This is a genomic window from Fibrobacter sp. (genome assembly GCA_024399065.1).
Classification (GTDB): domain Bacteria; phylum Fibrobacterota; class Fibrobacteria; order Fibrobacterales; family Fibrobacteraceae; genus Fibrobacter.
This window is the reverse complement of the sequence record JAKSIB010000029.1, coordinates 1-42,745: the sequence shown is the minus strand read 5'-3', so window position 1 is coordinate 42,745 and position 42,745 is coordinate 1. Positions and strand designations below refer to the sequence as shown.

Sequence of the window (42,745 nt, the reverse complement as noted above, 5' to 3'; positions counted from 1 at the left end):
GTAGATGGAGGTCATGATGCCATCGAGCTTTGCGTCGACTTCCTGGAAGGTCCAGGAGAGACGTTCGGAGTTCTGAGACATTTCGAGACCGGAGGTAGCAACGCCACCAGCGTTTGCAGCCTTAGCAGGTCCAAACAGAACGCCAGCCTTGAGGAAGGCTTCGATTGCTTCCGGAGTAGAAGGCATGTTAGCACCTTCAGCAACAGCCTTTACGCCGTTAGCGATAAGAGCCTTTGCGGATTCTTCGTCGATTTCGTTCTGAGTTGCGCAGGGCAGAGCGATGTCGCACTTGACAGTCCAAACGCCCTTAGAACCTTCGTGGTATTCAGAACCCGGAACGCGCTTTGCGTATTCAGAGATACGGCCTCGTTCGACTTCCTTGATCTGCTGAACGACTTCAACCTTGATGCCGTTCGGGTCGTAGATGTAGCCGTTGGAGTCAGAAACGGTAACAACCTTTGCACCGAGTTCCTGAGCCTTCTGGGTAGCGTAGATAGCAACGTTACCAGAACCGGAAATAACAACAGTCTTGCCAGCGAAGGAGTCGTTAGCGAGGTCCTTCAGCATTTCGCGGGTGAAGTAGCAGAGGCCGTAACCGGTAGCTTCGGTACGAGCGAGAGAACCACCGTAGGAGAGGCCCTTACCAGTGAGAACGCCAACGAATTCGTTGCGGAGACGCTTGTACTGACCGAACATGTAACCGATTTCGCGAGCGCCAGTACCCTGGTCACCAGCCGGAACGTCGGTGTCAGCGCCGATGTGCTTGGAGAGTTCAGTCATGAAGGACTGGCAGAAGCGCATCACTTCGTTATCAGACTTGCCCTTGGGTTCGAAGTCGGAACCACCCTTGCCGCCACCCATGGGGAGAGTAGTGAGGGAGTTCTTGAAGATCTGTTCGAAGCCGAGGAACTTGAGCATGGAGAGAGTAACTTCGCCACGGAGACGGAGACCGCCCTTGTAAGGACCGATAGCGGAGTTGAACTGAACGCGGTAACCGCGGTTAACCTGAACGTTGCCCTTGTCATCCAACCAAGGTACGCGGAAAGTGATCACGCGTTCCGGTTCAACGAGACGGTCGATAACGCCGTTGGTTTCCCAGGACTTGTCCTGAGCGAGAACGGGGTCCAGGGATTCGAGGAATTCGCGAACAGCCTGGTGGAACAAAGCCTGATCCGGGTCACGTGCGACGACCTTTTCATAGACGGACTTGAGGTAAGCATTCTGGATTGCCATAGTATTTATCTCCATTGAGAGTTTATTGTTTGTTTAAACTTTTGTGCCCGCTTTCGAGTGTTTATAGACCCTTGAGCATGGCATTTCTGTTACGGAAATAAAGATAACAAATAATGAAAAAAAACAAGTGGTCATGTACAAAAAACGTTAATTTCCTACAATTTTGTAAGTTACTTTTTTGAAAGATTTTCCAATTGCGTTTTTTGGTTAAATTTAAAGGGTCTATGTTGCAAAAACTAACAATTTTGTAAGATGCATTTATTTTGATTATTCTGTAAATATAGTTTTACATTACATTTTACGAAAAATGTTAATTGGGGTGCCGAAAATACACAAAAAAGGCCCTCTTGCGAGAGCCTTTCTATTACAATTTTTGGAAAAAACTACAAGTTGTTCAGTGTTTTGACCATTTGGTTCTTTCCGGAACTGATGCGAACGTTCAATACGCCCTTGACCTTAGGCTGCAGGCTTACTTCACGGCCCTGGCTTTCCAGCTTCTGCACCAAGGTTCCCTTCAGGTCAAAGACTTCAACCGTGAAAGGAGTACGCAAGGCGTTGGAAACAACGTAGGTGCCGTTGGAACCCACCATGCGGAGGGCGCCAGAGGGTGCAGCGACCTTACCCGCAATAGCCTGGACCGGGCTTCCGATTTCCTCGTCGGTCTTGGGAGCCTTCTTGGAAAGAATGTAGCCCAACGCACCAACCATGGGGGCGTTGATGTCCACGCAGACTTCGTTTTCATCCCAGGAGCCAACCTTACTATTGTGTCCCTGATTGTTGAACGCACCAGCAATCATGGCGCCAAAGTACTTGTTCTTTGCAGGCGGCTTCAAATCGGAATCCGGATTCTTGCTAGGATCTTCGTTGGCATAGTAGCCACGATGATGAACAGCGACAGGAGCCTTTGCACCGTTGCGGTCGAAGCCCGCCACGTAGGACTTGCTGTTGGCATTATCGCCCAGCAGGTAGGCCACGTTCTTCTCGATCAGTTCGTCGTAGTCCGTAGTGCCGGTAAACTTGGAATAAAGACCGTAAAGGAATGCGCCGCCAGACGGTGTACGCACAGAGAAGGAGCCGCCGCCACCTGTTTCCTTAGTGAAGATACCGTCAGCAGAGCTCTGGTTCTTATAGATACCATCCAGGAAATCCTTAGCATTCTTCTGGTTACCAGATGTGGGATCCCAGTCGAAGACGCCCTTGCCCATCACCACGGAAAGCGGCACTGCATTGGCATAGTTCAAGCGGGAGTAGCTACCGGATTCAAACTTCAGCTGGGAGAAATAAGTCTGAGCTTCAGTCTTGTAAGTTTCATCCTTGGTGGTACGGTAAAGTTCAAGCGCACCCAGGAAGGTTCCGTCGCCGGTACGGCCATCCCACCAACCGCTCTGGTAGTATCCGCCAGAAGTCGTAACGCTCTTGTGGGTCTTGGAATAGCCATAGGCATTCTTTGCTGCGGTCAGGTACTTGGCAGCACGTTCTGCATCCGGTTCCACACGGGCCATGATTGCCATAAAGGCGGCCACCATACCAGAAGAGTAAGCATCATCGGTGTCGGCCTGCATGGTGCGGGGGTCGCCACCTTCGGAGGTACCCATGGTGCTCATCTTACCCGGAGTCACCCAGTTCTTGTGGTCCACATCGCCATCGCCCTTCACGGCAACGAAGGAGGTAGTGCTGGGAGCTGCCTTCACCCAGAAATCAGCTTCGTAACGGAGTTCTTCCAGAAGGTCGCGGACCTTGTTGGGAGTGCCGCCGGCACGGGAATAGTCGCCGGAAGCCTTATAGTCGGTGTAGTCGCCGGTATAAAGGTCGTAATAGCCTTCGGTAAATTCCGCATAGGCCAAGGCCAGCACGTAGGCGCCAAAGCCCTGGGTCTGACCGAACATCACATGGTCACCGCAGTCGAACCAACCGCCGGAAACATCCTGGCCCTTGTATTCGTCCTTCAAGAAACTTGTGGGATAAGTGGTGCCATCGGCCATCCAGTTGGGGCCTTCACCAGAACGCTGGGCTCCGTAGAAACGGGTGGTCATCCATGCGGCTTCCACGAAGTCGTCGTCACTGAGGGCTGCCGGGGCATTGGTTGCTGCCAGGCCGAAGAGGGCAAGGCCAGCCACAAAACTTTTCTTAATAAACATCGCACCTCCAAAAGTGTTCTTTTTTAGGCTAAATCTATATTAAAAACCCAAAAATCAAAACCCACGAGTGTCGTAGCTCACGGGCTTCGGTCAGTTCAGAAGTTAATTCAGGACCTTCACCAGGGTATCGTGGAGCAGGCCGTTGCTGAAGATGACCTGTTCCGCATCCACAAACTGCATTTCGGTGCCGTCGATGTGGGTGGACTTTCCGCCAGCCTCTTCCACCAGGAGGGCGATGGCGGCAATGTCCCAGGGGTAGCTCATGGTCATCACGAAACAATCCAGGCGGCCGCATGCGGTAAAGCAACCTTCGATCACCGCAGAGCCGAAACACTTCACGCGTTCAAAGGCAACCGCCTCGGCGGCGAAGTTGCGGGAATTCTGGGCGTTGATCTTGGCAACCTCGCCTACATTGAAGTCCCCATTGCTGACGATCGCATGGGTGGGATTGCTTTCGCAGCTCACGTGAATGGGTTTGCCGTTCATGAAGGCGCCAAGCCCCTTGGCCGCAGTAAACATTTCGCCAAGTTTCGGGAGGTTCACGCAGGCCACAAGCGGCTTGCCCTCGAAATGAAGCGCAATGGAAATGCCCCACAGCGGAATACTGCGGCTAAAGTTCACGGTACCGTCCACCGGGTCAATGATCCAGCGGTAGCGCGGGTCAGAGCCTTCGATGACGCCCGCTTCCTCCGTACGGATGGAATGGGTGGGGAAAGCCTTGCGGAGACCTTCCACAATAAGCTTTTCGCTGGTGACGTCGGCGATGGTGACCACGTCCTTCGCGGTCTTGTATTTTACGTCGCCCAGGTTGTTCTGCAGTTCCAGGCAGATCTCCCCTGCCCTACGGGCCAGATCCTCAGCCACCTTCAAAAATTCACTTTTTTCAATCGCGCTCATGGAAAATCCTCGCCATTACAACGTTACGACACCACTATTACGCCGCAAAATATAGGAAAATGAAAAAAAAAGGATACCAAAACACCCCAAGATATCCATTTGGTACCCCAATTTTTAGTTTGTTCAAAACAAAAGCATCGTCAAAGCAAACTTTTCATAACAAAAATCTATCATTTAACTATCAAAAGATAATTATTTATCATTTTTCATTATTATTTCAACAAAAAAATCGATAATTTATACGAAAAACAGGGTACTAAAAAGCCCCCAAATACCCATTTGGTACCCATTTCCGAACAAATACAATCTTTTTGAATCAAATCTCTTGACAATTCATTTCCGTCAAATTATATTTAACATATAAGTTAAATGTTAAATAAGCCAAACGCTGCAAAACACGCCAGTGTTTTAACAGCCGAAGCGAAACGACCATGAATAACGAAGTTATTTCATGTCGGAGAGCGGAGGCTGTGAAATAAAACATGCTTGCATGTTTTATAGCCGAGGCGAAACAACAGAACGACGAAGTCGTTCCATGTTAAATAAGCTTGGGATGCGACGAAATCGTTCCGCGCACAACGTTCTTATTAAACCTTTTTGGAGATTGCCTATGGCATTACAAGATACCCTTCAGGCCTTGTCGGACCCAACGCGCCGACAGATCCTGAACATGCTCAAGGGCGGCAAGAAGACTGCAGGAGAAATAGCTGAGGCCTTTGAAATTTCGGGCCCGGCCATTTCACGCCACCTGACTGTCCTGAAAAATGCGGACCTGATCCGCGACCGCCGCGATGGAAAATTCATCATCTACGAACTCAGCACATCTGTTCTCGAAGAAATCATGATGTGGGTAAAAGATTTAAAAGAAACACCTAAAGGAGAAAAGTAACATGAACAACAAATGGAAAATTCTTATTTCCCTGTTCGTCATCGCCATGACATCCGTCGCAGGGATTATCCTGTGGGACAAGCTGCCCGCCCAACTGCCGGTGCATTTCAACCTGAACAACGAACCCGACAATTTTATGCCCAAGGCAGGAGCCGTTTTCGGGATTCCCGCATTCCTGATGGCAATCCAGTTGCTCTGCCTCCTGGACACACACATCCAGTTCAAGAAAAACGGCCAAATCAGGAAGTACCTCCCCTACATTATATGGCTCGTTCCCGCCATCGCCATATTCGTCATGGGAAGCATCATCATGTTCTCCCTGGACATCAAGTTCAACCTTACGCTGTTTGTCACCATTTTCCTGGGAGTCCTGTTTGTGATTCTTGGAAACGTCATGCCCAAGGTCACCCAGAACATGATCTTCGGCATACGCATCTACTGGACGCTCAAGAACGAGGACAACTGGTTCCACACCCACCGCGTTGGCGGATTCGCCTTTGTCATTGGCGGACTGCTGATGATTTTCACAAGCCTTCTGGAAAACATCTACGTCACAACAACTTTGCTGATCGCAACAGCGATCGTCCCCGTCGCATACTCATGGATTTTCGCGCTCAGGCACAAGTAAATCGAAGCGACCAGCTAAAGCAAACTAAAGCAAAAGGATACCTGTTTTCAGGTATCCTTTTTCAATTCTTCGGCGACGTGTCGACAGCTAATCGTTCAGCTGTAAACCGACAGCTAATCGTTCAGCAATGAACCGACCGTTAATCGTTCAGCAGGGCGCCAACATACTCGGCGGCGTCCACGCGGACAGGCATCAGGTAGGCGCGCTGGTTCGCATCGGCGATAGACTTAAGCAGGGCGCGACCCGTCTTCACGTTGCTTTCGAGAGTAATGTCGAAATCCGGCGGGAAAACAACCTTGTTTGTATTCTCCCAGTAGAACTTGGACTTTTCGGAAAGCACAGGCGCAATGCCATACCAGACCTCAGCTTCGGGAATCTGCTCCATCCACTGTTCCAGCATACCCACGCTGAAGAAAGGCTGGGTGTAGAAGCCGTCGGCGCCGGCGTCCAGCTTACGCTTGGCGTAGTCCAGTTCCTCGCGGAAGCTGGTACGGAACGGGTCAAGACCCGCAAATATCTTAAGGGTCGGGAACAGCTTGCGGATTTCACGGATGGCAAGCACCGAAGTCAGGCCGGAAGGCTGGAATCCAATATCCTTGGGCGGGTCGCCTGCAATGATCAAGACTTCCCTGAGGCCCATGGAAGTAAGCACGCCAAGCATTTCAATCAGTTCCGTAAGGGAACGATCCACCATGCGGAAGTGAGGGGTTACCGGAATGTGGTTTGCAATCAGCGCACGGGCTGATTCGTAGGACTTCACAGAAACCGTACGGATTTCCGGAACATTCACTGTGGTAATGGGAAACTTAGACAAGCAATCCCTGGATTCCTCAACAAGGCCTTCCAAGGTACGGGGTACCAATTCAAGAGCAATAGACTTAGGCAAATTCTTAATCATAGCCTAAAGTTATAAATTGGCCCGTCCTTTGTCAATGCATATATGCAAATTTCTGCATAAAAGAATATTTGTAATGAACCATAATAGAAAGCCCCGATCACCAGACCGAGGCTTTTCCTATAACAAGCTGTATCGAGACTTTATTCCGGATAGGCGCAGCAGCGGAAGCCGATAGCCGGGCTCTTGTAGAATGCGGCAGCCTGGCGGTAGGCGATTCTTTCCTTCTTGACGAACACCACTTCGACGCGGTCCGGTTCGTAGGTCAGGCCATTAGCCACCTTCTCCAACCATTCGTCGCCACCCTTCTTGTATTCGGCATAAGGTGCGTAGTCCTCGCCTATCTTGTTGCCGTCTGCATCCAGCACGTTGAAGAACTGCAGGGAATCCGTGAAGTCTTCCTTTGTAAGGACGGGCTTCTTCTCGTAGGGAGTTCTCGAAGTATCCGCAACAAAGACCGTATCCACGCGGGTTCCTTCGCGGTAGAGGTACACAGTATCCTTGGTGTAGTCGGGCCTTGTGTAGTACGGGAAGCTGCGGTTGGTGCAACGGGCCTGGGTTTCGCGATCCAGGCCACCGAAGACCTTATAACTGCCGCCCTTCAGCACAGTAAGCGTATCCTCGGATCTTCCGCGGACCCATTCCTGCAACTGGCCCGGCATGTCATGAACGCCCATGGGGTTCAGGCAGCGGGAACTGCGCTTGGAAATATCCAAAGCAGGAACAGAATCGTTGGTGGCAACATTGCAGTTTGCAAAGAGGTAATCGGAGTTGTCCTCAGAACTTTCTTCGATCACGCCATAGGAAAGTGTACCTCCGGAGAGACACACCAGTTCCCATTCGCGTTCGCCGCAAAGGTCAAAGGTAAAACCGGAACCGGACATGGCCTGGCAGGCAGCCAACGCCTCGGAGTGCAGCACGTTATTGACAAACGTTCCGGAATCATCACGATGTTCGTAACGTTCCATGCAGAAGGTCGTTGTATCGGATGTAGAGACAAGGATAAATCCTTCGGGGCATTCCACATCCTTGGCCTTTTCGCTAGGCGCAACGACGATGGTGTCGATTACAGCCTTGGAGTAGTATCCCGAAACGTCCCTAGAACGTACGCGCAAAATCAATGTGTCACCAGGGGCTACCCAGCGGATCGTGTCAGTCACGAACTCGCCTTCTTCTGCATCGGCCACCATGGTATCGGCTTCAAGCTTGTAACGCTTGCTGTATCTGGAAAGATCTCCCCCAGCATAGCCGAACTTCACCCATTCCTTGTTGGTGCGGTCGTAGTAGTCAACGTAGTAGCCTTCAATTTCTTCGTTTATGCACTGGTAGTCCTTGAGGGTCTCGCTGTAAAGACAAGAGTCCGGAATAGACAGCAAAGTATCCACGGTGATGCCGTGATTCTTGACTCGCGGGTCTACGCTGCGGCCCCAGAAAACTCTCAGACGGTTGTTGCTGTCTAGGCGTGCCAGTTCGGGGAATACGGAATCCTTCAAGGTAAGAATCGTGGAACCAATCAGCGGAGCGATGGAATCCGTTGTATAGAACATGGTGTTGGACCAGGGCATGTTGGACTTTTCGTCACCAGAGCCGTTGCCACTGGAATCCCAGGAGGAGATACCGATGGTATAGCGAGATTCCGCCTTCAGGCCTTCAAGCACCAAGGTAAAGGCATTGGCCTCGAAGTCTTCAGTATCGTAGCCCTTACCATCGAGAATTGCGATACGCAACAAGTTCTTTGCAGAAGTAACGGAATCCACCCATACGGAATCGTTGGTATTGGAACGGATTCTTGCATGACGCTTGTAAATCTTGGTGCCGGTGGAATCCACGCCTTCGGAATTGGAGACCTTCACCTTGACCTTACGGATATCTTCGTCTTCGTCGAGGGCGTACACCACAATATTGTAGCCGACGATGGGGCCGGACAAGTCGCCGGAGGAATAAAAGTCGGTCTGGTCTGCAGGACGGTTCCATACAAATTCTGCGCCGGTGGTCCATGTTTCAGGATCCCTCAGGTTCACGACGGAAGGAGCCATCCTGTCCTTGAAATGCACATAGATGCGCTGCACGGTTCCCGGTTGTTCGTCGTCGGAATAGTCGCAGTAGAAGGCGACCATCAGGCTGTCCAGTTTCTTGCTGTCGTCTTCCTTGCCTTCCTCCATCAGCTTGGACACATAGGAGGACACATCCACATAGCCATAAAGTTCGGAAGTACCGGTCTGATATTCAATCACTTCGTCGGCACGCTTCAAGTCGTCTTTTGTCACAGCCTTGGATGTGTCATCCAAAACCATGTTATCAACCCACACGTAGATGTTGGTCAGCTTTTCGGTTTCCATAGGATAGTGGAAACGTACCTGGAAACAAGTGTCGCCATGTTCTCCGCTGGACTTGCATTCACGAACAACGGAAAGATCAGTCACTTCGCGATTGAAAAGGAATTCCGAGTCGTTATCGTCATCGGAGCAAGCAATAAAAAGCCCAGCAACCAGGGCCAGCAAAAAGAACTTGAGATAGCGCAAAATCATCGCCCTATAATCTAGCAAAAACAAGACATAAAAAATAAGGCCACCCCTGCGGACAGCCTAAAATTAAAGAACCTCCCCGAGAGGAGGTTCTTTAAAACTCAAAAGTTTGTCACTCTGATTCAAGGAAGGATTCCAAAGGGAATCAAACCCAGTTATTGAGATTAAACGTTTACTAGATGACTCTAGGAAAGGTTCCAAGGGAAACCATGAGGTTTCCCTTGCATCTCAATTAGTTTTCTTCAGCGTAGACAGAGACCTTCTGACGCTTAGCGTCGAGACGTTCGAACTTTACAACGCCATCAATGAGGGAGAACAAGGTGAAGTCCTTGCCCATGCCGACATTCTTGCCGCTGTGGAAGTGAGAACCGCGCTGACGGACGATGATGTTGCCAGCCTTGACAACTTCACCAGCATACTTCTTAACACCAAGATACTTGGCGTTAGAGTCGCGACCGTTACGAACAGAACCTTGACCTTTCTTATGTGCCATGGATTAAGCCTCCTTAGCCTTACGCAGAGAGTTCTTCTTAACCTTAGCTGGCTTCGGAAGGCCCTGAGCGATCTTTTCCTTGCGAGTGAGAGGCTTGTTCTGAGCCTTCTGCTTAGCAAGGGCAGCCACGCGAGCGCGGTTGCGGGTAATAACCTGAGAGTCTACAACTGCAGATTCTGCGCCGGAGCGGAGTTCCGTAACGAGCACTTCGGTGTAGCCCTGACGATGACCGTTACGACGTTCGTAACGAGTACGACGCTTCTTCTTGTAAACGATAATGGTATCGTACTTGTCGTGGGCGAGAACTTCGACCTTGACAGAAGCATCATTCAGGACAGGGGTGCCGATTTGCACTTCTTTTCCTGCGAAAAGAAGAACGGACTTCAGTTCCACTTCAGAACCAACAGCGGCGTCGATAGTCGGAACCTTGTAGGTCTTGCCGAGTTCGACTTTATACTGGAAACCACCTGTTTCAACAATAGAATACATTTTGTAATCCTTTTTAGGTTGCTATTGGAGTCCCAAATTTAGTAAGAAACCTTTGTCAATCAAAGGGATGGAGCGCAAAAAACCTCAACTTTTTCACATTTTTTCAACAAAATTAGGTTCCAGGTACGAGGTTCGAGGTTCAATAAATCCAAAATAGGGCAAATTTAGCCTACCTAACCACTAACCACCAACCACTAACCACTTTTCTTTTTCTAGATTATGCATCGAAATTTATAAAGGACACTCTACATGAGCAAAATTACGAGCCTGAACGGCGAATGGCAAATGATCTGGGACACCGAAGACCAGGGCATTTCCAACCGTTGGTATGCAACTTATCCTGAAAACACCGAAAACGTTCAAGTCCCCCACATCTGGGAACGGGACTTCGACAAGCTTTTGATGTCCCAGGATTGCGCCTATTATTTTAAGCGTTTTACCATCGAAGACGAAAAGCAGGTCACCAAGCGTATTTTCCTGCGCTTCGACCGCATTGCCACCCACGCCACCATTTGGCTCAATGGTAAGTTCCTCGGCACCCACTTCGGCGCCTACACCCCATTCGTCATCGAAACCCAGAAGGCCCTGAAGATCGGCGAAGAAAACATTCTTTGCGTACGCGTGGCCAACATGGGCGCCTCCAACAGCCGTATCGACTTCGGCCGTGAATCCAAGGAAGGTGCAGACGACCGTTACGTACACCCCAGCGAAATGCCGGTTGGCCTCCCCTGGAACCAGTATCCGTACGGCGGCATCATCGGTAACGTGGACCTCATCCAGGGTACCGCAGCATTTATCGACCACGTCCGCGTCGAACCGGACATGGACCAGGACCGCGTGGCTTGCGAAGTCAGCTTCAACAACCCCCGTGGTTTCCAGACCCGCCTCCGCATTCTCATGAAGAACCCGGCCGGCGACGTCTACGAACATTTCATCGACAACATCAAGCTGGACAAGGAAAACGCCACCCAGCGCTACGTGTTCGAAGTCAAGGATCTCAAGAAGGACCACTTCCAGTGGAGCCCGGACCATCCCAATGTCTACGCTATTGAATTCCAGATGGAAATCAAGGCCGGCAAGGAAAAGGACGGCAAGGAAGTCAAGCGTCCTGAATACGCCTTCCCCGTTGTCCGCACGTTCGGTTTCCGCAAGTTCGACTGCCTCAAGGGCGACTACTACCTGAACGACCAGATCCTCAAGATCCAGGGTATCAGCTACAACCAGCAGTGGAGCAAGGGCGGCCTCTGGACCTACAAGAACGAAAAGCTCGAAAAGGACCTCAAGGCCATCAAGGACGCAGGCTTCAACGCCATCCGTTCCTGCGGTGCTCCTCTGACCGAAGAAGCTCTGGACCTCTGCGACAAGATGGGTCTCATCGTGTTCCAGGAATTTCCAATCCACACCATGCGTTCTACCACCGAAGGTCTGGAAATCGCAAAGAAGTTGATCAACGATATCGTCAAGGAACAGCACAACCATCCGTCTATCGGCGTGTGGGTTCTCGGTTCCGAAAACGGCACCTTCCTGCTGCAGAACGGTAACAAGATGCTGAACGCTATCAGCCCGGTGGACATGACCCGTCCGGTGATCAGCAACCTGAATTCCATCTACCTCGATAACGAAGGCAACTTCCGCAAGGATACCGGCAAGCTCCTGCCTGTTACCGTGGACCGCATTTCCCCGTACGCAACACTCCGCGTGAACCCGCGTATGAACCCCAGCGCAACCTATAGCCACTACCTCGCCCACAGCTTCGATCGCGACAACGAAGAACTGATGGTTCCGGATGCAGGCCTCGGTGACGCTGTGTTCCAGGATGAAGAAGAAAATGTAGCCAGCGATATTTCCAACAAGATGCTGGTGACCCTGAAGAACCACACCCTCCTTCCGGCAGACGCAACCAACATCGAAGGTCCCCGTGCCGCCAAGAACCAGAAGGCAATCAAGACCTTCGTCAAGGCTGTGGAATCCTTCGTGGAAAGCGACCTCTCCATCTGGAAGTCCTACAAGGACTTCAATGCCGACGCACGTCGCATCGCTCTGAAGAGTAAGCTGGACCAGATTACCGCATTCCAGAGCAACCCGCAGATCGCAGGTTTCTTCCTGGACCACTGGGCAGACTGCAGCACCGACTTCAGCGGCTTGAACGACGAAAACCGCAAGTCCAAGGGCTTCGATGAATTCATCAGCGAAATCACTACTCCCAGCCGCGCCCTGGTTAGCGAACTGGAACATGTGGTTGCACCGCAGAGCGAAGTCAGCTTCCAGATTACTTTGTTGAACAACAAGCGTTACGAAGACGTTTCCGTTGAAATCAAGTTGCTGGACGCACAGGGCAAGGAACTCTCCAGCCAGACCATGGAACCGGAAGAACCGGCCGGCAAGACAAGCCTTACACAGCTCGGCATCTGCACCATGATGGCTCCGCGCAACGTGGGCAAGTACCAGATCAAGGTGACCTTGATCGACGACGGCAAGGCAATCCACTCCTCCACCGAAGACCTGCTTGTTATTGACCAGGCCGACGTTGGCAGCGCAGAAAAGAAGGTTTGCTTCCTGGACAACTGCGAAGAATCCAGCGATGCATTGGTCGCCCTCAACGGTCCCGAACAAATTATCTTCACTGCAAACCTCAGCTCTTGGCCCGATGAAATTTTGGACAAGATTGTGGACGTCACCAAGAACGGCGGCAAGACCTTGCTGCTCTCCGATATGACCCAGGAAGATATCGACTTCTTGAACCAGAGCCATCACTTCGAAAGCACCATCGAATCCCACTGGAGCACTGGTGCAAACGAACTTGCTCTGCACTACCTGCCGAAGGGTTCCCCGTTGGCAAGCGTGTTCGGCGACTCCGCAGTCCTCGACCACATGGCCGCAGCAGTGATGCCCAGCATCTCCCTGAACGAACTTCCGGGTGCAACCGTGTTCGCTCGCGACATCGCCTTCAAGGATGGCGAAGTCAAGACCGGCGCAGACCTGCAGCTCTATCCGTTCGGCAAGGGCAAGATCATGTTCAACCAGTTCAACGTTTTCGAAGGTCTCGAAACCAACGCTCTGGCTGACGCATTGTTCTCCAAGATCGTAGACCTGCTGTAATAGCGTAAAGGTTGAAAATTAAAAGGCCGCGGAAAGTTCCGCGGTCTTTTTTTAGTTTGTAAAAAAAAGACTTGGAGGCGAGTGAAGCGCAAAAGTTTACTTTTGCATTTCCGAGCCGAACAGGATTAGTTTGATAAAACAAAAGACTCGGCGTTGCATGAGAGAGAAAACAACACCGAGTCTAAGCACCCAAGTCCGATACCCTGCAACTACAAGCCAATGTTGCGAGTAATAACAAACCTGTAACAATAAAATACACTTAAATGTGATGAAAATCAAGCGGACGTCCATTTTTTCAACTCAAACTTTATTCCAAATTGGAGTAATTTCCGCCCCTATTATCTATATTTACGCCCATGAATATCGAAGATATTGAAGTTTACGCCGAAACTCTGGCCAAGAACGCCAGAAAGGCATCCCGCGGCCTCCGTACCTTGAGCGCCGAAAGCCGTAACGCAGCCCTGAACCTGGTGGCAGCAAAGCTCCGCCAGCAGAAGGAAGCCATCCTCGCCGCCAACAAGATTGACCTTGAAGCTAGCGCAGGCAAGATCAGCGACTCCATGATGGACCGCCTGACCTTGAACGACGCCCGCATCGAAGCCATGGCCAAGGGTGCCGAAGAAATCGCCGCCTTCGCCGACCCGCTGGGCCGCGTCCTGGAATCCCGCGAACTGAAGAACGGCATCAAGATCAGCCGTGTGGCGGTACCCATGGGCTCCATCTTCTTTATCTACGAAAGCCGCCCCAACGTAACCATCGACGGCGCATGCCTCTGCTTCAAGTCCGGCAACGCAGTGGTGCTCCGCGGCGGCAAGGAATCCCTCAAGTCATCCCAGATTCTGGCAGGCATCTTCCGCAGCGCCCTCACGGAATGCAGTATCGACGCCGACGCCGTACAGCTGGTGGAAAACCCGGACCACGCTCTTGTGACCAAGTTGCTCCAGATGAACGACTACCTGGACCTGGTTATCCCCCGCGGTGGCGAACGCCTCATCCGCGCCGTGGTCGATCAGAGCAAGATTCCTGTGATCAAGCATTTCAACGGCATTTGCCATGTCTATATCGACAAGGCTGCCGACCTCACCAAGGCAAAGAACATCCTTATTAACGCAAAGACCCAGCGCACCGGCGTCTGCAACGCCATGGAATGCGTGCTGTTCGACCGTCACCTGGACAAGGCCGCCGTGCTGGACTTGGTGAAGGCTCTCCAGGACAAGGGTGTGGAATTCTACGGCAACGCAGAATGCGTCAAGGAACTGCCCAACGTTACCGACATCGGCGACGAAAGCAACTACCATCATGAATACCTGGCCCTCAAGTCCAGTGTCAAGTTCGTGGACGGTGTCGAGGAAGCCTGCGAGCACATTGAAAAGTACAGCAGCCGCCACACGGAAGCCATCGTTTCCGAAGACGCCGCAGCACAGGACTACTTTGCCGCCAACGTGGATTCAAGCAGCGTCATGTTGAACGCCAGCACCCGCTTCGCGGACGGTGGCGAATACGGGCTGGGCGCAGAAGTGGGCATCAGTACCGACAAGATCCACGCTCGCGGCCCCATGGGTGTGGAAAGCCTCTGCACTTACAAGTGGATTCTCCGCGGAAACGGCCAGGTTCGAGGTTAAAAGTCCCAGTTTAAAGAAATTTTTCAGCCGGGCGACCGTCTTTCATCAAAAAAAATCACTTTTTTTATGAAGATTGATTCTTTTTTGACAAAAATATATTACTATAGCGATAAGAAATACGGAACGCCATCTGAAAGGAGTATAGTTCATGGCAAGAAAGAAAGCTAGCAACGACGATTTGGATAACGAACCGATCGTACCTAACGAAGATACCGAACTTGATGAATCCTCCATCTTCGAAGAAGAAGAGGATGAATCCGAAGACAAGGGCATTGACGAAATCCTCGGCGGTGCAACTCTTGGCCGCGCAGGCTCCGACATCGATGGTTGGGGCGGTGGCGAAGACTACGAAGGCTAGTCTCAATTCCGTTCTGTGAATTTAAAGAACTCCCAGTCTTTTGACTGGGAGTTTTTTTTGCAAGTTTTGCCTGTATAAAAAGAAAGACCTAGCTTTTCAGCGAGGTCTTCCTTTAAGTATTTAATTAAGCTGTTAAGCTAAATCTCTTACTTGGAGATAACGCGAGCCATTTCGCAAACCTTGTTGGAGTAGCCCCATTCGTTATCGTACCAGGAGCAAACCTTCACGAAGGTCGGGTCGAGCTGGATGCCAGCCTTGACGTCGAAGATGGAGGTGCGAGAGTCGTTGCGGAAGTCGGTAGAGACAACTGCATCTTCGGTGTAACCGAGAACGCCCTGGAGGCCGCCTTCGGAGATCGGAGTTTCAGAAGCCTTCTTCATAGCAGCGCAGATCTGTTCGTAGGTAGCTTCGGTGTTGAGTTCAGCGGTGAGGTCAACGAAGGAAACGTCGGAAGTCGGAACGCGAACGGACATACCGGTGAGCTTGCCGTTGAGAACGGGAAGAACAACACCAACAGCCTTAGCAGCACCAGTGGAGGACGGGATCATGTTTTCGAGAATGCCACGGCCACCGCGCCAATCCTTCTTGGAAGGACCGTCAACAGTCTTCTGAGTAGCAGTTGCAGCGTGGATGGTGGTCATGAGGCCGCGCTTGATGCCGAAGGTGTCGTTAAGAACCTTGGAAATCGGAGCCAAGCAGTTGGTGGTGCAGGATGCGTTGGAGATGATCTTTTCGCCAGCGTAGGTGTTGTGGTTAACACCGTAAACGAACATCGGGGTCTTGTCCTTAGCCGGAGCGGACATGATAACCTTCTTAGCACCAGCCTTGAGGTGAGCTTCAGCGAGTTCAGCAGTCAGGAAGAAGCCAGTGGATTCAACAACAACGTCAACGTCCAGAGCGCCCCAAGTGATTGCGGAAGGATCCTTTTCAGCGAAGATCTGGATCTTGTTGCCGTCAACGATGAGGAAGTTGCCTTCAACTTCGATCTTGTGGTTGAAGATGCCGTGTACGGAGTCGTACTTCAGCATGTATGCGAGGTAGTCAGCGTCGAGGAGGTCGTTGATACCGACAACCTGGATGTCGTTAGAGAAATTTTCCACAGCAGCGCGGAACACCATACGGCCGATACGACCGAAACCATTGATACCGAGTTTGAGAGCCATTATTGGATCCTTTGTTTTATTGTGAAATGCTTGCCACAAAAAAGAGGGTGGCGTGCGTTTGACACCAAATTTATTAAAATTGCGTCAGTTGAGTAGGTCTTTTTAGAAAAAATTTTGCATTTATTGGGTTATGAGTCACTTTAATCACAAAATTTTCCGTCTTGTCCCTGTTTTCGGACTGTTTTTTTTGGTATCCTGTGCAGGAAACGGTCAACCGCTTACCGAGGTCGACCCGAAATCCGGCAATTCCGGAACCACCAATGTAGCCGACGACTATTTCGGGGACTACGATTCCTCCCCCGCTGTTTCCGCAAATTCTGCAAAATCCGACAAAAACGGCGAAAAGGGCCAAAGTGCTGCCCGAACCGCCAAGGCCAGTTCCGTCAGTTCCGACTTCTTCAGCTTTAACCCGCCCAACGGCGGCGAAGGCTGGACCTTGATCAGCGGACCTGCCGACGGCGAAAGCGGTGTTCCCTACGAATTCTATAATGCGGGCACCGGCCGACGCGCCGTGCTTATCGAGGTGGAACTGCCCAAGGGCGAACCCATGCGCTTGATGGACCGCGCTCAGATGGAAATGCAGGCCTTCGAAAGCAGTGGCAAGAAGGCAACCCTGGCGGAAACCTATCCCGAGGAAGCCTTCGGTTCCACAGGCGCTTTCTTCGACGTAGCCGGTAAGCGCTATGACACACCCTACGAAGCCGTAGGTCTCGTGACCGGCGCAGGCTCCCACGTTTACTCCCTGACCCTTTCTGCAACGGACAATGTCCCTGCCCAAGGCGCCCTGAAGGAAGAATGGAAGGAGTTCTTTGCCGGATTCGAAATGATGGAAGAATCTTCCGAAAACGGTCCGGAACTTTCCCCGGAGCGAGTGCAGAAGTTTGAATCCGAGGCACTGGGCTACACCTGGAGCACAAAGGACACCCTCTGGCACCACTGGATGGGCATCAGCCGCCAGAACGAAGACCCGGATCTCGTGCTCAGCAACAAGGGCGAAGACATTTCCATGTTCGTCTACGGAGCCATGGTTCCCAGCGACGTGGTGAACCAGAACGACTTGTTCAAGGTTCTCCTCACACGCCTTGGCGTGGACTATACCAACCCCACCATGGACATCCGCCGTGTGAAGGTAGGCAACCAGTACGCCCAGGAATTCACCCTCACCCATACTGTAAATAAGTTTGACTTCGCCTACAAGGGCCGCTATTTCTACGAAGACGGCCGCGGCATCTTGGTCGTTACCTGGACTCAGGGTATCAACCAGAAGAAGTACGGCAAGATCATGGACAACGCCATCGAAGGCTTGACTGTAAAGGCTAAGCCCGCCGTGGAAACTGCCGATGGAGAATCCGCCAAGAAGCAGGCTAAGTTCAACGCCGCCATCATGAGCCAGGTGGGCTTGCTCCGCCTGTTAGAAAACCAGCCGTTGGTTGCCCTCAGCTACTTTGAACGCGCCAACAAGATGGACCCGGAAGAACCGCTCTATCTTATTAACTGCGGCTTTATCTACCAGATGAAGGAACTTTACGGACCGGGCATCAGCCACTTCGAAAGCCAGAGGGAACTGGTTCGCAAGAGTGGTCAGCTCCTTTCCATCCTTGGTGAAATGTACGAAGCCTTGTTCGACTACGGCCGCGCCCGCGAATGTGCCGAAGCGGCTCTCCGCTACACTCCCAACAACCCGGAATACGTCATTAACCTGAGCGACGCCCTCTGGGGTCTCGGCCAGCGTAACCAGTCCCTGATTGTGGTGCAGCGTCTTTACGACACCCAGCCCAGCGCACGACTTGGTATCTATCTTGCCAAGACCTACATGGGTTTGGACCAGTACGCCGAAGCCGTGGATGTTCTTTATGCCGTCCGTGGACGTTTCGGTATGAGCGTTGAACTGGGTACCACCTTGATGGACGCCCTTATGTTCCTGGGTCGTTTCGAAGAAGCCCGCGCCATCAGCGAAGAAACTCTGGCCAAGGACAGGAACGACTACAAGATTTGGACCATGCAGGGCAAGATCCTTTTCTACAGCCGCAACTACCGCGACGCAGAAAAGTCCCTCACCAAGGCTTTGGCTTTGAAGCCGGATAACGAAGACGCCAAGAGCTTCCTCTCCGCCACCAAGGCATTCCTGGGCAAGGCTGACAACCGCACTTTGCAGAAGCCCATTGACCCTGTGGAAGCACGTACCGCAGACCTCAAGACCTTGCTCCGCCCGGAAGCCAAGGCAGAAGCCACCGAAGGAGACTTCCCCGCTGTTATCCATTACCGCAAGGAATCCCTGAAGGCAGAAAAGGGTTCCAACTGGACCCGCACCGAAGAAATGTTCATGGAAATCCTGGACATCCGCGGTGCCGCCATCTACCGCGAATTCACCTTCGACTTCTTGCCGGGATTTGACCGCATTTACATTAACGCTCTCGAAGTTTACGACAGCAACATGAAGCTGAAGCAGAAGGTAAACCTCAACGGCGTCTATATTACTTATGCTACAGAAATCGGTGGCGGCAACGAAAGCCAGACCGCCCACTTCCCCTTGCAGGAACTGGAACCGGGCGATTTCGTGTACATGCAGTACAGCCGCACCAATATTGAAAACAAGGGCATGATTCCCTTCACCAACTTCGTCAGTTCCAAGGATGTTCCCGTGGGCGAAGCAAGCTTCCGCATCTTTGCAGACAAGGAACGTTTCGTTACCGAAGAATACGGCCCGCTGGAAAAGCAGGACATCAAGGGCGGCGTGGAATGGAAGATTACCAACCCTGTGGTGATCCGCAAGGAATTGTACATGCCGGTTTATCGCGACTTCGGCGCAGGCCTCATGCTTACTGGCAAGCAGGAATGGAAGGAAGTTGGCGAAGATTACCAGAACCTGATCAAGCATCAGTTCAAGCAGGCAGTTTCCGTTCGTGAAAAGGCTTTCGAAGTCCGTGGCAACAAGATTGGCGACGAAGCCGTAAAGGCCTTGATCCGCTTTGTTCGTCAGGACATCCGTTACCGAGACATCCGTTTCGGCGGCCACAGCCTTATCCCGCAGACCGCAGAAGTGACCTTGAAGGAACACCGCGGCGACTGTAAGGACATGGCTTTGCTCCTGAAGGAAATGCTGGCAACCATCGGCGTGAAGAGCTACCTCACTGCAATTCACTTGACTGAAGAAGGCTTTGAACAGCTCCCCACCATTCAGCAGTTCAACCACATGATTCTGTACATCCCGAAGCAGGACAAGATCAGCGAAATGTGGGTTGACGCCACCGACAAGACCGGCAACGACCGCCCCGTTCCCCTGGATATGGAAGGCAAGGTGGCCTTGGTTATCGACGATGACAACAGCCATGTGGTAACCACCCCCATTCTTGAAGACAATCAGGAACACCAGATTTCCGTGGATCACCGTTTGTTCATCGGTAACGACGGCGACTGCGAATTCCGCGATTCCGTGGCCTTGACCGGTAAGTTCGGCAGCGTTATGCGTAACCGTTTCTACGGCCGTGACATCAAGGACCAGGAAAAACTTATGGAAGAATTCCTGATGACCGGTATTCCCGACGTGAACATCGGTAACCTGAAGATTGAAAATCTTGCTGATTTCAACAAGCCGCTGGTACTGATTGTAACCTACGCTTCCAAGGCCTATTTCGGCCAGGGCGGTTCCGAATTGAAGGGTCGCTTCCCCAACGTTTGGGAACGTAGCCTCTTCAAGCTGCCCAAGGTTACCAAGCGTCATCATCCCATCCGTATGCCTCACGAAACCCAGTTCAGCTATAGCCTGAGCGTAAAGGCAGCCAAGGGTCGCGAAGTCAGCGTTGCAGGCCCCAAGGCCATGAACCGCGAACCGGATTACGTCAGCTTTGAAAAGGGATGCGCCGAAGGTGTCAGCGCACAGAATTGCATCAAGTGGACTACTTTCGCATTGTACGCAGATCCTAGCGAATACGAAAAGATTCGCGAAGAATGGAGCTACCTGCTCAGCGAAACCAGCCCCATGATCATGGTGAAGTAAAGAAAAAGCCCTGAGGAAATCTCCTCGGGGCTTTTAATTTTACAGAAATTCGCGATTGCTTAAACTGTACGAAAATTATTTTTTCTTGATTCGGAAAACGGGCTGGTCTTTGGAATTCTTGGATTCCTCGAAGTATTCCATGGCGTGGATCAGCTTGGGCCAGGTGGCGTAACCGAAGTTCTTGGGAGAATGGGTAATCTTGCGGGAAACTAGCTGTGAAACCGTTGCAGCCAAAGCCCAGCCGTTATCATCCTGACATTCCTGGATCGCCTTGCGGATAGCGTTCATCAGGCGGGTATCACCGCGAAGCTGGCCCTTGTCGTAGCGGGCGACGCTGTTTGCAGATTCATCTTCGTAAGGTTCATCACCGGAAGCTGAATCCTTGAATTTATCCGTAAAGACAAACAGGTTGCAGGCATAAATAAATGCGGAAGGTGTTTTTTCTTCACCGAAACCGATCACAGTCTTGCCCTTGGCGCGAAGCTTCATGGCCAGCGGAGTAAAGTCGGAATCACTGCTGACGATGGCGAATACGTCGATATTTTCGGTGTAGAGGATATCCATGACATCGATGGTCATGGCCAAATCCGTAGCATTCTTGTTCTTGGTATAGGGGAACTGCTGCACCGGCTGGATTGCAAAGGGATGCAGCACGGTTTTCCACAAGCTGTTGTTTTCCCAGTTGCCGTAAGCGCGACGGATGCTTGTTTCGCCATGGTTGGAAAGTTCTTCCATGATGCCGTCGATAGCTTCGGCGCTGGCGTTATCGCAGTCAATAATCAGAGCAATTTTGTTTTCGGATTCCATGCGCAGAATATAGCAAACTAACCAAGCGACTGGAAAAAAACTTATATTGTCTTCCATGAGAAAGGTCTTTTTATTCGGATTTTTAGCGGTAATTTTTAGCAGTTGCGCAACTTTTCAAAGCAACGCAAGCTACGCTGCAAACGGCAGAATCGCCATTGTCGAGGTGATTTCCGACGGATCCACCAGTGTTCCGGAAAACAGGCACCTCACCCGCTACATGCACGATATTACCGAGCAAACCTTTACCACCGAGATTTTAACCCTCATGAGGGAAAACGTCCAGCCTTTGCTTATGGGAGGTAAAACTCTCGAAGAATGTGACTTGGATTGCCTTGTCCAGGTTGGCAAAAGTTTCAATGCTGCCTTTATCACCCAAGCCTATATCGTCAGATCAGAAGAAGGCTTTTCAGTGACCTCCGAGATATACGACGTTGCCTCCGGCCAGAAGATAGGATCGGCAACCAACATTGCTTCTAGCGAAAGCAGCATTGAGAGAACGGTATTCCTGAGCACCGCCCAGATGTATAATCAGTTCACTGGAAAATAGCGGTTAATTTTAAATCCGAAAACAAGGTGTTTTTAGATCCAAATTTTTTCGCGTCATTCACCTTTTGCTAAATTTGGCAGCACTATGAGTATTGAAATTCCCCAGCTGCCCAAGGGCACACGCGATTTTTATCCTGAAGCACAGCGCATTCAGAACTATATCTTTGACACCTGGCGTAAAACCGCCGAAGAATTCGCCTACGAAGAATACGAAGGCCCCATGTTTGAACACCTGGAGCTGTACACTGGAAAGTCCGGTGAAGAAATCGTAAGCCAGCTTTACAACTTTGTGGACAAGGGCGACCGCGCCATTGCTCTGCGCCCGGAAATGACTCCGACCTTGGCCCGTTTGGTAATCCAGAAGGCTCGCGAACTGAAGAAGCCCTTCAAGTGGTTCAGCATGCCCCGCCTGTTCCGTTACGAAAAGGCTCAGAAGGGCCGCCTTCGCGAATTCTTCCAACTGAACATGGACATCATCGGAACCGAAAGCATTTATGCAGAAGCCGACTTGATGGCAGCTATCGCCACCATGCTCCGCAAGTTTGGTCTCGAGGACACCGATTTCGCTATTGGCGTTTCCAGCCGAAAGCTTCTGGCCACCTATCTCGAAGAAATTGGCGCACCGAACCCGGCTCTCGTTTACCCCGTTCTCGACCGCCGCTTGAAAATCGGTCCGGAAGCATTTGCCAAGGCTCTAGCCGACGCAGGCCTTTTCGAAGAACAGGTTGCAAAGCTTGACGCCTTCATGAGCTGCAAGTCCATCGAAGAAGTCCAGGCTGCAGTCAAGAGTGAAGCAGCAACTGCAGCTCTCGCTGAAATCCAGGATCTTTTTGCCACTTTGGAAGCCGCAGGCTTTGGCAAGTGCGTTAACCTCGACCTCTCTATCGTCCGCGGTCTCGCCTACTACACCGGCATCGTGTTCGAAGTATTCGACAAGGGTAAATCCATGCGCGCTATCGCTGGCGGTGGTCGTTACGACAGCTTGACTGAAAAGCTTGGCGGTGACCGTATCCCGGGCGTGGGTTTCGGCATGGGCGACGTGGTTCTCGCAGACCTTTTGCGTGAACACGGCAAGCTCCCTGATCCCAAGCAGAGCGTCGACTTCTACATCGCAAGTTTCACCAACGACATGAAGAAGGTCTTCGAAACCGCACAGATTTTCCGCGGTCTCGGCAGTTCCGTCTCCCATCCGCTGGCTTCCATGAAGATGGGCAAGCAGCTGGACCAAGCCAACTACCAGGGTGCAAAGATCGTTGTGTACGTCGATGGCGACAAGGCTCAGGCCGGCGAGTTCGAATACAAGGACCTCCGCGACGGCACCATGCACGTTGGAAACATCGAAGCTATCAAGGCTGCACTGTAGCTTCGCAATTATGAATTATGAGTTATGATTTATGAGAATTTATAAGTCGGCATAGCCGAATCGATTATTCTCGTACTTCGTAATTCATACATCATAATTAACTATACCTCTAATTTCGTAATTCATAATTCGTACCTCGTAATTAAAAAGAATGTCTCCTTTAAAAACTTTACTTAGCATTTTAAGTCTCTTCGTGGTTCTCGGCGTCATTGCCGTTGTGTATCCCGAAGGGGGAATTCATGTAGGCGACGTTACACTCCGCTACCCCAAGCTGACCGACATTTTCGTAAAGGCGGAACCGGCTGATTCTACCGCAGACTCTGCTGCTGTGGATCCGGAAGCGGCCATCCGAGAAATGATGGAAGCAACACGCCAGAAGGAATTTGCAGAATTCTCTGATTCCCTGAAGTTTTACGAGGACTTTTTCAAGAACGGCAAGACTCGTTTCGACTTGCCGGACAACGACCCCACTTGGTTCGACCGATTCTTCCTGCACTTGCAGTTGGCTGAGATGGACAGCAGTGTGGTTCACATTGTGCATTACGGCGACTCCCAGTTGGAAGAAGACCGTATTTCCGCAACCATCCGCGAAGACCTGCAGTCTGAATTCGGCGGTGCTGGTCCGGGCATGATGCCACCGATTCTTACGGTTCCGTCCCAGACCACCAGTCATTCCAATTCCGGCGACCTCACCCGCTACATTCTTTTCGGACCTAAGGACGAAGAAGCAGACCACGGCCGCTACGGCCCGCTGGCACAGTTCGCCGACCTGAAGGGCAACGCTGTCATCACCATCAGAAAGCGTAAAGAACGCAAGGACAACTTCCCCCACGTCGGTGGCTACAACACTGTGAAGGTTCTTGCAGCTAACCGCGGCAACCTGAAGGCAAAGCTCGTCTACGAAAGGACCTTCATCGAAGAAATTCCTGCAGACGCTGACTCCGCCACGAAGGCCAAGCCGCCTAAAAAGACTGTGAAGAAGGTTGAGGCTGAAGCTCCCACCGTCGAAAAGATGAAGAAGCTGAGCGTGTACACCTGGAAGCTTCCGGACACCACCTCTAGCGCACAGATTTACCTTTCCGGCAACACTGAAATCTACGCCATCTCTGCAGACGGCAAGTATGGTGTGGCTGTGGACAACGTTGCTATGCGCGGCAGCTCCGGCACCATCTTCCACCGCATCGATTCCGAACTTCTGGCAGAGTCCTACAAGGCCATGAATGCTCGCCTCATCATTATGGAATACGGCGGCAACCTTGTTCCGGGCACAAACTCCGGCAACATCGAATGGACCAAGAAGATTATCACACGTCAAATCCAGGCAATCCAGAAGGCAAATCCGGACGCAGACATTTTGTTCATCGGTCCTGCAGACATGGCAAAGCAGGTGGACGGCCAGTGGAAGACTTATCCGGCCCTCGCCCTCACCATCAAGACCTTGCGCCAGGTAGCCTTGGACAACGGCCTCGCCTACTGGGACATGCACCGCGTCATGGGCGGCAATGGTTCCATGATGAAGTGGGTGAAGAGAGAACCTGCCCTCGGCTTTACCGACCACATTCACTTTACCCGCCGCGGCGCAGCCTACATGGGCGACTTGTTCTGTGCAGCACTCCGCATGCACTACGACTTCTTCAAGTTCCGCGACCGTCACAATATCAGCGACGAAAAGCTTAAGGAAATCCAGTCCTACGCAGACAGCGTAAAGACCAGCGCCAAGGCTGACGCAGCAAACGCACCCAAGGCAGATGCAGCAAAGGCCAAGTCCGCAGACAAAAATTCCGGTTCCGCAACTAACGCAAAAGCAGCAAAGGTTGCACCGGAGGCTAAAAAATGACCCGTAGTTTCAAGACGCTTTTCGTTCTTGTGGTTCTTTGCCTCGCTGGTCTTGCAAGCGCAAAGGACTTGAGCGTTACTCCCGGCAGCTACCCTCTGGATATCGCCAAGTACGATTTCATTGACACCACGTTGAACGTCATCCAGTTCCCCAGCGGAAGCGCGTCCTTCGAACCCTTCTTCAAGAAGCTGGACACCTTGGTTTTCGAGAATCGCGGCCAAGTGCGCATCATGCACATCGGCGGTTCCCACCTGCAGGCTGACGTTATTTCCGGACGCATCCGCGAGCACTTGATTAAGGAATACCCAGGCGCAAACGCAGGCCGCGGATTCGTATTCCCGTTCTCTGCAGCAAAGACGAACACTCCGTCTTCTTATGGCAGCTACTACAAAGGTATCTGGGACATGAGCAAGAACGTGCTTCGCGAAGTGAAGAAACCTCTCGGCATCTTGGGCATAGCAGTAAGCACCAGCGACCCCCGCGCAGAAATTTCCATTCTTCTGGACCGTTACAATACGGAACCCATGTGGGGAGAAACAAGGTTCCGTCTCTTCGGCTATAGCGACAACGGCGATGTTCTTCCCGTATTGCGCGTGGACTCCACAGACATTTACGGCGTTCACGATTCCGTAAGCCAGAGCTACCTTTTCACCAGCCCCCGCCCCATCGACTCCATCAACATTCAGTTCCGCTGGATCGACAGTTTGCAGCAGGCAACCGTCGCGCAGTTCATCGTGGACTCCCTGGTGCAGGACTCCATTGCAAAGGCTAACGCAGACACCACTCAGGCAGACTCCGCCAAGGCTCCCGTGGACACAGTGAAGAAGGTGGAAATTCCACGGAACATTGCTTTGCCGGATCCCGCAAATGTGGCCCGCGATTCCATGTTCCAAGGGGAATGCGACGTTCTCGACACCGCTTGCTTGAACCAGGAAGAAGCAGTCAATAACAAGATGATCGACGGCGCAGTGACCGCCACCCAGGCAGATTCTGCAAACGCAGCCACAGACAGCGCCGTGGTTGATTCCGCCACACTGATACAGCGTTCCCGCCCCCGTTTTACTCTCACCGGCATTCTTTCCGAAACAGACAATCCGGGCATTACCTACACAAGCGTAGGCATCAACGGTGCACGCGTTCCCAACTACTACAAGGAAGTATGCCCCCGCATTGAGAATGAACTGCAGTTCTACAAGCCGGACTTGATCATCTTCGCCATCGGCATTAACGATGCCAACGTGGAACATTTCGATGCCAAGGGTTTCAGCGCCAATTATGACACTTTGATTACCCGATTCAAGGCAATCAACCCCAACGTGGCTTTCATCTTTGAAACAAACAACGACATGTACCGTAAGGTAAAGAAGCGTCGTTACGTGCAGCACCCCAACGGTGAATTGGCACGTCAGGCATTCTTCAATACAGCCAAGAAGCACAAGGCAGGTGTTTGGGACAAGTTCAGCATCATGGGTGGCCTCGGTTCCATGGCCAAGTGGGAAAAAGCCGATCTCGCCAAGGGCGACAAGGTTCACTTTAAGCTGGCTGGTTACAACCTGCTGGGCGATATGTTCTACAAGGCATTCATCAACACCTACATGGACCACATCGGAAGCCTTCCGGCACAGGAACCTGTAGCTCCGCCACCTCAGCCCGTAAAGGCCGACACTGCTACAACAACAACTCCTGCACAGCCGGCAGCAGAAACGCCCACAGCAACCGATACTTCATCTAAATAGTTACCATGCTCGATTATATTATTCCATTCCTTACTCGAACATTTGCATTCGACCCCAACAGCCCCCTGCTGTTTACCCAGTTCTACTTCTGGGGATTCTTCGCCGTCGTTTTTGCTCTTCTGACCTTGGTTCACAACCGTATCTTGCTGCGCAACACCTTCCTGTTTGCGACCAGCATGTTCTTCTACTACAAGACTAGCGGAAGCTATGTCTGCATCCTTGCCTTCTGCGTAGTAGCAAACTTCTTTATCGGAAAGTTCATCGAAAAGTCCGACGTGAACTGGAAAAAGAAAGTCTGGATGATCGCCGCCGTGATTATCGACCTTCTGGTTCTTTGCTACTACAAGTACGCCTACTTCTTCCTGGATGTTCTTTACGATATCTTCGGAATCGAGCTCCACGTCTACAACTTCTTTGCCGCAGCAAGCAACGCAATTTTCAATACCAACTCCATGGTGGACCGCATTATTTTGCCGGTGGGTATTTCCTTCTTTACCTTCCAGGCCATGAGTTACTGCATCGACATTTACCGCGGAAAGATCAAGGCCGTAAAGAACATTCTCGACTTTGGTTTCTACCTCACATTCTTCCCGCAGCTGGTGGCTGGTCCCATTGTTCGTGCCGACAAGTTTGTCCCGCAGCTTTACAAGAAGTTCTTCCTCCCCCGCCGTACTTTCGGCATTGCCGTTTTCTGGATACTGAACGGTCTCGCCAAGAAGATCATCCTTTCCGACTACCTGGCCACAAACTTTGTGGACCGCGTTTTCGACACCCCGCTCCTGTTCACCGGTCTTGAAAACCTCATCGCCCTGTTTGCGTACTCCCTGCAGGTTTACGCCGACTTCTCCGGCTATACCGACATCGCCATTGGTGTTGCCCTCCTGATGGGTTTCCGTCTGCCCCAGAACTTCAACAGCCCTTACAAGGCCCTGTCTCCCACAGAATTCTGGCGTCGTTGGCACATCAGCCTTTCTAGCTGGCTCCGCGACTACGTTTACATCCCTCTGGGCGGTAACCGCGGCGCAAGTATCGGCACCTATTTCTGGATTGGCTTTATCAGCTTGGTGGCCATCATCCTTTCCGGCAGCGGTTGGGTTGGCCTGGGCATCGGCCTGTTCCTCCTTTACATCGCATTGTTTGCCTACTTCAAGCCTGAATCCCGCAAGTTCATCACCACCAATATGAACGCCATGTCCACCCAGATTATCGGTGGTTGGTGGCACGGTGCCAGCTGGAACTTCATTATCTGGGGTGGTTTGAACGGTTTTGGCCAGGTGTTCAACAAGTTCTGGGTAAAGCGCGGCATCAACTTCCGTGCAGGAGCATCCTTTGCCCTGTTCGCAGCAAGCGCCATCATCTTCAAGAACTGGGGCTACCCCATTTTCGCCATCACCTCCGTATGGTTCGGCGTTCTGTTCTTCGGTATTTACTCCGTGATGATTTTCCGTCTGTTCAGCGACAAGACCTATCATTGGCTCTATACGGCCTGGAATGTCACCTTGACCTTCGTGTTCATCACCTTCACCCGTTTGTTCTTCCGCGCAGGTTCCAACCTGGACCCGGCCGAAGCAAACGAAGTGGCTTGGAACACCGCCAAGAACATGGTGCAGCAAATGGGTACCGCCTGGAAGTGGGAAACCATCCCCACTATCGCCTGGGAACACATCAACATCATCCTGGTGTTTGTGGCCGGTATGTTAATCCACTGGATTCCGAAGAAGGTCAAGAGTCGTTACCGCATCACCTTCGCAACCTTGCCCATCCCGGCCATGGTCGCAGTGACTGCCGTAATCATCTTCGTGATTTACCAGTTCATGAGCGCAGATTCCTGCCCGTTCATTTACTTCCAGTTCTAATTTTCACAGGCGGCCTACCGCCTTCCCAAGATTTTCAGAAAACAAAAAAAACGATGCTTTTCGGCACCGTTTTTTTTGAACTAACAAAACAATTTTAGACCTTTTTGGCTTCTGGGGCGGAGTTACCTTTTACGTCGAAAGGCAGGCGATCTTCGCGAAGAGCCATTCGAGCAAACATATTCACTGCAGCAGAAACAGAGATTCCTATGGAATCACAGAACTGTTCGAATTGTTTTTTTACTTCGTCATCCATCCTGACAGAAACAACAGCCATCGGCCCCCCTTCAGGTTGTTCATTGTTCGGGGTCAAATGTACATTATTCTTTTACGAATGTGAGCAAAATCACTATAAATTTTAATTTAATTTTTCATGTTTTTTCCTTGACAAAACGTTCAATGTAAACACAAGTTTAAACAGCGTTTTTGTTGTATGACAATGTGTATACAACGCGCTACAAACGTTATTTTATTCGTTTTGTCGATAAAACGGAACACTTAAGAAAACGCTTGATTTTCTATATTGAAAATATGGCCGAAGCATCCAAGAAAGACATTTCCGATAAAAATTCAGCACTTGAAAAAAGAATCAAGAAGCATGTAATCGGAAAGCCCCACCGATTTATTGCGGTGGCTCCATTGGGCTTTGAAGAGACTCTGGCAGAGGAATTGAAGTACATCGGAGTGGAGCGTGTCGCTGATATAAATGTCGCTGATATAAATGTCGCGGGCGACGGCAAGGTGGAATTTACCGCAAAGATCACGGAAGCCTGGAAGGCCGTTGCCTACAGCCGCATCGCCAACCGCATTCTCATGGAAATCGCTAGTTTCAAGGCAGAGAATTTCGGACAGTTGGAAAAGGGCACAGCCGCGGTACCCTGGGAATTGTTTTTAGGGAAATGTGCCAATTTGGAGCTGCACGTCAACTGCAAGCATTCAAGGCTCTATCATTCAGGAGCCATCGAAGAAAGAGTGGCTACGATTATCGCCAAGGCCTTAACAGGTTCCAATTCAGACTCGTATCCGCAAAACCTGTACATCAATTTGCAAGACGACCGCTGCACCCTTTGGCTGGACCTGGCCGGCGAAGAACTTTACAAGCGCGGTCATGAGCGTTTTGTTGCAGAAGCCCCCCTGAAAGAAACTATTGCAGCAGCAATGATTTTCGAGGCATGCAGGCTTCAGGTTCCAGGCTCCAGGCTTCAGGCGTCAGGAGACAACACTGCATCAACGACTCCTCAAAGCGAGCGTTGCGAGCGACCTCATACCTCAAAGCGAAGCGACCTCATAACCTTCATCGACCCCATGGCCGGCAGCGGCACCTTCTCGCTGGAAGCGGCCTACATCGCAAACGGCCTGATTCCTGGAAAGTGCAGGGACTTTGCCTTAAAGCATCAGCCCGCCTTTAAGGAAGGCACCTGGAATTTCATTCTGAAGGGCGCGGAACCTGCCGAAAGCGCCCCGCAGATCATTACCTCCGACATTTCGGAACGCCCCATCAGCATCATCAAGCACAATGCGGAAGCAAGCCCGCTGGCAGAAATTGCGAAAACGAATCCCGACGCGGTCACCATCAACCCGCAGCTGAAGGATTTCTTTAGCTACACCATTGATGACATTTGCGCAGTTCGACCATCCGCAAACGATACAGCCCACAACATTGTGATTTTATTAAACCCGCCCTACGGCAAGCGCCTGGCATTTGACGCTCCCAAGCTGTACACAAAAATCGGGCAGAAACTCAATGAATTCAAGGGAGCAGTCATCGCAATCCTAGCGCCCAAGGATTGTACCGAAAATTTGCTGAAAGCCTGCCCTGCCCTGGACTCCCGCAAAAATCCAGCCGCACGACTCATCGAAACAAGCCACGGCGGCTTCAGCCTCAACGCAATCTTTGCCAGGATTTAACCAATGGAACCAACTGATCCCTATTTCATATTCATTTTCAACATCGCCGTCTTAGTCATTTTAGCCTTAATTCCATGGGCAGCCGGGCTCATTACAAATAAATTCAGCAACAAACGTAAAGTATTTCTCGTCGGGAAAATCCTTTCCATTTTACTATCGGTCCTTATTCTTGCCTTCTTTTCCATTTCCCCATTTCTGTTTAAAGCAGATCAAGAATACTTAAACGAACCATTTCATTTCTTTGTTATGGGAAGTATTCTTTGCGGCTTGTTTTTTTCCATTCTCCCTCTGTCCACTTTTTATTTCCTAGCCAGCAAAAAAATTAAAAGGAGGTTTCTATGCATTTTCGGGACCTTCGTCATATTCTTTGTCATGCTTACCGGATACGAGCATTTCGTAAACCGCTGCATCGGATTTGTCTTTGAAACAAAGCGCCAGGAACTTCCCCTAGATGAATTTTACCGTATTCACCCTAACGCGGATACAAGCAGTGACTTCAACATATTCATACAGGAAGATTTCCGTTTCGAGGCTAATTTATCCGTACACAGGGATTTCACGCAACTCAAATCCATGAACATAAGTTTTCACGACGATACAACGAGATGCTCCCGTGACGATTTGCAACAAGATTCAGTATTGCTTTTAATTGAAGAAATCATCAATTACAGGCCCGAAAAAGACTACAGCGTTATAACAGACATGTGCGAACACCCCGCACTGCACGTAGATTTAGCCGTAAACAAGAAAAATTCAAGATTCATATCGTTAAGTCTTGAAGATCTTGACCGATTCCATCCCAAAGCGCAGAACTTGGCAAGGCTAGCGCTCAAGCTCGTAAAATCCAATGATTTCGTCCGATTTGAGGGATGCAGAGATTAAAGATTTCAAGCCTTTACTATATTTTTTCCTGTTCAAATTTTATGGAATCGGCGCAGCCCCGCCCCGCATATACGGAACTGCGCAATTTATGAGGTAACATTATGCCGAAACTTCGTTCGTTGAAGACTATGGAAGGCCGCGAAATGGCCGGTGCACGTGCCCTTTGGCACGCAACTGGTACCAAGGTGGAAGACTTTGGTAAGCCGGTGGTTTGCGTTGTTAACAGCTATACCCAGTTCGTTCCGGGTCACGTTCATCTGAAGGACGTGGGTCAGATCGTTGCCCGCGCTATCGAAGCTGCAGGTGGCGTTGCTAAGGAAATGAACACCATCGCTGTGGACGACGGTATCGCCATGGGCCACGACGGCATGCTTTACAGCCTTCCGTCTCGCGACCTCATTGCAGACTCTACCGAATACATGGCTAACGCACACCGCGCCGACGCTCTCGTCTGCATCTCCAACTGCGACAAGGTTACTCCGGGTATGCTCATGGCTGCAATGCGCCTCAACATTCCGGCAATCTTTGTTTCCGGCGGTCCCATGGAAGCTGGTCACGTCACCACTAAGGACGGCCAGGATCGCGCTCTCGACTTGATCGACGCAATGATCGACTCCGCAGACAACTCCGTTTCTGACGAAGAAGTTGCCGCTATCGAAGCTAACGCTTGCCCCACTTGCGGTTCCTGCTCCGGCATGTTCACCGCAAATTCCATGAACTCCCTCACCGAAGCTCTTGGCCTTTCTCTCCCGGGCAACGGCACCATCGTCGCCACCCACTCCGAACGCAAGAAGCTGTTCGAAGCAGCCGGTAAGCGCATCGTGGAACTCTGCCACAAGTATTACGACGAAGGCGACGAAAGCATCCTCCCCCGTAGCATCGCTACCATGGACGCTTTCGAAAACGCCATGCGTCTGGACATCGCCATGGGCGGTTCCTCCAACACCGTGCTCCACCTGCTGGCTGTTGCACAGGAAGCTGGCGTCAACTTCACCATGAAGGACATCAACCGTCTTTCCCTGAACACTCCTTGCATCTGTAAGGTTGCTCCCACCGTTCACAACATCCATATCGAACAGGTGAACCGCGCTGGCGGTATCATGGGCATCCTTGGCGAACTGGACCGCATGGGCCTCATCCACAAGAATGCAAAGACTGTTCACGCAGCAACCATGGGCGAAGCTCTTGAAATTAACGACATCGTCCGCGGCAACGCAACCGAAGAAATCAAGCAGCGTTACCTGGCAGGCCCCGGCCGCAAGTACAACCTGGTCGCTTTCAGCCAGAGCACCTACTACGAATCTCTGGACATGGACCGCGCAACTGGCGCAATCCGCGATGGCGCACACGCCTACACCAAGGATGGCGGCCTCGCCGTTCTGTACGGTAACCTGGCTCAGGACGGCTGCATCGTGAAGACCGCAGGCGTTGACGAATCCATCTGGAAGTTCACCGGCCCCGCAGTGGTGTTCGAATCTCAGGAAGACGCCGTCAACGGCATCCTTGGCGACAAGGTGAAGGCCGGTGACGTTGTAGTGATCCGCTACGAAGGTCCTAAGGGTGGTCCGGGCATGCAGGAAATGCTGTACCCCACTTCTTACCTGAAGAGCCGTCACCTGGGCAAGAGCTGCGCTCTCCTTACCGACGGTCGCTTCTCTGGTGGTACCAGCGGTCTTTCCATCGGCCATGCTTCTCCGGAAGCTGCCAACAAGGGTAACATCGGCCTCGTTGAAACCGGTGACGTAATCGAAATCGATATTCCGAACCGCACCATCAACGTGCAGCTCACCGACGACGAACTTGCAGCACGCCGCCAGGCTATGGAAGCTCGTGGCGCCAAGGCATGGCAGCCGGTTTCTCGTGACCGCGTTGTTTCCAAGGCTCTCCAGGCTTACGCCGCCATGGCAACAAGCGCAGACAAGGGCGCAGTTCGCGACCTGTCTTTGATTGGCGTAAAATAAAGGAGATCCCGGCTCGGAGGCCGGGATGACATACTGGTGGTGCGGGCCTCACCCGCGCACAACCTAATTAAAAATCCCGGCGGTTCAAACCGTCGGGATTTTTTCTTTGTTTGAGATTCCCTAAGAATTAGACATCGCCTACGTCGCCGGAATCCACGAAGTTGCGGATAGCCTTGCTAATGCGCATGCTACAGAAGTTGGGACCGCACATGGAGCAGAAATGGCTGGACTTTGCCTGGCTACCAGGGAGAGTCTTGTCATGGAATTCCATGGCCTTTTCCGGATCCAGGGACAATGCGAACTGGTCGTTCCAGCGGAAGTCAAAACGGGCGCGGGAAAGAGCATCGTCGCGGAACTCTGCACCATAATGGCCCTTGGCCAAGTCAGCGGCGTGAGCGGCCAGCTTGTAAGTCACCACGCCGGCACGGACGTCATCGCGGTCCGGCAAGCCCAGGTGTTCCTTGGGAGTCACATAGCAAAGCATGGCGGTACCATACCAGCCGATCTGTGCAGCACCGATGGCAGAGGTAATGTGGTCGTAACCGGGAGCAATGTCGGTAGTGAGAGGTCCAAGAGTGTAGAAGGGAGCGCCGTGGCACTTTTCCAGCTGGCGTGCCATGTTGTCCTGAATCTTGTGCATGGGCACATGACCCGGACCTTCGATAATCACCTGAACGCCGTATTCCCAGGCAATCTTGGTCAATTCGCCAAGAGTATCCAGTTCTCCGAACTGAGCTTCATCATTGGCGTCTGCCAGAGAACCCGGACGAAGACCATCACCCAGAGAAACAGCCACGTCGTACTGAGCGAGAATTTCACAGATTTCACGGAAGTGAGTGTACAGGAAGTTCTGCTGGTGATGACGCATCTGCCACAGAGCAAGAATGGAGCCACCGCGGCTTACAATGCCGGTGGTACGCTTGGCGCACATGGGAATGTGCTCCAGCAACAGGCCTGCGTGAATGGTAAAGTAGTCCACGCCCTGTTCAGCCTGTTCAATCAAAGTATCGCGGTAAAGTTCCCAGGTCAGTTCCTCGGCCTTACCGTTCACCTTTTCCAAAGCCTGATAGATAGGCACAGTTCCGATAGGTACGGGGCTATTGCGGATAATCCATTCGCGGGTTTCGTGAATGTGCTTACCGGTGGAAAGATCCATCACGGTATCAGCGCCCCAACGCACGGACCAGGCCATCTTTTCCACTTCTTCTTCGATGGAAGAGGTGATGGCGGAGTTACCAATGTTGCTGTTGATCTTGGTAAGGAAATTTGTACCGATGATCATGGGTTCGCATTCGGGATGGTTGATGTTTCCCGGAATGATGGCGCGACCAGCAAGAACTTCCTGGCGGACAAATTCTGCAGTCACCGGAGTGCCCTTCACGCTCAATTCATCCAGTTTCTGGTTTTCGCGGATGGCAACGTATTCCATTTCCTTGGTGATCACACCTGCGCGGGCGTAGTCCAGCTGGGTCAGCTTGTGGCCAGCCTTGGCGCGCATAGGATGATGAACTGCATTAAAACGCAAGTGGTCCAGTTCGTGATTTTCACGACGGGCACGGCCGTAAGCGGAAGTCATGTCGTCCAGCTGTTCGGCATCGCCGCGTTCAGCAATCCAGCTTTCGCGGAAACGTTCAATACCCTTGGTCACGTCGATGGTAGCGTTTTCATCGCTGTAAGGTCCACTAGTGTCGTAAACAGGAACACAAGGCGTCAGAGGATCTTCGGTCTGGATTTCGCGCATGCCCACGCGGATATCAGGATAAATCTTACCCGGTACATAAATCTTCCGGGAATTCATAAACGGTTTCAGAAGGGAATTCTTGGATTCCACATTAGCCTCACTTTTCCTTTGGCCTAAGTTTTTCCTCAAATCTAGAATATTTGCAAAATGGAATTGGCCATTCCCTATAGAATTTGTATCTTATGGGCATGAAAAAGATTATTGACTGGACCAAGAATTATTTGAAATCCTTGAATTGGATTGTGCTTATCGGCATTGCCGTTTTCTGCATTGCCCTCGCCATCATCAATAACATTCGTGTCGACGACGCAAAGTCTGTCGACTGGATCGGAAGCCAGGATGTCCTGGCAAAGCCGGCGGAGGTTCTCTAATGGCTTTTGCATGCAACAAAAACACGATTATTTCTGCGGCACTGCTTTTGGTAGCCTCTATTCTCGTGGCCATCGGCGTTGCCGAAATTTCTTTCCCGGAATCTTTCCTGACCTTTACCGACCAGGATTGGCTTATCGATCTCTGGCCTAAGGCATACCGCTACAATATTCACGTGGGTCTTGCGGCTATCGTGATCGCTACAGGTCTTTGCTTCCCTGCTTACAAACTGCAGAAGGATTTTGCCATCCGCGCACTGGAAACCTTGTTCCGCGTAGGCATTGGCGGCATGTTCATCTTCGCCAGCATTTTCAAGATCCAGGACCCGCACCAGTTTGCAACTCTGGTAGCACAGTACCAGTTCTTCTCTGCCCTGCATGTGGACTTCGCCAACAACTTCTTTGCTCTGGTCTACCCGCAGTTTGAACTTTGGTTCGGTCTGGCCATGATTTTCACCCCCTTCGTCAAGGAATCCGCTTTCGCCATCTTCTGGATGTTCGTTAGCTTCATCATCGCTCTCGCTTGGGCTTTGTGGAACGACCTTGGCATTACCTGCGGTTGCTTCGAACTGGAAGGTGCCCAGGACAAGGCTGAAGCATGGACAAGCTTGATCCGCGACTTGATTCTGATTTGGCCCACCCTGTGGCTTGCCCTGCGTAAGAACCGTAGCCTGATCAAGGTCTGGAAAGACAAGAACTAAGTCATTCCGGATTCGAAAAAATTAAAAAGCCTCTCGAAAGAGAGGCGTTTTTTATGCTTAGATTGCAAAGGTTTATTTCAACGCAGCCAGGACACGCTTGGAAAATTCTTCCATGGAGCAACGGTTCAGAAGTTTCTGGGCAGCGTCTTCGTTGATAACGTTCTCGCCAGCGATAACGCGGTCAACCACCTTGGCGTAGGCTTCTGCGTCCGTAGGCGGATCGATCAGCGGGCACACGCCTTCCAGATTTTCCTTTACAGCGGACGTAGCGGCACAAAGGGCAGGTGTTCCGCAGGCGATGGCTTCAATAGGCGGCAGGCCAAAACCTTCAAGCAAAGACGGGTAAACCATCAAGTCGGAATGGCGGTAGAACTCACGCAATTCGTCTGCGGAAAAACGTTCAAAATGGAAGACGTTGTAAAGTTTCTTCACGTTGATGATTTCCGTGAGACGTTCAGAAACCTTCCCGACGCGTACGAAGGCCACATCCGGACGGAGCCTTGCCAGTTCGAAGTAGGTATCAATATTCTTTCGCGGTTCATCAAGGCTGACGTTCAAGCACATGCCATAGAAATTGCGCATGCCATGCTTTCGGCGGAAAGCCTTCTTTTCTTCATCGGTGGCGGGCACTTCCGGCTTGCAGAAAAGAGCGGAATCAATGGGGCAACCGATTACAGCACCCGGGGCATCGGACATTTTCGGGCCAAAGTGGACAGCGGCTTCACCGCGGGTCCATTCCGAATTGTAGACAAAGGAATTTGCCTTGACGCAGTCCCTGATGTAGAACAAATTAAGCAGCCTAAACTTGATGCTTGTGGGATACAAAGTTTCTGCAAATGTATCGTGAACAAACATCACCGTTTTGGAGTCACGCAGGCCAACGGATTTCAACGCACTGTTAGCCACCGGCACCAAGAAACCCAGTTCCGGACGAATAAAGAAAACCACATCCGGACGAACCTCGCCCACCATCTTTTTCAGCGGGGCGCGGAAACTCATAAAGCCCGTATAAAGGGACTTGGCCCACACTTCATGGGAAGTAAAATCCGCAGCGGCCCCAGCACTCGCATTGGGGAAAAACTTCGGGGTCTTGAGCCACAAAACGTGAACTTCGTATTCAGAAGCCACAGCCTTCGCCAAATTCAGTGTCAAACGCCCAAAACTGGTGCATTCGTTCTTATCGCAAATGAATAAAATTTTCTTCGCCATGGGGAACCGTTCTATATCCCATAAAATAAAAAAATGCGGAACAACGAGAGAAAATGAACTTGCTATATTCGTTGTATGGCGAAAATTTGCATCGTTCTTGCAACTTATAACGGAGCTCAGTATCTGTCACAGATGCTGGATTCCCTTATGGCACAGACAAGACCTGCAGATATGATCATCGCCGTAGACGACGGCTCCAAGGATTCCTCCCCCAAGATTCTGGAATCCTACAAGGACAAGCTCCCCCTGACCGTGGAAATCCACGAAGTAAACCAGGGACACCGAGCCGCATTTTCCAGGACACTTGAACTGGCTCGCACCCAGCTAGGCCCCGACGATCTGATAGCCCTAGCCGACCAGGACGACATCTGGCTCCCCAACAAGTTGGAAATTCTTGAAAAGGAACTATCTGGCTCGAGCCTCGTTTTCGGTGATGCAGAAATTATCGACGGACAAGGCAATGTAACTGCCGAATCCTGGAGAGTCCTGGGAAACATCGACATTAACACCACCATCCGCCACCAGATTGCAGGCATCAACCACGTGACTGGTTGCCTCAGCCTCTTCAGGGCAAGCCTTTTGGACACAGTCCTCCCCATTCCCGAGGGCGTCACCGTTCACGACCGCTGGATTGCCATGATCGCCGAAAAGAACGGCGGCATCAAGGCTATTCCCCAAAAGGTTATCCAGTACCGCATCCATGGCGGAAACGCCGTAGGCGGACAGGGCGACACCACCATGACCAAGACCATCGAAATCCAGAACAAGTGGATTTCCACCATCTTGGATCACAAGGATTTGCTGAAACTTTCCCCGGAGGAAGTTTCCTTCGCCGAAAGACTTTTGACCCTCACCCAGGAACGACTGGTTGCCTTCGTTTTGCCAGGCCGGTTCTGCTGGGTATTCAAGAACAGAAAGTACCTGTTCCTTAGGGCCTCCTTCCTCAAGACCTTCAAGCGAGTTTTGTTCACGCTGGTGGGCCTTCCCATGGCAAAGAAAATCTGGGGGAAGGAATAATGCGTATCGGTATCGACATTAAGTGCCTGCGCACCAACAACAGCGGCATCGGCAGGTACACCCGCAGCCTCCTAGACGCTCTCCAGCAAGTGGACATCAGAAACGAGTACGTGCTGTTCTCCCCAAGCCCCGTGGATTACGACATCACCAATCCCAAGTGGAAAACCGTGGTGGTACCCACAAAGTTGCCAGGGATTCTTTGGCAGCAGCTGGCCTTGCCCTTGGCGCTCAAAGACGAGCACATCGACGTAATTTGGGGGCCGGAACAGACAATTCCAGTGATAGGTCTCAGCAAAGGTTACAAGGCAACAGGAAAGGACCACAAGGAAATCTCTAGTTCAACGGAAATCGCCTCCGTACTGACCATCCACGACTTCGTTTATCGCCGCTTCCCAGAAACAATGCGCAAGTCGGTGCTTTGGATTACCCGAACCTTCGGCGGAAAGTCCATCAAGAAGGCTACGGCAATCGTGCCTGTTTCTGATTTTACCAAGAACGAACTTTTCCATTTTTATCCCAAGGTGAACAAGGATAAGGTGGAAGTGGTGAGCTGCGCAGTAAACCAACCTACTTGTTCCGCATCGAACGGCAAGGATGGTTCCGCGCAAGATCGCAAAGCCCAGTTGCTTTTTGTGGGCAGTCTGGAACCTCGAAAGAATTTGCAGACTTTGGTCCACGCCCTGGAAATTTTGAAGACCCGCGGTATGGATGTACCGCTGGTCATGACCGGCCCAAGGGGTTGGAAGAACCAGACTATCAAGGACATGCTCAGAACCTCCAGCGTAGCTGCAAACATTGAGCACAAGGGTTTTGTTTCCGACGAAGAACTACGCAATCTGTACAAGGAAAGCGCCGCCGTGATTTTCCCCTCGGTGTACGAAGGTTTCGGCCTGCCGGCTTTGGAAGCTTTGGCCTACGGCGCCCCGGTTCTCACTTCCAAGGGAACGGTGATGGAATCTGTCCTGGGCGATTGCGGTTTGTACTTCGATCCTAAATCGGCAGAAGACATGGCCAATGTAATTGAGCAGTTCTGGAAAGAACATAAGGTGGTGCCGGAGGCGTCCCGAGTCGCCCTGCTGTCCAAGTACAGCTGGCAGAATTCCGCCCGCAAGTTGATTGAAGTTTTCCAGAAGGTACACCATGGCTAATACGACTGTGATTATCCTGGTGACTTATAACGGATGGGAACTGACGAAGGCCTGCTTGAACGACCTTACGCCTTTGCTTTCTAATGACTGCGCAGAAACTGCTGCAGAAAAAGCCCCGAAGTTCGTAGTGGCTATTGCAGACAATGGCAGTACCGACGGCACCGTAGAAAAGATTCGTGAGCTTTACCCGTCCGAAAAATACCCGCAGATTCACGTTTACCCGCAAGCGGGAAATCTTGGTTTCGGAGCAGCCAACAACGGAGCCATTCGCGGCTTGTTGAATGACGGCGTGGAATTTGATGCAGTTTGTTTGCTGAATAACGATACCAGATTCCAGGCGGAAGCTCTTGTAAAACTGCGCGAAGACTTGGAACGCGTTGGTGAAAATGCAGTTCTCGCCCCCACGACTTTAAACGTGGATGGATCCCGTCAGAACAATTTCTTTGCAGGACTGGGTCCCGACGGAATCGGGTACATAAACTTTTTGATGAACGCCTTCAGAAACGAAGAAGGCGCTGCACGAGTTCTGGAAGGTACGCCTAAGACAACAGCACTTGAGGGCATCAAGGAAACCCACTGGACAAGCGCCGTTTGCTGGATGATGTCCGCAGAACTGTGGAACCGCGTCGGCGGCTTCGACGAAAAGATATTCATGTACTACGAAGACGCCGACATGGCGCTTCGTTGCCGAGCAGAGGGCGCACGGTTCTTCATTAGCGACCGTAGCGCCATCACCCACCTGGGTGGCGGTTCCGCCAAGAGCAGCCTCAGCCGCGCCCTACAGCACGACCGTTCCCAGGAATACGTCTTCAAAAAGCATTTCGGAATCCGCGGTTACTGGCTTTCCAAAAAGTTCCGCATCCTCCGCAGCCTGGTCCGCATTGTCTCCGCAGCGCCCCGCGCCATTGCAGGCAGCAACGCGCCCGAAAAGCGAGCCTACATCAAGCATCACTTGGCTCTGTTCAAAGAGGCCGTCCTATGATCCTTCGCAACATCGTTCTTACCCTGACCTTGATTTGCTCTTTCGCAGGCACAGCCTTTGCGAATGCAACCCAGATTTCGCGCAGTTCAAACCCGAACGACCCTCAGGTCAACCATTTTGTCCTTCAGGATTCCGCCAAGAACAAGGTGGTGAACATCCGCGCCCAGCTGGTGGATTCTCTCGCCATTACCAACCTGAAGAACGCCCCCACCCATGTGGACAACAACATGTCCGTCCGACTCTTTCTGGACGGCCACTTTACCGACGCGTTCCAGTTCAACGCCAAGGTCTTTGTCGTTAACGACTACACCAACCGTTTCATTCCGGACCATTTCTTCAATCCCGACGAAGGCCTCCCCTACGTCAAGCAGAGCGAAACACGCCGCACCTGGGACATGTTCTCCGCCAACGTTTCCTACGAACTTAGCGCCCTTTCCCTGCTCACCGGCTACGACTACATCCAATGGGGTCCCGCCCGCCGCAACAACGTGATCCTCCGCGGCGAAAAGAACAATTACCGCCCCTGGTACGATGAATCCGCCAAAATCAACAACCCGGCTCCCATGCCCTATTTCGGCTACCAGCTGTCCGTCGGCCCCGTGGTCTACACCCAGTACGCCATGATGCCCACCGACCGCAAGGGCTACAGCAAGTACCTCCACGCCCACCGTCTGGATTTGAACTTGCCCAAGAACATTACCCTGGGCCTTAGCGAAACCTCCCTGTACGGCACCACCACCGAAAACGTTTCCGCAAATCCCAACCCCAATGCAGACGCCGACAGCTGCGGCCGCGATTTCCAGTGGGCCTATGTCATTCCCTTCCTCATGTACAATTTCGAGGAACACACCCTGGGCGACCAGGACAACATTTCCATGTCCTTCGACATCAGCATCAGAACCATTCCCCATTGGGAAATCTACGGCGAGCTCATGTGGGATGACATGAAAACTCCCACCAGCATGTTCGATGATTCCTGGTGGGGAAACAAGTGGGCAGCCTCCATCGGCATCGCCCGCGACAGCCTCCGCCTGGGCCCCGCCTATTTCGACTGGTACACGGAATACACCCGCGTTGAACCCTGGGTCTACACCCACCACAAGGGCGGCGGATACACCTACTCCCATTACAGACAAAATCTTGCTACTGAACTGGGCCCCAACAGCCAGGAACTCTACACGGAACTGACAGGCACCTACAGGCACCGCAGCGGCCTCCTGAAAGACGCCATCGCCAGAGGAACTCTCTTCGCCAGCGCCGTTGCCAAGGACACCGCGGCAGGCGGCAACCTCACCGACATTCATGACTACGAAAAGCACGGTGTGAACAAAGTATTCCTGAACGAAGCAACCACCATCAATTATGTGGAACTTGGCGCAGGTATTGAAATCCTGCCCTGGAGCTGGATCAGTTTCCACGCCAGATATTCCCGTTTCTTCGGGGATTACGAAGGCTATCACGCCTCAATGACCGGATCCTTCCAGTGGTAAAAAGAAAGCCCCGCTCAGCGGGGCATTTTACAACATCATTCAAGTTCAAGCGTTCTTTAAAAAATTCATTAAGGTATAAATAAAAATACTTTTCATAAGGACGATAATGAAAAGCTTGGTTCCGCCATGCAGATGTTGGGGCTTTCCCCCGAGATTGAGCGGGCTCGGTTTGCGGAACTTGCGGATGGATATTCACGTCAAGACCGAAAGCTGCCTGCACATCAATGTTGAAATGCAGAAACTTACGATAGTTGGCACATCTACAGCGACAAGGCGGTAAAACGCAGTGATGCGTCGGACGCCCCCTTGCCAGTAACAGAAAAAGTAAAGTATATTGTAGTGGATCTCAAGAAGTTCAACGACTCCGTCTTGGATGATGCCGTCAAACGCATTACCATAGACGCTAACCGCGACAAGAAAATCCTGGAGGATCAAGTGTCCTGTACAATCAGCATTGACGAACAGATCGGCCGAATGGTCCTCGCTCACGTTGACGGCAAGAACGAAGGCAAGAATGAAGCTGCCGAGGCGTTCCTTCGTGAAGGAGATCCTGTGGAACGCGTTGCTAGAGTCCTTAAGTTGCCGCTTGAAAAAGTACAGGAACTTGCCGACAAGATTGCTGCAGAAAAGTCCCTGTAACAAACATCCCTGTTCAAATTACAAAAGGTCGCACAAAATGTGCGACCATTACTTTTTTCAGGAACACTCTTATCAAATAGTTTTGAATATAAAGAAACTCACACAAAGACTCCTTAATACTCAAAAAAAAG

Annotated in this window: 33 protein-coding genes; 21 read left to right on the top strand and 12 right to left on the bottom strand. The window is 51.5% G+C overall.

Annotated elements, in window-relative coordinates; all coding sequences use genetic code 11:
* The 3 genes from gdhA to MJZ25_12600 all read right to left on the bottom strand — a co-directional run.
* The coding region (gene gdhA, locus MJZ25_12610) for an NADP-specific glutamate dehydrogenase (protein MCQ2125014.1) at positions 1-1,233 on the bottom strand (1,233 nt) is incomplete at its 3' end.
* 383 nt (positions 1,234-1,616) lie between these two features.
* Positions 1,617-3,371 carry a glycoside hydrolase family 9 protein gene (locus MJZ25_12605; GenBank protein ID MCQ2125013.1) on the bottom strand — a complete coding sequence of 585 codons (1,755 nt, stop codon included), beginning with the start codon at positions 3,369-3,371 and terminating at the stop codon, positions 1,617-1,619.
* A 102-nt stretch (positions 3,372-3,473) separates the two neighbouring features.
* The gene (locus tag MJZ25_12600) at positions 3,474-4,268 is read right to left on the bottom strand and encodes an inositol monophosphatase (protein MCQ2125012.1); all 795 of its coding nucleotides are present in this window, start codon (positions 4,266-4,268) and stop codon (positions 3,474-3,476) included.
* Positions 4,269-4,878: 610 nt separating this feature from the next.
* Here MJZ25_12600 and MJZ25_12595 point away from each other — a divergent pair.
* Both MJZ25_12595 and MJZ25_12590 read left to right on the top strand, forming a co-directional pair.
* Positions 4,879-5,157, top strand: a complete 279-nt coding sequence (locus MJZ25_12595; protein ID MCQ2125011.1) for an autorepressor SdpR family transcription factor — start codon at positions 4,879-4,881, stop codon at positions 5,155-5,157.
* A 1-nt stretch (position 5,158) separates the two neighbouring features.
* Positions 5,159-5,785 (top strand): SdpI family protein, encoded by a 627-nt coding sequence (locus MJZ25_12590; GenBank protein ID MCQ2125010.1) that lies wholly within the window; start codon positions 5,159-5,161, stop codon positions 5,783-5,785.
* 139 nt (positions 5,786-5,924) lie between these two features.
* Here MJZ25_12590 and MJZ25_12585 read toward each other — a convergent pair whose 3' ends face one another.
* The 4 genes from MJZ25_12585 to rplU form a co-directional block, all read right to left on the bottom strand.
* On the bottom strand, positions 5,925-6,683 hold the full coding sequence (locus MJZ25_12585) for a methylenetetrahydrofolate reductase (GenBank protein MCQ2125009.1): 759 nt from the start codon (positions 6,681-6,683) through the stop codon (positions 5,925-5,927).
* A 140-nt stretch (positions 6,684-6,823) separates the two neighbouring features.
* Positions 6,824-9,208 (bottom strand): hypothetical protein, encoded by a 2,385-nt coding sequence (locus tag MJZ25_12580; protein MCQ2125008.1) that lies wholly within the window; start codon positions 9,206-9,208, stop codon positions 6,824-6,826.
* 229 nt (positions 9,209-9,437) lie between these two features.
* Entirely contained in the window at positions 9,438-9,698 is a 261-nt protein-coding gene (gene rpmA, locus MJZ25_12575; GenBank protein ID MCQ2125007.1) for a 50S ribosomal protein L27, read from the bottom strand.
* Positions 9,699-9,701: 3 nt separating this feature from the next.
* Positions 9,702-10,187: a 50S ribosomal protein L21 gene (gene rplU, locus MJZ25_12570; GenBank protein MCQ2125006.1), complete on the bottom strand. Its 486-nt coding sequence runs from the start codon at positions 10,185-10,187 to the stop codon at positions 9,702-9,704.
* Between the two features lie 249 nt (positions 10,188-10,436).
* Here rplU and MJZ25_12565 point away from each other — a divergent pair, with 249 nt between their 5' ends.
* From MJZ25_12565 to MJZ25_12555, 3 genes are all read left to right on the top strand, one after another.
* Positions 10,437-13,286, top strand: coding sequence for a beta-galactosidase (locus MJZ25_12565; GenBank protein ID MCQ2125005.1), 2,850 nt, complete (start codon positions 10,437-10,439; stop codon positions 13,284-13,286).
* Between the two features lie 356 nt (positions 13,287-13,642).
* Positions 13,643-14,908 carry a glutamate-5-semialdehyde dehydrogenase gene (locus MJZ25_12560; protein MCQ2125004.1) on the top strand — a complete coding sequence of 422 codons (1,266 nt, stop codon included), beginning with the start codon at positions 13,643-13,645 and terminating at the stop codon, positions 14,906-14,908.
* Between the two features lie 148 nt (positions 14,909-15,056).
* Positions 15,057-15,266, top strand: a complete 210-nt coding sequence (locus MJZ25_12555; protein ID MCQ2125003.1) for a hypothetical protein — start codon at positions 15,057-15,059, stop codon at positions 15,264-15,266.
* Between the two features lie 146 nt (positions 15,267-15,412).
* Here the strand turns inward: MJZ25_12555 and gap are convergent, their stop codons facing one another.
* Complete coding sequence (gap, locus tag MJZ25_12550; GenBank protein ID MCQ2125002.1) at positions 15,413-16,429, bottom strand: type I glyceraldehyde-3-phosphate dehydrogenase; 1,017 nt, start codon at positions 16,427-16,429, stop codon at positions 15,413-15,415.
* Between the two features lie 130 nt (positions 16,430-16,559).
* On the opposite strand from gap, the gene MJZ25_12545 reads away from it, so the two are divergent.
* The gene (locus tag MJZ25_12545) at positions 16,560-20,426 is read left to right on the top strand and encodes a tetratricopeptide repeat protein (protein ID MCQ2125001.1); all 3,867 of its coding nucleotides are present in this window, start codon (positions 16,560-16,562) and stop codon (positions 20,424-20,426) included.
* 75 nt (positions 20,427-20,501) lie between these two features.
* Here MJZ25_12545 and MJZ25_12540 read toward each other — a convergent pair whose 3' ends face one another.
* Positions 20,502-21,233 (bottom strand): NYN domain-containing protein, encoded by a 732-nt coding sequence (locus MJZ25_12540; GenBank protein ID MCQ2125000.1) that lies wholly within the window; start codon positions 21,231-21,233, stop codon positions 20,502-20,504.
* A 55-nt stretch (positions 21,234-21,288) separates the two neighbouring features.
* Here MJZ25_12540 and MJZ25_12535 point away from each other — a divergent pair, with 55 nt between their 5' ends.
* The 5 genes from MJZ25_12535 to MJZ25_12515 all read left to right on the top strand — a co-directional run bounded on the left by MJZ25_12535 (position 21,289) and on the right by MJZ25_12515 (position 28,571).
* Positions 21,289-21,780, top strand: coding sequence for a hypothetical protein (locus MJZ25_12535; GenBank protein ID MCQ2124999.1), 492 nt, complete (start codon positions 21,289-21,291; stop codon positions 21,778-21,780).
* 84 nt (positions 21,781-21,864) lie between these two features.
* Positions 21,865-23,142: a histidine--tRNA ligase gene (gene hisS / locus MJZ25_12530; protein ID MCQ2124998.1), complete on the top strand. Its 1,278-nt coding sequence runs from the start codon at positions 21,865-21,867 to the stop codon at positions 23,140-23,142.
* Between the two features lie 151 nt (positions 23,143-23,293).
* Complete coding sequence (locus MJZ25_12525; protein ID MCQ2124997.1) at positions 23,294-24,979, top strand: hypothetical protein; 1,686 nt, start codon at positions 23,294-23,296, stop codon at positions 24,977-24,979.
* The gene (locus MJZ25_12520) at positions 24,976-26,715 is read left to right on the top strand and encodes a GDSL-type esterase/lipase family protein (protein MCQ2124996.1); all 1,740 of its coding nucleotides are present in this window, start codon (positions 24,976-24,978) and stop codon (positions 26,713-26,715) included. The genes MJZ25_12525 and MJZ25_12520 overlap by 4 nt, the downstream gene beginning before the upstream one ends.
* A 5-nt stretch (positions 26,716-26,720) precedes the next feature.
* Positions 26,721-28,571 (top strand): MBOAT family protein, encoded by a 1,851-nt coding sequence (locus tag MJZ25_12515; protein MCQ2124995.1) that lies wholly within the window; start codon positions 26,721-26,723, stop codon positions 28,569-28,571.
* 94 nt (positions 28,572-28,665) lie between these two features.
* Here the strand turns inward: MJZ25_12515 and MJZ25_12510 are convergent, their stop codons facing one another.
* Positions 28,666-28,845, bottom strand: coding sequence for a type II toxin-antitoxin system RelB/DinJ family antitoxin (locus MJZ25_12510; protein ID MCQ2124994.1), 180 nt, complete (start codon positions 28,843-28,845; stop codon positions 28,666-28,668).
* A gap of 254 nt (positions 28,846-29,099) precedes the next feature.
* Here MJZ25_12510 and MJZ25_12505 point away from each other — a divergent pair, with 254 nt between their 5' ends.
* The 3 genes from MJZ25_12505 to ilvD all read left to right on the top strand — a co-directional run bounded on the left by MJZ25_12505 (position 29,100) and on the right by ilvD (position 33,319).
* A complete protein-coding gene (locus MJZ25_12505) occupies positions 29,100-30,476 on the top strand; it encodes an RNA methyltransferase (protein ID MCQ2124993.1) in 1,377 nt (458 codons plus the stop codon).
* 3 nt (positions 30,477-30,479) lie between these two features.
* On the top strand, positions 30,480-31,358 hold the full coding sequence (locus MJZ25_12500) for a hypothetical protein (protein ID MCQ2124992.1): 879 nt from the start codon (positions 30,480-30,482) through the stop codon (positions 31,356-31,358).
* A 101-nt stretch (positions 31,359-31,459) separates the two neighbouring features.
* The gene (gene ilvD / locus MJZ25_12495; protein MCQ2124991.1) at positions 31,460-33,319 is read left to right on the top strand and encodes a dihydroxy-acid dehydratase; all 1,860 of its coding nucleotides are present in this window, start codon (positions 31,460-31,462) and stop codon (positions 33,317-33,319) included.
* Between the two features lie 127 nt (positions 33,320-33,446).
* Here the strand turns inward: ilvD and thiC are convergent, their stop codons facing one another.
* Positions 33,447-35,117 carry a phosphomethylpyrimidine synthase ThiC gene (gene thiC / locus MJZ25_12490; GenBank protein ID MCQ2124990.1) on the bottom strand — a complete coding sequence of 557 codons (1,671 nt, stop codon included), beginning with the start codon at positions 35,115-35,117 and terminating at the stop codon, positions 33,447-33,449.
* A gap of 131 nt (positions 35,118-35,248) precedes the next feature.
* Between thiC and MJZ25_12485 the strand changes: the two genes are divergently transcribed.
* Positions 35,249-35,431 (top strand): hypothetical protein, encoded by a 183-nt coding sequence (locus MJZ25_12485; GenBank protein MCQ2124989.1) that lies wholly within the window; start codon positions 35,249-35,251, stop codon positions 35,429-35,431.
* Positions 35,431-36,129 carry a hypothetical protein gene (locus MJZ25_12480; GenBank protein ID MCQ2124988.1) on the top strand — a complete coding sequence of 233 codons (699 nt, stop codon included), beginning with the start codon at positions 35,431-35,433 and terminating at the stop codon, positions 36,127-36,129. The genes MJZ25_12485 and MJZ25_12480 overlap by 1 nt, the downstream gene beginning before the upstream one ends.
* Positions 36,130-36,201: 72 nt before the next feature.
* Here the strand turns inward: MJZ25_12480 and MJZ25_12475 are convergent, their stop codons facing one another.
* Positions 36,202-37,338, bottom strand: coding sequence for a glycosyltransferase (locus MJZ25_12475; GenBank protein ID MCQ2124987.1), 1,137 nt, complete (start codon positions 37,336-37,338; stop codon positions 36,202-36,204).
* 75 nt (positions 37,339-37,413) lie between these two features.
* Between MJZ25_12475 and MJZ25_12470 the strand changes: the two genes are divergently transcribed.
* The 5 genes from MJZ25_12470 (at position 37,414) to MJZ25_12450 (ending at position 42,614) form a co-directional block, all read left to right on the top strand.
* Positions 37,414-38,355 (top strand): glycosyltransferase, encoded by a 942-nt coding sequence (locus tag MJZ25_12470; protein ID MCQ2124986.1) that lies wholly within the window; start codon positions 37,414-37,416, stop codon positions 38,353-38,355.
* Positions 38,355-39,503: a glycosyltransferase family 4 protein gene (locus MJZ25_12465; GenBank protein MCQ2124985.1), complete on the top strand. Its 1,149-nt coding sequence runs from the start codon at positions 38,355-38,357 to the stop codon at positions 39,501-39,503. Before MJZ25_12470 ends, MJZ25_12465 begins: the two co-directional genes overlap by 1 nt.
* Entirely contained in the window at positions 39,496-40,485 is a 990-nt protein-coding gene (locus tag MJZ25_12460; protein ID MCQ2124984.1) for a glycosyltransferase family 2 protein, read from the top strand. The genes MJZ25_12465 and MJZ25_12460 overlap by 8 nt, the downstream gene beginning before the upstream one ends.
* Entirely contained in the window at positions 40,482-41,975 is a 1,494-nt protein-coding gene (locus tag MJZ25_12455; protein ID MCQ2124983.1) for a hypothetical protein, read from the top strand. Before MJZ25_12460 ends, MJZ25_12455 begins: the two co-directional genes overlap by 4 nt.
* 339 nt (positions 41,976-42,314) lie before the next feature.
* Positions 42,315-42,614: a hypothetical protein gene (locus tag MJZ25_12450; GenBank protein MCQ2124982.1), complete on the top strand. Its 300-nt coding sequence runs from the start codon at positions 42,315-42,317 to the stop codon at positions 42,612-42,614.
* The last annotated feature ends 131 nt before the right edge of the window (positions 42,615-42,745 follow it).

Excerpts from the sequence above, each read along its gene's own strand:
- MJZ25_12605 (MCQ2125013.1), bottom strand. The coding sequence starts at position 3,371 with ATGTTTATTAAGAAAAGTTTTGTGGCTGGCCTTGCCCTCTTCGGCCTG.
- MJZ25_12600 (MCQ2125012.1), bottom strand. The coding sequence starts at position 4,268 with ATGAGCGCGATTGAAAAAAGTGAATTTTTGAAGGTGGCTGAGGATCTG.
- MJZ25_12595 (MCQ2125011.1), top strand. The coding sequence starts at position 4,879 with ATGGCATTACAAGATACCCTTCAGGCCTTGTCGGACCCAACGCGCCGA.
- MJZ25_12590 (MCQ2125010.1), top strand. The coding sequence starts at position 5,159 with ATGAACAACAAATGGAAAATTCTTATTTCCCTGTTCGTCATCGCCATG.
- MJZ25_12585 (MCQ2125009.1), bottom strand. The coding sequence starts at position 6,683 with ATGATTAAGAATTTGCCTAAGTCTATTGCTCTTGAATTGGTACCCCGT.
- MJZ25_12580 (MCQ2125008.1), bottom strand. The coding sequence starts at position 9,208 with ATGATTTTGCGCTATCTCAAGTTCTTTTTGCTGGCCCTGGTTGCTGGG.
- rpmA (MCQ2125007.1), bottom strand. The coding sequence starts at position 9,698 with ATGGCACATAAGAAAGGTCAAGGTTCTGTTCGTAACGGTCGCGACTCT.
- rplU (MCQ2125006.1), bottom strand. The coding sequence starts at position 10,187 with ATGTATTCTATTGTTGAAACAGGTGGTTTCCAGTATAAAGTCGAACTC.
- MJZ25_12565 (MCQ2125005.1), top strand. The coding sequence starts at position 10,437 with ATGAGCAAAATTACGAGCCTGAACGGCGAATGGCAAATGATCTGGGAC.
- MJZ25_12560 (MCQ2125004.1), top strand. The coding sequence starts at position 13,643 with ATGAATATCGAAGATATTGAAGTTTACGCCGAAACTCTGGCCAAGAAC.
- MJZ25_12555 (MCQ2125003.1), top strand. The coding sequence starts at position 15,057 with ATGGCAAGAAAGAAAGCTAGCAACGACGATTTGGATAACGAACCGATC.
- gap (MCQ2125002.1), bottom strand. The coding sequence starts at position 16,429 with ATGGCTCTCAAACTCGGTATCAATGGTTTCGGTCGTATCGGCCGTATG.
- MJZ25_12545 (MCQ2125001.1), top strand. The coding sequence starts at position 16,560 with ATGAGTCACTTTAATCACAAAATTTTCCGTCTTGTCCCTGTTTTCGGA.
- MJZ25_12540 (MCQ2125000.1), bottom strand. The coding sequence starts at position 21,233 with ATGGAATCCGAAAACAAAATTGCTCTGATTATTGACTGCGATAACGCC.
- MJZ25_12535 (MCQ2124999.1), top strand. The coding sequence starts at position 21,289 with ATGAGAAAGGTCTTTTTATTCGGATTTTTAGCGGTAATTTTTAGCAGT.
- hisS (MCQ2124998.1), top strand. The coding sequence starts at position 21,865 with ATGAGTATTGAAATTCCCCAGCTGCCCAAGGGCACACGCGATTTTTAT.
- MJZ25_12525 (MCQ2124997.1), top strand. The coding sequence starts at position 23,294 with ATGTCTCCTTTAAAAACTTTACTTAGCATTTTAAGTCTCTTCGTGGTT.
- MJZ25_12520 (MCQ2124996.1), top strand. The coding sequence starts at position 24,976 with ATGACCCGTAGTTTCAAGACGCTTTTCGTTCTTGTGGTTCTTTGCCTC.
- MJZ25_12515 (MCQ2124995.1), top strand. The coding sequence starts at position 26,721 with ATGCTCGATTATATTATTCCATTCCTTACTCGAACATTTGCATTCGAC.
- MJZ25_12510 (MCQ2124994.1), bottom strand. The coding sequence starts at position 28,845 with ATGGCTGTTGTTTCTGTCAGGATGGATGACGAAGTAAAAAAACAATTC.
- MJZ25_12505 (MCQ2124993.1), top strand. The coding sequence starts at position 29,100 with ATGGCCGAAGCATCCAAGAAAGACATTTCCGATAAAAATTCAGCACTT.
- MJZ25_12500 (MCQ2124992.1), top strand. The coding sequence starts at position 30,480 with ATGGAACCAACTGATCCCTATTTCATATTCATTTTCAACATCGCCGTC.
- ilvD (MCQ2124991.1), top strand. The coding sequence starts at position 31,460 with ATGCCGAAACTTCGTTCGTTGAAGACTATGGAAGGCCGCGAAATGGCC.
- thiC (MCQ2124990.1), bottom strand. The coding sequence starts at position 35,117 with ATGAATTCCCGGAAGATTTATGTACCGGGTAAGATTTATCCTGATATC.
- MJZ25_12485 (MCQ2124989.1), top strand. The coding sequence starts at position 35,249 with ATGAAAAAGATTATTGACTGGACCAAGAATTATTTGAAATCCTTGAAT.
- MJZ25_12480 (MCQ2124988.1), top strand. The coding sequence starts at position 35,431 with ATGGCTTTTGCATGCAACAAAAACACGATTATTTCTGCGGCACTGCTT.
- MJZ25_12475 (MCQ2124987.1), bottom strand. The coding sequence starts at position 37,338 with ATGGCGAAGAAAATTTTATTCATTTGCGATAAGAACGAATGCACCAGT.
- MJZ25_12470 (MCQ2124986.1), top strand. The coding sequence starts at position 37,414 with ATGGCGAAAATTTGCATCGTTCTTGCAACTTATAACGGAGCTCAGTAT.
- MJZ25_12465 (MCQ2124985.1), top strand. The coding sequence starts at position 38,355 with ATGCGTATCGGTATCGACATTAAGTGCCTGCGCACCAACAACAGCGGC.
- MJZ25_12460 (MCQ2124984.1), top strand. The coding sequence starts at position 39,496 with ATGGCTAATACGACTGTGATTATCCTGGTGACTTATAACGGATGGGAA.
- MJZ25_12455 (MCQ2124983.1), top strand. The coding sequence starts at position 40,482 with ATGATCCTTCGCAACATCGTTCTTACCCTGACCTTGATTTGCTCTTTC.